This is a genomic window from Janthinobacterium psychrotolerans (assembly GCF_001677885.1).
Taxonomy (GTDB): Bacteria; Pseudomonadota; Gammaproteobacteria; order Burkholderiales; family Burkholderiaceae_D; genus Janthinobacterium; species Janthinobacterium psychrotolerans.
The window spans coordinates 1-55,739 of record NZ_LOCQ01000044.1; the positions used below are offsets into that span (position 1 = coordinate 1).

Below are 55,739 nucleotides of genomic sequence, written 5' to 3' on the forward strand. Positions count from 1 at the left end.
GCATCGAGCGCTTGAGCTGCCTGGCGAAGCGGCGGTAGTTTTCGCAGAACTGCGTGTAGCCGTAGGTCTGGCGATCGGCATAGTCGGCGCGGTGCTCCTCCCACAGCAGCATCAACGTCATGCCCTTACGGCGCAGTTCCTGGTGCAGGCGGCCATAATCGGGCTGCACATAGTCACTCGCCTTTTGGGCGCCGACCAGCAGGCGCCGCTCCAGTGCCGCCTCGTCCATGCTTTGTACAGTGAGCCAGTCCAGGCCAGCTGCCGCAGCCAGGCCGGCGTACTTCGTGACCACACCTTTAGACAGGCCAAGTGCATTGGCAATCTGCTGGTGCGACAATTTGGCGTCAAGTTTGAGTCGTAGTACGTCCTTAATTTTACGCATATTGATCCTCGGTGCGGGCACGCCATCTCCAGTCAAAAGCTGGGAGCCTACCCGTTCGGTTGCAAAATGCGTAACGTCATCACTGCGCTGTACAACACCATTCCGGCATCGTGACCAGCGATTCCGGTATCGTGACCGCTGATTCCGGACAATGCCCGAAATCGGTCACGTTCGCCCGGAATGGGCGGTCACGTTCAAACGGAATGGCTGGTCACGATGCCGGAATCACTGGTCACGTTCGTCCGGAATACCCATACAACAGCGGCGCCGGTTCGGCCGGCATCGTGACAGCGTTGCGCCAGGCCGGCAAGGCCGGACACATCCTGCTTGCCGGCCACGAGTTGTCGGCCGAGCACCGCTTGTATCTGGAGCAGGGCGAGATGGAACTGGTGATCGACCAGGATCCGGACTGGCAAACGGCATCGAGCCTGCAGCATCTGCTGTACGCCTGCGGCCGGCTCGATGAACCACCATCGAGCGCGCCGAATGAATTTCGCCTGTTCTGCCGCGAGAATATCGGCGCAGGCGACTATCTGCCGCCTTGAGCGCGGCGCAAGAGATCAGATATTTTCTGGCGTAAACAACAGCGGATCGACTATGCAGCGGCGCGCCCCTGTGCCACCGTCGAGCGCATCGCACATGGCAGCGACAAGGCCGCCGGCGATCGCCTCGCGCGGATGCGAAATGACCATTGCCACATGGCCGTCGGCCAGGGCGGTGCGGGTCAATGGCGTCAGGTCATGGCAGACGGTGACGAAATCGTATTCCGGCCCCAGCGCACGCAAGCCGTCGAGCACGCCTTCGATGCCGCCGCCGGCCAGGTAAAAGCCCGTCAGGTCTGGGTGGCGGTGCAGCAATTCATGAATGGTTTCCTCGGCCAGGTGGCGGTCTTCCAGGCTGATCAGGGTGTCGAGCAAATCGACGTCGAGTTCGAGTTCGTGCTGCTGGAAATAAGTGCGGAAACTGGTTTCGCATTCCTCCTGACAGGCATAGCGGTGCGAGCCGACCATCACGGCCACCTTGGCCGGACGCCGCCCCAGATGCGAGATCGCCCACGCCGCGCTGCGGCCCACCTTGACATTGTCTACCCCGGCATGGCCGGCCAGGCCGGTGGCACTCAGGTCGGACACCAGCGAAAACACGGGATAACCTTCCGCCGCCAGCGCCTCGACGGCGGCGCAGATGACCGGATGCTCGGTCGCGACCAATGCCAGCGCATCGACGCTGCCGGCCATCGCGCGCAACTGCGCCACCACCCGCCGTGGCGTCAGGTCATCCATGTACTCGACCTGCACACTGTACACGCCGCCAGCCTCCCTGCCAGCCTGCTGCAGCGCCTGCGCCATCAGCTGGAAAAATTCACTGCCGCTTTTTTGCAGCAAAAAACCCAGCCGGTGCTTGCCACCGCCCTCATCCAGGCGCTTGCGTATCAGCCCGGCGCCGCGATAGCCGAGCGCCTCGGCCGCCTGCAGCACGCGCAGCGCGGTGGCAGGACGCACTTGCGCGCGCCGGTTGATGACGCGGTCGACCGTGGCGACGCCGACGCCGGCGGCGCGGGCGACATCGGCAATCGTGGACGGTGCTGTTTTCATGGAGATGCCTGCTGAAGCTGATTGATAGATTCTATCATTGGCCGAGGCGCCAGCATGATGGTTTTGAGACCAGGTCGAGGCTGGCGCCCCGCAGCCACCCGCCAATCACTACCATGATCCTGGTTCATCACACACAGGAGAGCGACATGGCACATGCGGGAAAATGGAAAGACTATCGGCTGAACGCGGCCAACAGCGAGCAGGCGGAAAAGCGGGGACTGGTATCGGCGCAATGGTTCCGCTGCGAGGTACCACGTGCGCAGATGAAACAGCTGATGCAGCGCAGCGACGCCCAAGGCTTGCGTCACATGGCGATCTGGCTGGCCTTGTTGACGGCCAGCGGCGTGGCGGCCTGGCACAGCCAGGGCAGCTGGTGGTGTCTGCCGGCCTTCTTTCTGTACGGCACATTATATTCGGTCAGCGACCATTGCGCCCATGAACTGTCGCATGGCACGCCGTTCAAGACGCCCTGGCTGAACAATGTTTTTTACCAGCTGGCGTCCTTCATGACCCTGCATGAATCGGTGTACTGGCGCTGGAGCCATGCGCGCCACCATACCGATACCATTATCGTCGGGCGCGACCGCGAAATCGCGTTTCCGCGCCCGGCCAGGCCGCTGGCGATCCTCTTCGACGCTTTTTTCCTGCCTGGCGGTCTGCAGGAAATCGCGCGCACCGTGCGCCATGCCATGGGCAGCCTGAGCGAGGAAACGCGCAGCTTTATTCCTGATTCGGAAATACGCAAGCTGGTCTGGAGCAGCCGCATCTATACCTTGCTGTTTGCTGGCCTGATCGCCTGGTGCGTATTGGCACAGAGCATCTTGCCGGCGCTGTTCATCGTGTTGCCGCGCTTTTACGGCGCCCTGCTGCCGCTGCTGTTCAACATGACGCAGCACACGGGCCTGGCCGAAGATGTGCTTGACCATCGCCTGAACACCCGCACCATGTATCTGAATCCCGTGTTCGAATTCCTGTACATGAAGATGAATTACCACCTGGAACACCACATCTTTCCGATGGTGCCCTTCCATGCGCTGCCGCAGCTGCACGCCGCCATCCGCGAGCAGTCGCCGCCCGCCTACGGTTCGCTGTGGGCGGCATACGCCGACATCGTGCCAGCCGTGCTGCGCCAGCGTGAAGAGCCCGGCCATGTGATTGCACGGGAAGCACGCACGGCTTGAAATCGACCCAAGCGCTCAGTCTGTCAGCCGGGCATGAACGGCTTTTCATTGTGCCTGCGTGAATGGCGTGATCGACAGGCGGCTACCCTTCTTGAGCAGCAGCATGTCCTCCAGTACGGCTACGGACAGCGGCAGCAACGGCGTCTTTTCAGGCCATCGCGATATTGCCTTGGTGCATCGTACGCAGGCCAGCCTGAGCGCTCCAGCGCGTATGCTGATAGAGCTGATAATAAAACATCTCTGAGTAACTAGTCGATAGGATGCGCCCGGTTATATGGGGGGCAAGCTCATCGGCATCATAGTCAAAACGGTGGCGAGCTTAAATCTACCTCAATTACAACGCCCCCATCCCACTCCATCGTAACAGTGCCGCAACACAATTCACATTCGGAAACTTCGTCTTCATGACAGTCACCTGCCAAATTCACCGTGCATCAATGACCACAATCGGCGCACTTGTAAACATAGCGTACCGGCATTTCTTGTATGGATTCAACGATGTAGGTCAACAGGCTTTTCATGCTTTTCCCTACGCTCAGGTAAGAAGATGATGATGAGATGACAATAATCAAATAGCTTGGCTACGGCGGTTTTGGGAATTCTCCGCAACAGGCGCATATATAACCTTTTGCACAAAATAGGCACAAGGCCCTTGCCCGCCATCAAAAACAGCAAGCAAAAACCATGCTTTTTCGCCGTTCGGCTCATATGGCTGCCAAGCTTCGAGCTGTGCAGCAACGCATGCCTGTTCGAATGTGTCGAACGTCGCCCATAGCGTCTTTGGCAAGAGCTTGTTTTTGATACGAATTTGAAATGCGCCGGACGGCGTCTGCTTGATCGATGCCATGCCCCCATAATAGTAGCGGACACCGGAATGTCAACAACCAGTTGGCCGTATCTTGGGAGGTGCACCGCCCATATCGGGCGGTGCAGGATGATGATGAACTAGCGATTTGTTCGCCAAGTCCTTGCATATATGGAGGCGAGGACGGGAATCGAACCCGTCTAAACGGCTTTGCAGGCCGCTGCATAACCTCTTTGCTACCTCGCCTGAGGAACTGCTGCAATGTGCTGTGAAACACATCTGAAACTGGAGCGGGAGAAGAGTCTCGAACTCTCGACCTCAACCTTGGCAAGGTTGCGCTCTACCAACTGAGCTACTCCCGCATGGAGCCTTGCTATTCACGCTGCGCCATCGAAGGCGGCGGATAAAAAAAGGAAGCCAGCTGCGCTTCCCTTCAGAATTTTTGGAGCGGGAGAAGAGTCTCGAACTCTCGACCTCAACCTTGGCAAGGTTGCGCTCTACCAACTGAGCTACTCCCGCTTGGAGCTTCTATTTTCTGCTTGCTACGCCGTACCGCTTATTGACTGCACCCAGTTTTCACTGGAGCGGGAGAAGAGTCTCGAACTCTCGACCTCAACCTTGGCAAGGTTGCGCTCTACCAACTGAGCTACTCCCGCTTGGAGCCAACATTCTACTTCTTTTCACTGCCGTTTACAACTGCTGCCAGTTTTCACTGGAGCGGGAGAAGAGTCTCGAACTCTCGACCTCAACCTTGGCAAGGTTGCGCTCTACCAACTGAGCTACTCCCGCAGTGGACAACATTGTATCAGAAGCTCTACTACATCGCCAGTACTACTTTTTGCTGCACTTGCTGTTTTCACCTATGACACGATCCAGAAAACTGGAGCGGGAGAAGAGTCTCGAACTCTCGACCTCAACCTTGGCAAGGTTGCGCTCTACCAACTGAGCTACTCCCGCGTCATCAACAACAGGCCAGCATTATAGATGGATTACAGAGGCTGTCAACGGGATTTTTGAGCCCGCTACCGATCAATGCAGATTGCCCGCCTTTTCTTTAATGAGCGGCCACGCCAGGCGCAGATAATAAAACATCGACCACACCGTCAGCACGCAGGCGATCCACATCAGCTTTTCGCCCCACACATGGGTGTCGATGGCGCCGAAGATCACCTCGTGGTACAGCAGCAGCGGAATCGCCGTCATCTGCGCGGCCGTCTTGATCTTGCCGATCGAGCTGACGGCCACCGATTTCGAGGCGCCAATCTGCGCCATCCATTCGCGCAGGGCCGAGATGGTGATTTCGCGGCCGATGATGATGAAGGCCAGCACGGCATTGACACGGTCCAGCTGCACCAGCACCAGCAAGGCGCCGGCCACCATCAGCTTGTCGGCCACCGGATCGAGGAAGGCGCCGAAGGCCGAGGTCTGGTTCCAGCGGCGGGCCAGGAAGCCGTCGAACCAGTCGGTTACGGCGGCAACAATAAAGACCAGGGTGGCCACCAGGTTCTGGTCGCCATGCAGCAGCATCGACGGCGGCAGGTAGAACACCCCGACGACGAGCGGAATCAGGGCCACGCGCAGCCAGGTCAGGAGGATGGGTATATTAAAAGGCATAGAAAGCAATCGGCCGACGGGTAAAGTGAACAAAGCGTGAACAAAGCGCCACTAGTCTACATGGCACGCGGGTATTAGCCTAGTCCGGTTGCGGCGGTGCGGGACCAGGCTGAAGGTATTAGTGCAGCTGCTTGTAAATCTCTTCCGCAAGCTGCGTCGAAATCCCCTCCACCGACATCAGGTCTTCCACGCTGGCGTCGACCACGCCGCGCAGGCCGCCAAAGCGCGACAGCAGTTTTTGCCTGCGCTTGGCGCCGATGCCTTCTATCTCTTCCAGCCTCGACGTCTGGCGCGTCTTGGCGCGCTTGGCGCGCATGCCGGTAATCGCAAAACGGTGGGCCTCGTCGCGGATCTGCGCGATCAGCATCAGCGCGGCCGATTCCTTGCCCAGCTCCTGCGCCTCGCGGCCGTCGACAAACAGCAGGGTTTCCAGGCCGACTCGCCTGCCCTCGCCCTTGGCCACGCCGACGATCAGGCTGATGTCCAGGCCCAGCTCGGCAAACACCTGGCGCGCCATTTCGATCTGCCCCTTGCCGCCGTCGATCAGGACCACGTCGGGCATCACGCCGTCGCCATTGGCGACCTTTTCGTAGCGCCGCATCAGCACTTGCCGCATGGCCGCGTAATCATCGCCGGGCGTGATGTCGTTGATGTTGTAGCGGCGGTATTCGCCGTTCTGCATCGCATGATGATGAAACACCACGCACGAGGCCTGCGTCGCTTCGCCCTGGGTGTGGCTGATGTCGAAGCATTCGACGCGGATGGTGTCGAGGTCTTCCGTTTCCAGGCGCAGGGCGTCGGCCAGCGCGCGCGTGCGCGACTGCTGCGAACCCTGCTCGGACAGCAGCCGCGCCAGCGAAATCTCGGCGCCCTTCTGTGCCAGCTCCAGCCACTGGCGGCGCTGCCCCTGCGGCTGGAAAATCAGGTTGATGCGGTGGCCACACTGCTCCATCAGCGCCACCATCAGCGCCGGCTGGTCGAATTCGATATTCAAAATCAAGGTGCCGGGAATGAATTTTTCCGTGTAGTGCTGGGCCAAAAAGGCCGCCAGCACCTCGACTTCGATCGGCTCCTCGGCGATCGCCGCCGCATCGCTGAGCTGGCTGGGGAAATAGGCGCGGTCGCCGAGATGGCGCCCGCCGCGCACCATCGCCAGGTTGACGCAGGCGCGCCCGCCCTGCACCAGCACGGCGATGATGTCGACATCGGCGTCACCCGTCGTCTCCATGCTCTGCTGGTGCAGCACGCGCGACAGCGAGGCGATCTGGTTGCGCACCACCACCGCCTGTTCGAACTTCAGGTCGGCCGCATAGGCGTACATTTTCTTTTCCAGGTCGGCCATCACTTCGCTTTGCCGGCCGCGCAGGAAACGCGCCGCGTTTTCCACGTCGTTCTTGTAGTCTTCCTTGCTGATCAGGTCGACGCACGGCGCACTGCAGCGGCCGATCTGGTGCAGCAAACACGGCCGCGTGCGATTCGCATACACGCTGTCTTCGCAGGTGCGTATCAGAAAGACCTTCTGCAGGATCTGCATCGATTCCTTGACCGCCCAGGAACTGGGAAACGGCCCGAAATACTGGTTCTTCTTGTCCACCGAGCCGCGGTAATACACCATGCGCGGCGCGTCGCCACTGGTGATCTTCAGGTAGGGATAGGACTTGTCGTCGCGAAACAGGATGTTGTAGCGCGGCTGCAGCGCCTTGATCAGATTGTTTTCCAGGATCAGCGCTTCGGCCTCGCTGTGCGTGACGGTGGTTTCCAGGCGCGCGATGCGCTCGACCATCATGGCGATGCGCGGGCTGGCCAGGTTTTTCTGGAAATAGCTCGACACGCGCTTTTTCAGGTCGCGCGCCTTGCCCACGTACAGCACCTTGTCGCCGGCGTCGAAGTAGCGGTACACGCCCGGCAGATTCGGCAGTTTGGCCACGGTGGCCAGCACTTGCGCGCGCGGGTCGGGCACGGGAACGACGGTATTCAGATCGGGTATTGCTTCGGTCATTGCTGGCTCGGTTATTCGCTAGCGGGAGATTGTTCCACAATTACGAAGGCGACGGCGTACTCCTCCTCGTCGCTGATGGTCACTTGCGCACTCAGGCGATGCTGCGCCATGAAGTCCGCCAGCACGCCGCTGCAGACGATCATCGGCTTGCCGCTCGGATGGTTCAGCATCTGCGCGGCGGGCCAGGTCATCGGCATGCGCAGGCCCAGGCCGATCGCCTTGGAAAACGCTTCCTTGGCGGCAAAGCGGGTGGCCAGGAAACGCACGCCGCGCACGGCATTTTTGGCGCTGCGGGCGCGGAATTTTTCCAGTTCCTGCGGCCCCAGTATCTTTTTGGCAAAGCGCTCGCCATGGCGCTCGAGCGCCGCTGCGATGCGCGGGATCTTGCAGATATCGGTGCCTATGCCGTAGATCATTACTTGCCCGCCCGGTTGCCAACACGCGTGGCGACCATGATGGCCTTCATTTCGCGCACGGCGTTTTCCCAGCCGACAAACACGGCGTGGGCGACGATGGCGTGGCCGATATTGAGTTCGGCAATATCGGCAATCGCGGCGATCGCCTGCACATTGGTGTAATGCAAACCGTGGCCCGCATTGACCTTCAGGCCACGCGTGGCGCCAAACAGCACGCCGGCCTTGATGCGTTCCAGTTCGGCCAGTTGCGCCTCGCCTTCGGCGTCGGCATAGCGGCCCGTGTGCAGCTCGATCACGGGCGCGCCCATCTCGGCGGCGGCGGCGATCTGCGCCTCATCGGCATCGATGAACAGGCTGACGCGAATGCCCTCGCCTTGCAGTTGCTTGACGGCCGCCGACACTTCCTTGTAGTAGCGCACCACGTCCAGGCCGCCTTCGGTGGTCACTTCGGTGCGCTTTTCCGGCACCAGGCAAACGTCCGCCGGCCTGATGCGGCATGCGAAATCGATCATCTCGGCGGTCACGGCCGCCTCCAGGTTCATGCGCGTGAGCAACTGCGGCGCGATGGCGATCACGTCGGCGTCCTTGATATGGCGGCGGTCTTCGCGCAGGTGCAGGGTGATGCAATCGGCGCCGGCCTGTTCGGCCAGCAGGGCCGCGCGCAACGGATCGGGATAGGCGGTGCCGCGCGCATTGCGCAGGGTGGCCACGTGGTCGATATTGACGCCCAGGTCGATGACGGGGCCGGCAGGCTGCAAAAAGCTCATGGTAATGTCCGTGGTAACTATAGTGGTCAAATATTACAACTGCATCAAATCGATCAGCATCTGGCGCGTGTTCAGGGTCGCGCCACCGAGCTGGTGGGCCAGCAAAAAGCGCATCAGCGTCTTGCTTTGCGCCTGCGTGGCGGCGTCCGTGTAATCTTCGCATTCCATGTCGAGCAGGGTCTTGCCGGTGATGCGCGGCCAGGCGTCGCCAGCCTGGGCCGGGCGGGGCCCGCGCTCGGGGTCGACCACATAGATCTGTCCAGCCTGCACCGGCTGGCGCGTGCCGGTGCAGCGCACCAGGTCCGCCGCCACCCCGGTTTCCTTCAACAGCGCGCGCTCGAACTTGCGCAGCACGATGGGCGCCGGCTCATTGTGCGCCAGTTGGTTCAAGGTCGCAACGTAGTGGTCGAACAGGACCGGATGCGGATCGTCGCGCGCCAGCAGCTTGACCAGCAATTCGTTCAGGTAGAAGCCGCACAGCAAGGCGGTCTTTTCCAGCGGCAGCATGCCGCCGACCCATTCGGCGCCCGTCAAAATACGCAGCTCGGACTTGCCGGTCCAGCCCGCCTGCAGCGGCTGGAAGGTCTGCAACACGCCACGCAATTGCGAATGGGGCCGCTTGGCGCCCTTGGCAACGAGCGCGATACGGCCAAAGTCGCGCGTCAGCACGTCGATGATCAGGCTGGTTTCCTTGTGGGGATAGCTGTGCAGCACAAAGGCTGGCTGGCCCGTGACGCGGCCATCGCGCCCGGGCGGGCGGCTGGCGATGCGCCGCGGCGCTGGCGGGGATGGCACGGCGGCGCCCTGCACCGTGGCAGGCGCGCTGGCTGGCAGCGCTGGCGTGGTAATGCTCATGCGTGTGGCGTCATCCCCTGGCGTGGACTTACTCGTAGCCGTAGGCGCGCAGCCCCGCCTCGTTGTCGGCCCAACCCGATTTGACCTTGACCCAGATTTCCAGATAGACCGGGCCGCCGAACAGCTTTTCCATGTCCAGGCGGGCCTGGGTCGACACGTCCTTCAGGCGCGCGCCCTTGTTACCGATAATCATCGATTTATGCGTATCGCGCTCGACCAGGATGGCGGCAAACACGCGGCGCAAGTCGCCCTCCTGCTCGAATTTCTCGATCAATACCGTGCTGGTGTACGGCAGTTCGTCGCCGACAAAGCGGAACAGTTTTTCGCGCACGATTTCGGAGGCAAGGAATTTTTCGCTGCGGTCGGTGATATCGTCCGGTCCGAAGATGGGCTGGTTTTCCGGCAGGAAGCGCTTGATCTCGTTCTGCAAGCCTTCCAGCTGGAAATGCAGCTTGGCCGAGACCGGCACAATGGCGGCAAAGTCGCGCATCGCGGCGACTTTTTGCGCGAACGGCAGCAGCACGGCCTTGTCTTTCACGCGGTCCGACTTGTTGATCACCAGGATGCATGGCACTTCCTTCGGCAGCAAGTCCATCACCTGCTGGTCGGCCGGGCCAAAGGTTCCCGCCTCGATCACGTACAGGATCACATCCGAGGAAATCAGGGTGTTGGTGACGGTTTTGTTGAGCGTCTTGTTCAGTGCGTTCGAGTGGCGCGTCTGGAAGCCGGGCGTGTCGACGTAGATGAACTGCGCGTCGGGCACGGTCTGGATGCCGGTGATGCGGTGGCGCGTGGTTTGCGCCTTGCGCGAAGTGATGCTGACCTTCGCGCCGATCAGCACGTTCATCAGGGTCGATTTGCCCACGTTGGGGCGGCCCACGATGGCGATATAGCCGCAGCGGAAGTTGTCGGGCATTTTGGTGGCTGTCATGCTGGTGTCGATTTCTGTTGAGTATGAGCGGCGACGGCGGCGTCGTCGCTCTGGATGGTGGCAATGCCGGCCAGCTTGAGCTGGGCGGCGCGCGGTTTGGGCTTGCGGCTGGCGGCGGGCGACTTCAGCAGTGCCTGCTCGGCCACCTCCAGCGCCAGTTTGGCGGCGGCTTGCTCACCGGCGCGGCGGCTTCCGCCACGGCCGTAGACCTGGATATTCAATTTGGGCACCAGGCATTCGATCTCGAATTCCTGGCTGTGGGCGGCGCCGTGGGTGGCCACCACATTGTATTGTGGCAGCGAGATTTTTTTGCTCTGCAAGAATTCCTGCAGCAGGGTCTTGGCATCCTTGCCCAAGGTTTGCGGATCGACCGAGTCGAGGATGGGAATATAAAAAGCGCGGATCACGGCGCTGGCGGCGTCGAAACCGGTATCGAGGAAGATGGCCCCGAGCAACGCTTCGAGGGTATCGGCCAGGATCGACGGGCGGCGGAAGCCGCCCGACTTCAGTTCGCCTTCGCCCAGGCGCAGGAACTGCGACAGTTCCAGCTTTTGCGCGATTTCATACAGCGACTGCTGCTTGACCAGGTTGGCGCGCAGGCGCGACAGGTCGCCCTCGTCGATGGCCTTGAAGCGCTCGTACAGAATGGACGCGACCACGCAGTTGAGGATGGAGTCGCCGAGGAATTCCAGCCGCTCATTATGCAAACTGCTGTGGCTACGATGCGTCAAGGCTTGCTGCAACAGGCCAGCATCCTGGAACGTATAACCTAGACGGGTTTGCAATAGCTGAAGATTCATTGTTGGTTCTGTGTCATCTGATTGAGTCGGCATGCCGGCGCAGGTATCGGGCGCACGGCATGCGGGGTTGCCCCGGGGGGCCAGGACGGCTTAGTGGATGCCGCCCACGCGTTTCGGATTGCTGAAGTTCATCCATACCAGGAAGGCCTTGCCGACGATATTCTCGTTCGGCACGAAGCCCCAGTAACGGCTGTCCGCGCTATTGTCGCGGTTGTCGCCCATCATGAAATAATTCCCTGCTGGTACCGTGCACGTAAAACCATCTTCGTTGTAGTCGCACGCTTCCTTGTGCGGGAAGTCGGTGACCTGGCCCAGGTTCAGGGTCGGCGCCGGATCGTCATTGAGGATGCGGTGGCTCACGCCCGTCAGGTTTTCTTCCAGCTGCTTGTGGTACACGGTGCTTTCGTCGTCGAGGTAGTCGTCGAGCGGCGTGTAGGTGACCGGCTTGCCGTTGACGCTCAAGCGCTTGTTGTCATAGGTGATTTTATCACCAGGCACGCCGATCACGCGCTTGATGTAGTCCTGCGACATATCTTTCGGATACTTGAACACCATCACGTCGCCGCGTTGCGGATCATTGACTTCGATGATGCGCTTGTTGACGATCGGCAAACGAATGCCGTAGGTGAACTTGTTTACCAAGATCAGGTCGCCCACCAGCAAGGTCGGCACCATCGAGCTCGACGGGATCTTGAACGGCTCGTACAAAAACGAACGCAGGCAGAACACCATGGCGATCACGGGAAAGAAGCTGCCCGAATACTCGACCCAGGTTGGCTGGCGCAGCAGCCCCGCTTCGATCGCGGCGCGGCCGCCGCCATGTTCCGACTTGATGCCTTCGGCGGCCAGCCTGGACTGGCGCGCGTCAAAGTCAGCCAGCGCGCGGTCGGCCGCCAGGCGGCGCTGTTTTGACAAATAAAATACGTCCAGGCACCAGATCAAGCCGGTGATCACCATCAGGACGAACAAAATCAGCGCGAAATTTCCTAAAATCACTTGCAGGTTCATGTGTTAACCATCCACTTGTAAGATTGCCAGGAAGGCTTCTTGTGGAATCTCCACGGAACCCACTTGCTTCATGCGCTTCTTGCCGGCCTTTTGCTTTTCCAGCAGTTTTTTCTTGCGGCTGATATCACCGCCGTAGCACTTGGCCAGCACGTTCTTGCGCAGCGCTTTGACGTTTTCACGCGAAATGATGTTGGCGCCGATGGTGGCCTGGATGGCCACATCGAACATCTGGCGCGGGATCAGTTCGCGCATCTTGGCGGCCACCTGGCGGCCACGGTACTGGCTGTTCGAACGGTGCACGATAATGGCCAGCGCATCGACTTTTTCGCTGTTGATCAGCATGTCGACCTTGACCACGTCGGCGGCGCGGTATTCCTTGAACTCGTAGTCCATCGAAGCATAGCCGCGCGAGGTCGATTTCAGGCGGTCGAAGAAGTCCAGCACGATCTCGGCCATCGGCATTTCATAGATCAGCTTGACCTGGCGGCCGTGGTAGCTCATGTCCATCTGGATGCCGCGCTTGGCGATACACAGGGTGATCACCGAGCCCACATATTCCTGCGGCATGTACAGGTTGACCGTGACGATAGGCTCGCGCACTTCCTCGATGCGCGACGGGTCGGGCATCTTCGACGGATTGTCGACATTGATCAGACTGCCGTCGCGCTGCACCACCTCGTACACCACGGTCGGCGCGGTGGTGATCAGGTCCATGTCGAATTCGCGCTCGAGGCGCTCCTGCACGATTTCCATGTGCAGCAGGCCCAGGAAGCCGCAGCGGAAGCCGAAGCCCAGCGCCTGCGACACTTCCGGCTCGTACATCAGGGCCGCGTCGTTCAGTTTCAGTTTTTCCAGCGAGTCGCGCAGTGCGTCGTACTGGTTCGCCTCGACCGGGAACAGGCCGGCAAACACTTGCGGCTGCACTTCCTTAAAGCCTGGCAATGGCGCGCTGGCAGGACGGCTGGCCAGGGTGACGGTGTCGCCGACCTTGGCGGCCTTCAATTCCTTGATGCCGGCAATAATGAACCCCACCTGCCCCGCCGACAATTGCGGCAAGGACTGCGAGCGCGGCGAAAACACGCCGATGTCTTCCACCAGCTGCACCGAATCGGTGGCCATCAGGCGAATCTTGTCTTTCGGCTTCAAGGTGCCGTTAACCACGCGCACCAGCATCACCACGCCGACATAGGCGTCGTACCAGGAGTCGACGATCAGTGCCTGCAGCGGCGCATCCGGGTCACCTTTTGGTGGCGGCACCTTGACGATCAGTTGCTCCAGCACATCGAGCACGCCCAAGCCGGTCTTGGCCGAGCAATGCACGGCGTCGCCTGCATCGATGCCGATCACGTCTTCGATTTCGGCGATCGCGTTCGGCGGATCGGCGTTCGGCAAGTCGATCTTATTCAAGACCGGCACCACTTCCACGCCCAGGTCCAGCGCCGTGTAGCAGTTGGCGACGGTTTGCGCTTCCACGCCCTGCGAGGCGTCGACCACCAGCAGCGCACCTTCGCAGGCGGACAGCGAGCGCGACACTTCGTAGCTGAAGTCGACGTGGCCGGGCGTATCGATCAGGTTCAGGTTGTAGATCTGGCCATCGCGCGCCTTGTAGTGCAGGGCCGCCGTTTGCGCCTTGATGGTAATGCCGCGTTCGCGCTCCAGATCCATCGAATCGAGCACCTGCGCCTCCATCTCGCGGTCGGACAAGCCGCCACATAATTGAATGATGCGGTCAGCCAGGGTCGATTTACCGTGGTCAATATGGGCGATGATGGAGAAATTGCGTATGTTATTCATTAACTAATATGTGTGCGAGTGACAACACTGCTTTAACAGGAATCAAGGGGATCATGCCCGGGCCAAACCCGGCACCCCGCTCATGATGAAAAAAGCGCTCCGGGCAGGACATTTGCATGTCCAGGCGAGCGCTTTTGAAGCGACATAAGCTGCTGCTGCGGACAGGAGCTTTTTCGACCTCCCCATTTTACCGGATTTCAGAGTAGAAAGCCCGTCTTTCAGCGGCAGGCTCCCGGGCGGCGATGCAAATCAGTCATTTGCCTTGCGCCAGATAATGGCGCACAGCCGCTTCGTCGAGGAAGTAATGGCATAGCTCGGGCTGCGCCAGGGCGCCGTACAGCACCGGCACCAGCTCGTCGAAGCGCGCCAGCAGGGTCGCATCGGCCGAGTCATCGATATCGATGACCTCGACCGTGAACGGTTTCTCGGGCGTTTGCAATAGTTGCAGGGCGTCGAGCATGTCCTGGCAAAGGTGGCAGTAGCTGCGGGAGTAGAGGGTGAAGTGCATACGTCGGTGGTTGGCAGCGGAAGTCGGGGGTCGGACGGGGACGCCGGATCCCGGCGGGCGAATTCAAGCCTATGGCTTGAATTCGTATCCCGAAGGGACTGACCGTCAAGTTACTTGGCCGACGGGCGCAGGGACACGAATTGCGTCGTCTCGCCGCGGCGCACCAGCAGTGCCGAGGTTTTCTTCGGATCGAGCTTGCTGACCAGCGCGTTGAACTGCCTGGCGTCGCGCACGGCGACGTTGTTCAGTTGCAGGATCACGTCGCCAGGCTGCAGGCCCGCCAGGGCCGCCACGCCGTCGGCGTCATCGACCAGCACGCCGGCATCGATTTTCAACTCCTGCTTTTTGGCAGCCGGCACGTCGCTGACCTTCAGGCCCAGCGCGTTGCTGGTCTGCGCTTCCGGCTGCTTGTTGGTCGCCTTGCTGGCGGTTTTATCGCCTTCCAGTTCGGCCACCGTGACCGGCAGCTCGTGCTGGGCGCCCTTGCGCCAGACGGTGATGGTGGCCTTGCCGTTGACGGCGGCGCCGCCCACCAGCCGCGGCAGGTCGGACGAACGTTCGATCCGGGTGCCGTTGAATTTGAGGATAATGTCGCCGGGCTTGACACCGGCCTTGTCGGCCGGGCCGCCGGGCTCGACCATCGACACTTGCGCACCCTTGGCGTTTGGCAAGCCCAGCGATTCGGCCACTTCCTTGCTCACCTCGCCGATCTGCACGCCGATGCGTCCGCGCACCACTTTGCCGGTCTTTTTCAGCTGCTCGCCGACACGCATGGCTTCATCGATGGGCACGGCAAACGAAATGCCGTTGTAGGCGCCGGACAAGGTGGCGATCTGCGAATTGATGCCGATCACTTCGCCGCGCAGGTTGATCAGCGGGCCGCCCGAGTTGCCCGGATTGACGGCGACGTCGCTCTGGATCAGCGGCAAGTAGTCGCCCGTATCGCGCGACTTGGCAGAAATAATGCCGGCCGTCACCGTATTTTCCAGGTTGAACGGCGAACCGATGGCGATCACCCACTCGCCGACGCGGATCTTTTCCGAGTCGCCGATGGTCACGCGCGGCAGGCTGGCGCCCTCGATTTTCAGCAGCGCCACGTCGGTGCGCGCGTCGGCGCCGATCACCTTGGCCTTGAATTCGCGTTTATCCGTCAGCGTCACATACACTTCGTCGGCGCCGTCGACCACGTGCGCATTGCTGAGCACGTAGCCATCGGCGGAAATGATAAAGCCGGAGCCGACGCCGCGCTGCACCTCCTGTTCCTGCGGCGCGCGGCGGCTGCGCGGGTCCTGCTGGCGCGGCGTCGGCATGGCGCCGCCGAAGAAGCGGCGCAGGAATTCCTGCATTTCCTGTTCGTCGCTGCCGCCGGCGGCGGCGCCGCCCATTTTCAGCCGTTCAGTGGTGCGGATATTGACGACGGCCGGGCCGACGGCGTCGACCAGATCGGCAAAGTCCGGCAATTGCACCGAGCGCACGGCGGGCGCGGCCGCCTGGGCCGGCGCGGCGAGGCCCAGCATGGCGGGCGCAAAGAAGACGCCAGCGGTCCCCAGACACAAGGCGGAAAGCGTCTTCGCTGAAAACGTTTTGCTGTGGTCACAAATATTTTTTTTCATGGAGTTATCTTTTCGAACGTTAGTCGGAGCTGGCTGCCTGCCCCACGCGACGGCCACCGGCGCGCGCCAGGGGCAACATGGCAAACCGTACAACAATATATCGCATAAGCAAGATATCGCTTGCAGACAGTGTCAATCGTGCAGAAGGCAGGTGTCAAGAGGGAGCGGCCGGCATTAAGCCAGGCGTAAGCGGACTAGCGCTGGGGAACGATGCCGATATCGAGCTGTTCGACCGCCGGCGCGACAGTGGCCAGGACAGCGGCCGGTGCGGGCGCGGCTTCGCCCGCCAGGCGCCTGGCCAGCCGGGCCTCGAAGCCGGCGCTCAGGGCAACCCCATCCTGCCCGGTGCGCAGCGCCTCGCCGATCAGGCGATACGCCTGCCAGGCCTGCCGCCCTGCATCGGTATCGAGCGCGGCAAAGGCCAGTTCGAGTTCGTGGGCCGCCAGTTCGCCATCGGCCAGGGCCGAAATATGCTCTTGCAATCCTGGATGTGTGTCCATCATGGGGTCCTGCCAAAGTAATGAGGTGCTGCGTGAAGTGCTGACTGAATTGGTGCAGATTGCTCATGGTCAATGCATTACCAGCGCTTGTCAATCGGCATGTCCAGCAAGGGTTTGAGTTTCTCCGCAATCACCTCGCGTGCGCGAAAAATGCGGCTGCGCACGGTGCCGATCGGACAGGCCATGATCTCCGAGATTTCTTCATAGCTCAGCCCCTCGATTTCGCGCAGCACGATGGCGGTGCGCAATTCAATCGGCAGCACATCCATGGCCGCATTGACGGTGGCGGCAATTTGCTTGCTCGCCAGTACGGATTCCGGCGTGTTGTTATCACGCAGCTTGTCGCCGTCATCGAAGGATTCGGCCTGTTCGGCATCGGTGTCGCTGGACGTGGGCGTGCGCCGCCCCTGGGTAACCAGATGGTTTTTTGCCGTATTGATGCCGATGCGATAGAGCCAGGTATAAAAGGCCGCGTCACCGCGAAAATGCCGCAATGCCCGGTATGCCTTGATAAAAGTTTCTTGCACCACATCTTCGGCCTCCGCCGGATCATGCACCAGCCGCGATACCAGCCGCATCAATCGCCGCTGGTATTTTGATACCAGCACGTCAAATGCCCGCCTGTCGCCAGCCTGGACCCGCTCGACCAATAATTGATCACCTTCGCGTTCTGTCCTCACACCCTGTATCCCTGGTAGCATGCAGCGTGGGCGCCTGTATGGTTATAGAGTTGGCCCGCTGCAAGAAGTTCAGTATTTGCCGCATTTTTTATGACACCCTCCCCCGCGCCGCGATGGCGCGGCAAGCCACGGCCAGTTCGCGGAAGGCCAGCATGCCCGGCAGAGCACGCTGCACCACCACGGTGACGCTGCGCCCGTCGTCATCGGCCAGGCGCAGCACCAGCAGCGCAGGCCACAAGGTGGACCCGGGCAGCAGACGCAGCGGGGGCGTGGACGGCGCGAACCGGTCCTCGCGTGCTTCATGTTGCGTCAGCCGAAACTGGCCAACCGGTGAAATATCAAGCGTGTGCGGCTTTCTGCAAGAACGCCACACAGCCCCGGGCACGGCGAGCAACAGCACGCCGCCAGCCGCACTGAGCAGTGCAGCAGGCCAGCCCAGCGCATACGCGCCGGCCGCCAGCGGCCAGGCCGCCAGCACGGCGCCCAAGCCCAGGCAAGCTTGCAGCAAACCCAAACCGACAGGCGTGTGCAGGACAGCCGATATGGCAATCGACATAGACTCTCAATGGGGAAAACATCAGGCGCGCCGGCACCATGCCGGGCAAATTCAGGCGCCAACGAACGTTGGCGCCGAATCAGCGCTCACTACGGTTAGACCGCAGCGAGCGTCAGAAAGTTCAAGCTATTGCAGCTTATTTCGCTTTGCCGAAAATCAGCGTGCCATTCGTTCCGCCGAAGCCGAAAGAATTTTTCACTGCATAATCGATCTTCATGTCGCGCGCCGTATTGGCACAGAAGTCGAGATCGCAAGCCGGATCCTGGTTGAAGATGTTGATGGTCGGCGGCGACACCTGATGGTGGATCGCCAGCACCGTAAACACCGCTTCCAGGCCGCCAGCGCCGCCCAGCAAATGGCCGGTCATCGATTTTGTCGAGTTCACTACCAGGTTTTTCGCATGCTCGCCAAAGGTGCGCTTGATGCCCATCACTTCAGCCACGTCGCCTTGCGGGGTCGACGTGCCATGCGCGTTCAGGTATTGAATCTGGTCCGGGTTCAAGCCTGCGTTGTCGAGCGCCGCGATCACCGATTTGCTGCCGCCGCTACCATCTTCCAGCGGCGAGGTCATGTGATAAGCATCTGCGCTCATCCCGAAACCGTGCACTTCGGCATAGATCTTGGCACCGCGGGCCACCGCGTGCTCGTACTCTTCCAGCACCATCACGCCGGCGCCTTCGCCCAGCACGAAACCGTCGCGGTCGGTATCCCACGGGCGCGACGCCGTTGCCGGGTCATCGTTGCGGGTCGACAAGGCGCGTGCCGAGGCGAAACCACCCAGGCCCAGCGGCGAGACGGTCGATTCGGCACCGCCGGCGATCATGACGTCGGCATCGCCGTACTCGATCATGCGCGCGGCTGCGCCGATGCTGTGCAAACCGGTGGTGCATGCCGTGACGATGGCCAGGTTCGGGCCTTTCAGACCATATTTGATCGAAAGGTTGCCAGAGATCATGTTAATGATCGAGGCAGGCACGAAAAAGGGCGAGATGCGGCGCGGGCCACGTTTTTCGTACTCGGACTTGGTTTCTTCGATCAGCGGCAAGCCACCGATGCCGGAGCCGATGATCACGCCGATACGCTCGGCGTTTTCTTCGGTCACTTCCAGGCCACAGTCCTGCATCGCCTGGATGCCGGCAGCCATGCCGTAATGGATGAAGGTATCCATATGGCGGGCTTCCTTACCGGAGATATACTCTTCGATATTGAAACCTTTGACTTCACCGGCAAAATGCGTGGTGAATGGCTGCGCGTCGAATTTGGTAATCGTGGCAATACCCGATTTTCCTTCGACGATTGCGCTCCACGCCTCGGCAATAGTATTGCCGACAGGTGAAACGCAGCCCAGGCCGGTGACAACAACACGACGGTTTTTAGAACGGCTCAAGCGATTCTCCTGAAGTCGGTCAGTCAGGCTCAGGCCTTGACGTGTGCGGTAGCGTAGTCGATCGCTTGCTGCACGGTGGTGATTTTTTCAGCTTGTTCGTCAGGAATTTCCATTTCGAATTCGTCTTCCAGGGCCATCACCAGTTCCACGGTGTCCAGGGAATCGGCGCCCAGGTCGTCGACGAAGGAGGATTCGATTTTGATGTCTGCTTCTGCAACGCCCAGTTGCTCAGCGACGATTTTCTTAACGCGTTGTTCGATATCCGACATGTTATGGCTCCAAAGTGTGTGTTACGGAAAGTGCGCGCATTTTATCAGGTTTGCGCGCGCTAATACTAATTTCGGTGTCTGCTGATAATTCGACCGAAACTGCTGCTAAAAGATGCGATTATAGTCAAAAAACCAGTTGCATATCATGCCACAACCGGTATCTCCACTGTCTTTCACATCAATTCATGTACATGCCGCCGTTCACGTGCAAGGTGGTGCCCGTGATATACGCCGCTTGCGGCGAGGCCAGGAAAGCCACGGCCGCCGCCACGTCTTCCGGCTTGCCCAGGCGCGACAGCGGAATTTGCGTCAGCAAGGCTGCGTGCTGCTCTTCACTCAAGGCCTTGGTCATGTCGGTATCGATAAAGCCGGGGGCGATGCAATTGACAGTAATGTTGCGGCTGCCGATTTCACGCGCCAGTGCGCGGCTCATGCCTTCCACGCCGGCCTTGGCCGCCGCGTAATTCATCTGGCCGGGATTGCCCGACGAGGCCACCACCGAGGTGATGTTGATGATACGCCCGGCCTTGGCCTTCATCATGCCGCGCAATACCGCGCGCGACAGGCGGCCAACGGCCGACAGATTGGTCATGATGACATTGTCCCACTCTTCGTCCTTCATGCGCATGGCCAGCTGGTCTTGCGTGATGCCCGCATTGTTGACCAGGATCGACAGGCTGCCGTAGGTTTTCTGCACCTCATCGACCACTTGCGCGCAGCGCGCCGCGTCGGTCACGTTCAGGACCACGCCCTTGCCGGCCACGCCTTCGGCGGCCAGGTAATCGGTGATCGCCTGCGCGCCACTTTCCGAGGTCGCGGTGCCGACCACGGTGGCGCCCTGCTTGCCCAGCTCGGTGGCGATGGCGCGGCCGATGCCGCGCGAAGCGCCCGTGACCAGCACGACTTGATTTGTTAGCTTCATGAGTATCCTTAAAAATGGCTGGCGGCAGCGGGGCGAGCCCGCGGCCATGCGCTGTTTATTTGAGCTGCGTCAAAATTCGGTCAAGCGAGGCCTGGTCGACGATGGCGTCGCCCACCAGCACCGGATCGATGCGCTTGGCCAGGCCCATCAGGACCTTGCCGGGACCGCATTCGATCACCTGGGTGATGCCATCCGCCGCCACCTTCCGCATGGTTTCCACCCAGCGCACCGGGCTGGCCGCCTGGCGCACCAGTGCATCCCTGATGCCGGCCGGATCGGTCACAATGGCGACATCGACGTTGTTGATCAGGGCGATCTGCGGCGCATTGAAGGACAGCTCGGCCATGTAGTCGCGCAGGCGGTCCGATGCGGGTTTCAGCAGCGAGGAATGAAATGGCGCCGACACCGGCAGCTTCATGGCGCGCTTGGCGCCCTTGGCCTTGGCCAGTTCGCAGGCGCGCTCGACAGCGGCTGTATGGCCGGCGATCACTACTTGCGCCGGCGCATTGAAGTTGACAGGCTCGACCACCAGGGCCGGGTTTTCAGCGGCCGCTTCCGCACACGCGGCGCGCACATCGTCGTCCGACAGGCCCAGCACCACGGCCATGGTGCCCTGCCCGACCGGCACGGCTTCCTGCATCGCCTGCGCGCGGAAGCGCACCAGCGGCACCGCGTCCTTGAACGCGATCACGCCGGCGGCCACCAGCGCCGAGTATTCACCGAGGCTGTGACCGGCCACCACGGTGGGCAGCGGGCCACCGGCCGCCAGCCAGGCGCGGTAGAAAGCCACGGCCGCCGTCAGCATCACGGGCTGGGTATTGGTGGTCAGGTCCAGCGCTTCCTTCGGACCTTCGGCGATCAGCTTGCCCAGGTCGAATTGCAGCGCTTCGGACGCTTCCGCCACGGTCTGCGCCACCACCGGATTGCCGGCAAAACCGTCGAGCATCGCGATCGCTTGCGAACCTTGGCCTGGGAAAACAAATGCAAATTGTGTCATCGTGACTCCGTTTTTTTAATAGTTTGCAACTTACATGCGAGCCAGTACGGCGCCCCAGGTAAAGCCGCCGCCCACGCCTTCCATCATCACATTGTCGCCTTTTTTGACGCGGCCATCGCGCACGGCAAGGTCGAGCGCCAGCGGGATCGAGGCGGCCGAGGTATTGCCGTGCTGGTCGACGGTGACGACCATCTTCTCCAGCGGCAATCCAAGTTTCTTGGCGGTGCTGTTCATGATGCGGATATTGGCCTGGTGCGGGATCAGCCAGTCGATCTGGTCCTGCGTCATGTTGGCGTGCGCCAGGGCTTCGTGGGCGACTTTTTCCAGCACCGACACGGCCAGCTTGAATACGGCCGGGCCATCCATGTACAGGAAGGCGCTGCCGGCCAGGGCGCCGCCGGCCACATTGCCCGGTACGCTCAGGATGTCCGAGTGGCGGCCATCGGCGTGCAGCTTGGTGGCCAGGATGCCAGGCTCTTCCGATGCCGTCAGCACGATGGCGCCGGCGCCGTCGCCGAACAGCACACAAGTGCCGCGGTCGTCGAAATTCAGGATGCGCGAAAACACTTCGGCGCCGATCACCAGCACGTTTTTATGCATCCCCGACTGAATAAAACTGTCGGCGGTGGCGACCGCGTAGACAAAGCCGCTGCAGACGGCCTGCACATCGACCGCCGCGCAGTTGTTGGTGATGCCCAGCTTGTTCTGCACGATGCAGGCGGTGCTGGGGAAGCTGCCGAAAAAGTCGGGAGTCGAGCTGGCGACGATGATCAGGTCCAGGTCATTGCCGTCGAGACCGGCCATCTCGAGCGCCTTTTTGGCCGCTTCGACGCCGAGGTCCGAGGAGTTTTGCATTGGTGCCGCGTAATGGCGCGCCGAGATGCCGCTGCGCGAGACGATCCATTCATCCGAGGTCTCGATGCCCTTGGCGGCGAGCTGTTCCGTCAGATCCTGGTTGGTGACGCGTTTTTCCGGCAGGTAGCTGCCGGTGCCGATGATTTTGCTGTAGGTTTTACGTACGATAGTCATGCTTGCCATCCACTAAATGCTGGAGCTTGTTGATGTAGGTACTTCCGCCACTGGCGTGCGCGGCATCAGCTCGGCGATCATGCTGGCCAGGTGGGCCTGCACATCATTCTTTGCCGCCTCATAGGCGCGGCGCAAGGCCCATTCGAAGGAATAGGCATCGGCGCCGCCATGGCTCTTGATGACCAGGCCACGCAGGCCCAGCAGGCTGGCGCCGTTATAACGCGAAGGATTCAGGCGGTTGGTGATGGCTTTCAGCGCGCCGCGCGCGATCAGGGCGCCCAATATGGTAATCGGATTGCGCTTGAATTCCGAGGTCAGCACGTCCTTCATGAAACGCGCCAGGCCTTCGATGGCCTTCAGGGTGACGTTGCCGACAAAGCCGTCGCAGACGACGATATCGGTAGTGCCCTTGAAAATATCATTGCCTTCCACGTTGCCGTAGAAGTTCAGCGCGCCACGCTCGTGGTCCGCCTGCAAGAGCTTGGCGGTCAGTTTCACCACTTCATTGCCCTTGATATCTTCCGTGCCGACGTTCAACAGGCCGATGGTCGGGCGCTCGATGTTTTCCATGGCGGACACCAGCACCGAGCCCATGATGGCGAACTGGTGCAAGTGATGCGGTTCGCAATCAACGTTGGCGCCCAGGTCCAGCATATAGGTAGGACCGTTTTTCTGGTTCGGCAGGATGCTGCAGATGGCCGGGCGGTCGACGCCCGACATGGTTTTCAATACATAGCGCGACACGGCCATCAGGGCGCCGGTGTTGCCTGCGGAAACGCAGGCTTGCGCCGCGCCACTCTTGACCTGTTCGATGGCCACGCGCATCGACGAATCCTTCTTGCGGCGCAGCGCCACTTCCAAGGGATCGTCCATGGTAACTTGTTCGGAGGCATGCAATACCGACAGGCGCGGATGCGTCTCTGCCTTGTGCTTTTTCAGCTCGGCACGGATCACGTCTTCCAATCCAACCAGGATCAGTTCGGCGTCAGGCTCGTGTTCAATAAAGGAAATTGCTGCGGGGATAGTGACTGAGGGACCATGATCTCCGCCCATGCAGTCGATAGAAATTTTGATTGTCATTTGGTGTGATTCAGTACCGCTGCGGGCTTGCGGCAAGATGTGAATCGGACTGTCGCTGCAGGGATGCGCAGACCTGGTCAGCAGGATTCAAAATGACGGTGCGCAAGATGAATTGCAGCCGATAAAAAAGAAGAAGCGGCGCCACGCCGAAAAACCAACGCAACACCGCTTTCATCTTACCCAACAAAACGTCGATTACTCGTCGTTTTTGGTCTTCAACACTTTACGGCCACGATAGAAGCCGTTAGGGCTGATATGGTGACGCATGTGTGTTTCGCCGGTAACTGGCTCGACGCTCAATTGCGGCGCGACCAGGAAGTCGTGCGAACGGTGCATGCCGCGCTTGGAAGGGGTTTTCTTGTTCTGTTGAACTGCCATGATGACTCCTAATACATAAGTTCTAAAATTTTAGCACAATCGATCAGCAAATTCATGCGAATCGAGTATCCCAGCGGCAAAGACTATCCGAAAACAGGCCGTACCGACATCGTTTATTTCATGCTACGTTTCACTACACATTGCCATACTCGATTACTACACGCGTTTGACACGTCTGTTACCTACTACTTGTTCTATTCTGGCTTCAAGTCTTTCAGTGCCGCAAACGGCGACTTCTTTTCAGTCTTGAGAGCATCGAGCTGCGCCGTATCGGGGCAGACGTCATGTTTGGGTACCTGCGGCAGAGCCAGCAAGGCTTCATCTTCGATCAGCGCCGCGGCATCCATGCTGCGGCTGCCGACGATCACGTCAATCGACTCATCGTCGATGATTTCTTCGATCTCGTCCGCATGCTCGTCATCCTTGCCGAGCATCAGCACTGTCGAAGAATCGATATCGTAAGCAAACGGGGCCAGGCAGCGCTGGCATACCAGCTGAACCGTGCCGTTGACCGACAAGGTCAGTTGCGGGTAGCCCAGCTTGCTGGTGCTGCCGACGATTTTCCAGGCGATCTCGCCGGAGCTATCTGCGCAATCCTTGGTCAACCGGGTCATTTCAGCGACAGGAGTGACACCCTCGCGGCTCCCGCTGATACGACAAAAATCAAAGGCGTCGATCACAAAAGCATTCATTGGTAGAAAATTTCCCCGGAAAACCAGCGATGATAGCAGGGTTTTCAAGCCGGAGTCAAAGCCCGCGTGCTTTTTTTTGATATCAAGCAGGCCACATCAAGACCCGCAACCGCAAGCAAATTGCCCAGCAACGCCGCGAGCGACTACACTGGCGGCCTTGCCAGCGGCTTTATTGACAACGAATGATACCAACTTCCACCCCATTGCGCTTGATTCTCGCGTCGAGTTCCGCCTATCGCAAGGAACTGCTGTCGCGTTTGCGCCTGCCGTTCGAGGTGGCGGTGCCCGACCTCGACGAGCGCCCCCTGCCCTTTGAAACCCCCAGCGCCACCGCGCTGCGCCTGGCGCAAGCCAAGGCGCAGGCCGTGCTTGACCGCTTTCCCGGCAGCCTGGTGATCGGTTCCGACCAGGTCGCCACCCTCGATGGCGCGCAGATCGGCAAGCCGGGCAACCACGCCAACGCGCTGTGCCAGCTGCAGACCATGCGCGGACGCGAAGTGATCTTTCACACGGCGCTGTGCCTGCTCGATGGCCGCCAGGCCGTCGCCACGGCGCAGGTCGAGGATGTGCGCACCCTGGTCACCGTGCGCGACCTGCCCGACGCCGAGCTCGATGCCTATTTGCGCATCGAACAGCCTTACGACTGCGCCGGCAGCGCCAAGAACGAGGGGCTGGGCATCGCCATCCTGGAAAGCATCGACACCACCGACCCGACCGCCCTCACCGGCCTGCCGCTGATCGCCTTGAGCAGCATGCTGCGCCGCGCGGGCGTGGCGTTTTTCACCATTTAACAAGCACACACCATGACCGGCACCCTTTATCTGATCCCCAACCACCTCGGCCTGTCCGACAACCCGGACGACGCGCTCGGCCATATCATTCCTGAACAGGTACGGCACATCACCTCGCAGCTCGATTATTTCGTTGCCGAAAACGCCAAGACGGCGCGCGCCTTTCTGAAACTGGTCGGCATCAAGCATCCGCTGGCGAAACCTTTACAGGAAATCACGATTTCCGAACTGAACGTGAATACCCCGGCGCAGGCGCTGGCCAGCCTGCTGGCGCCGCTGCTGGCGGGGCGCGACGCGGGGCTGGTATCGGAGGCTGGCGTGCCGGCCGTGGCCGATCCGGGCGCCGACCTGGTGCGCCTGGCGCACCAGCATGGCGTCAAGGTGCGCCCACTGGTAGGGCCGTCGTCGATCCTGCTGGCGGTCATGGCCAGCGGCCTGAACGGCCAGAGCTTTGCCTTCAATGGTTACTTGCCGACCGATGCGGCGCTGCGCGCCAGGCGCATCAAGGAACTGGAAGGCCGCTCGCGCAGCGAAAAGCAGACCCAGCTTTTCATTGAAACGCCGTACCGCAACGCCGCCATGCTTGACGCGCTGGTGGCACAGTGCGCACCATCGACCCTGATCTGCGTGGCAACCGACCTGAGCCTGGAGACGGAAGCCATCCAGACCCTGAATGGCGGCCAATGGAAAAAACAACTGGCGGCCGGCAAGGCGCCCGACTTCCACAAGAAGCCGACCGTGTTCCTGCTGCTGGGCCAATAAGCTTTAATGCACGGCGCGGGAAATGCCATGCACATAGTCGTTGACCCAGGCATAGGCGGCCACCTGGATGGCCGTCAGCTCGTTTTCCGACAATTGCAAATGTTCCAGCATGGCGGCCGTGGCCGGGCCGCCATCGGCTTGCTCGACCTGCTCGACCAGCGCCAGCATATTGCCCAGCTCGCCATGGCGGAACAGCAGCGCATCGCTGACCTTGCTGTTCACGCGCACGCTGCTGACCACTTCGCTCATCTGCATGGAAAAGAGCGTGTCCATCAGTGACATGATGCCGACCGTAAAGCCGATATCCGCATATTGATGCTGGCCCGGGCGCAGTTTTTGCGTCATCAGCTCGAGCAGTTTGCCGCGCGTGGTGGCCAGCTGCAGCAAGGGCGAAGTAAACTGCGCCGACGTACCGGGCCGCACATACAACAAAATCTGCAGCCAGCGCTGCAGCTGGCGCCGCCCCAGCAGCAGCAAGGCCTGGCCCAGGGTATCGACGCGCACGCCGGCGCTGACGGCCGGCGTATTGACCAGGCGCAGCAGATTGAGACCGATCATCGCGTCGTGCTTGATGCAGCGTTCCAGCTCGCGGTTGTCGGCATTGCTCCGTATCAGTTCAAGCAGGTGCAAAATCGCGAGATCCGAGGCCGACATGCGCTTGCCGCTCAGAATCACAGGCCGCGCAAAATAATAACCCTGGAAAAAATCAAAGCCCAGCGCCAGGCATTGCTCGAACTGCGCCAAGGTTTCCACTTTTTCGGCCAGCAGCTTTTTGCGCGACACGGCCAGCACTTGCGCCAGGCGCGGCAATTCGTCGGGCGTCAGCTGGGCGATATCGACCTTGATCACGTCGACCAGCGGCAGCAATTGCTGCACGTCGGGCGTATCGAGCACCACGTCGTCGAGCGCAAAACGGAAACCGGCCTGGCGCAGCTCGCTGATGCGGGCCAGCAGGGCCGGCGTCGGCCGCACGGTTTCGAGGATTTCCAGCACCACCTTGTGATGCGGTAAAAAGCCGATAAAGTCGCTCATCAGCGCCACCGCGTCGACATTGATAAAGGCCAGTTGCAAGCCCACCACCTGTTCCATGCCCAGCTCCGAGGCATGGGCGATCACGGTGGCGGTGGCCGCCACGGCGTCGCCGGTCATCCTGGCCTGGTTCTCGGCAGTGCTGCGAAACAGCAACTCGTAAGCGACCAGGCGCTGGTCGCGGTTCAGGATGGGTTGGCGGGCGAGAAAGAAATCCTGCAGCGCAGTTTTTTGAGTATGCAAGGAGATAGTCATGGAACAGCCCGCGAATGAGGGCCGCGTTCAGGCGGCGGCAGGGCCTGGGCCGGCGCTGGCCGGCCCGCAGCCAGTATAGCCCCGGCCTGCCCGATGACGATGCACTGCAGCGCACGCCGTGCGCGCAAACCACATTCAGACCCGGCGCGTGCCCGTGTTCCTGACGCCGCCCTTGCCTGTTTCCAGCACGAATTTGGCGCCGTTGTCGCGGCCCAGCACCTTGACCAGGTAGGGCATCACTTCGCGCAGCATCGGCTCCAGGGTGTACGGCGGGTTCAGGATGAACATGCCGCTGCTGTGCAGGCCGAAGCCGTCCGGCGATGGCGTATTGACCGTCAGCGTCACATGCAGCCATTCCGTCGAAGGCAGCTGCTTGAGCTTGTCGGCGAACTGGCGCGATTCCATGCGCTGCAGCACCGGGTACCAGACGGCATAGATGCCGGACGGAAAGCGCACGAGAGCGTCGGCCAGGGTGTCCTTGACCTTGCGGTAATCCATCTTGTCTTCGTACGGCGGGTCGATCAGCACCAGCGCGCGGCGTGAGGGCGGCGGCAGCAGGGCTTTCAGGCTCTGGAAACCGTCGGCCTTGGTGATGATGACGCGCTTGCCGCGCACGGTCGGACGCTCGCCCTGGGCCTGCGCATGGGCTTCGACCTTGCGGAAGTTGTCGGCCAGGATCTTCGCATCGGCCGGGTGCAGCTCGAACAATCGCAAACGGTCCTGCTCGCGGCTGACCTGGTCGGCGCAGTACGGCGAACCCGGGTAGTAGCGCATCTTGCCGCTCGGATTCATTTCCTTGATCAGCTTCAGATACTCGGCCAGCGACACCGGCAGGTCGGTACGGTCCCACAGCGGGGCGATGCCGGTTTCATATTCGGCGTTCTTCGACGCATAGCCGCCGTCGAGCGCATACACGCCGGCGCCCGAATGGGTATCGATATAACTGTAGGCGGTATCTTTTTGATTCAGGTACTGCAACAACTGAATCTGCACATAATGCTTCAACACATCGGCGTGATTACCCGCATGAAAGGCGTGGCGGTAACTCAACATAAGCTGGCAATTCCATAAAATAAAGTAAAGGTGGGGCTGCGCTTACACCGGGCAGAGCATGGGAACAGACTGGGAGGGTCAGGCTGCCGGACCAGAAACAGCATGGACCAGCGTAATGAGCGCGCAATTTCCAGCATTATCCACCAGAAAGCGTCTCGGCATCAAAAAACCGCTTTAACGGACCGGGCAGTAGCCGAACCCGCTTCTGGCTGGCGCGGTAAAATACGCCCATCGGCGCGAGCGCCCTCTGCACTGAATGCCACAACGACATGCATAGCCTGACCTTAACTACCGACAACCGCGCCCAGATCGCGGCCCAGCTGGCCGGTCCGCGCTGGATCGTCGCCTGCCTGTGCGCGCAATGGTGCGGCACCTGCGCCACCTACCGCGCCACGTTCGAGGAACTGGCCGCGCGCCATCCGGACAAGCTGTTCGTCTGGGTCGATATCGAAGACCAGGCCGATGTGATCGGCGAACTCGATATCGAGAACTTCCCTACCCTCCTGATCCAGCAGGACGACAACGTGGCGTTTTTCGGCACCGTACTGCCCGACGGCGGCCTGGCGCACCGCATGGTGCAGGCGCAGCAGGCATTGAGCGCCGAAGAACTGGCCGCGCTGTCGACCAGCACGCCAGAGCGCCGCAGCTGGCAGCGCGACAGCAATCTGCGCACCATGCTGGCCAGCTGACCTTTTTACCCCAGCCGCAAGGGCAGGCTGCGCAGCCGCTTGCCGGTCAGTTTGAACACGGCATTGGCCACCGCCGGCGCGATCGGCGGCGTGCCCGGTTCGCCCACGCCTTGCGGATGCGCCGCGCTGGCGATAATGATGGTCTCCACCTCGGGCGCCTGCCCCATGCGCAGCACCGGATAGTCGTGGAAGTTGCCCTGCTCCACCTTGCCGTCCTTGAAGGTGATCTCGCCGCCGAGCGCCGCCGACAGGCCGAACAGCACGCTTGATTCCATCTGCTGGGCAATGATATTCGGGTTGACGGCCAGGCCGCAATCGATGGCGCACACCACCCTGTGCACGCGGATCTCGCCGTTTTCCAGCGATACCTGCGCCACTTGCGCGACGATGCTGCCAAACGACTGGTGCAGCGCCACCCCGTGCGCGTGGCTGGCCGGCGCGCTGCCAGCCCTGGCCACGGCGGCGTCGAGCACTGCCAGGTGGCGCCGATGGTGTTGCAGCATGGCGCGCCGGTAGGCCACCTCATCCTGCCCGGCAGCATGCGCCAGTTCGTCGACAAAGCTTTCCTTGAAAAACGCATTGTGCGAGTGGCCCACCGAGCGCCAGTAGCCGACCGGCACGCTGCTGTCGGCAATCACATGAGCGATGCGCTGGTTGGCGATCTCGTAGGGCAGGTCGAATTCGCCTTCCGCCGTGGTCTTGTCCGGTCCCATGCCGGGCAGGCCGAAATTGCGCTGCAAATACTGGTGCGTGATCGAGGCGCTGACCGATTGATTGTCCCAGGAAGCGATGCGGCCCTGCGCATCGAGCCGTGCGACAAAGCGCGCCAGCGCGGCGGGACGGTACATATCGTGTTTCGTATCCTGCTCGCGCGTCCAGATCAGCTGCACCGGCGCGCCCTCGCACTGCAGCGCGATGGCCACCGCCTGCGCCACCATGTCCACTTCCAGGCGCCGGCCAAAGCCGCCACCGAGCAGCAGCACCTCGATCGTGACGTCGCCGCTGGCCACGCCGGCCACTTTCGCCGCCACGTCGACGGCGATGCCGGGCGCCTGGGTCGAGGCCCACAGGTGCACCTTGCCGTCCTTGACTTGCGCGGTGCAGTTGACCGGCTCCATCGCCGCATGCGCCAGAAAAGGCGCACGGTATTCGGCCGTCACTTGCCTGAGCGCCTGCACGTGCTTGCCATCGACCTCGCCGCTGGCATGGTAGACATGGCCCGCTTCGGCGTCGAGCAGGCGCGCAAAATCGGCAAATACCTCGGCGCTCGACAGATGCGACTGCGCTCCCGCCCGCCACTGGGTCGGCAAGGTGGCCGCCGCCTGTTTCGCGCGCCACCAGGTATCGGCCACCACGGCCGCGCACGAGATGCGGTGCTGGCCCAGGGCCGGCGTCAGGTCCAGCACTTTTTTCACGCCAGGCATGGCCAGCGCCACCGGCGCATCGAACGACGACAGAGTGTCGCCCAGGCGGCGCGGCAGATGCAGAGCCGCGTACAGCATGCCGGGCGGACGCGCGTCGATGCCGAACACGGCGCGTCCATTGACTTTTGACGGCGTATCGCGGCGCGCAACCGCCTTGCCGATCAGCCTGAATTGCGCCGGCGATTTCAATACCGGCTGGCCCGGGTCCAGCACGGCAGCGCGCGACGCCAGGCTGGCGTAGCTGGCGCGCCGGCCATCGGCGTGGAACACTTCACCATCCTGCGTGCGGCATTGGGCCACCGTGGCGCTCCACTGCGCGCAAGCGGCCGCCACCAGCATGGCGCGCGCGCAGGCGCCCGCCTCGCGCATCGGCTGCCAGCCATCCTTGACGCTCGACGAGCCGCCGGTCACGATCACGCCCAGCTCGCGCGCGGCCTTGGCCACCGTCCACTGCGCCAGTTGCTTGAGCCTGCCGTTGTCGTCGGGATGGAACGGCAGGCCGTCGACCAGCATGGCGACATTGCCGAAGATCTTGTCCATCGGCGCCTGCACCAGGGTAATGGACGCCAAAGGCACGTCGAGCTCCTCGGCCACCAGCATGGCCAGCGCCGTATACACGCCTTGCCCCATTTCGCTGCGCGGCATGGCCAGCAGGACCGTGCCGTCGGCTTGCAGCGCCAGCCAGCCGTTCAGCGCCACGGCGCCGCCCTTGACGGGCAAGGGGCTGCTGCCGTGCAGGCGCTGGCGCGGCGGCAGCACGCCCCAGCCCAGCACCAGGGCACCAACGCCGGCCACGCCCAGCCCCAGGCCTTTCAGCAAAAAACGTCGGCGGGCAGTGGAAGTGTTTGCAGTCATGGGATTGTTCCAGTGAGTATCAGTGATCGCGCCAGCGCTCGACTATATCCTGCGCCAGCACCGGCCGGCTATAAAAATAGCCTTGCGCCAGGCGGCAGCCATGGCGCAGCAGGAAGGCGGCCTGCTCCTCGGTTTCCACGCCTTCGGCGATCACCGACAGCTGCATGCTCTTGCCCAGTTCAATGATCGCAATCGCGATCGCTTCGTCGTTGGCGTCGCGCGCGATATCCTTGATGAAGGAGCGGTCGATTTTCAGGGTCTGCACCGGCAATTGCTTGAGGTAGGCCAGCGAGGAATAGCCGGTGCCGAAATCATCGATGGCCAGGCCCACGCCGATGGCGTGCAGGTCGTTGATAAAGCCGAGCGCGTCGCCGGTGTTCATGATCACCGACTCCGTCACTTCCAGCTGCAGCCGCTGTGGTTCGAGCCCGGTTTCGCGCAGGATGTCGGCCACCATGCCGGCCATGCTGCCGCGCTCGAACTGCTTGACCGACAGGTTGACGGCCATCTTCGGCACCTGCAGGCCCTGCGCCTGCCAGCGCATCATCTGGCGGCACGCCTCGTCGAGCACCCACTTGCCCAGCTGGTTGATATAGCCGCTGTCTTCGGCCAGCGGTATAAAGCGGGCCGGCGCGACCAGTCCCAGTTCGGGGTGGTTCCAGCGCACCAGCGCTTCCACGCCGATCAGGCGGCCGGTATCGATTTCCACCTGCGGCTGGTAGTTCAAAAAGATCTCGTTCTTTTCGATCGAACGGCGCAAAAAGGTTTCCAGGCGCAGCTTTTCGATGCCCTCGCCCGTCATCGACGGCGCATAGAAGCGGTAGCCGTTGCGCCCGCGCGCCTTGGCCTGGTACATGGCCACGTCGGCATTGCGGATCAACATGTTCAGGTCCTGCGCATCGTCGGGGTACAGGCTGACACCCACGCTGCAGGTGACGAACAATTCGTGGCTGGCCACCAGGAAGGGCTGCTCGAACATGCCGACCAGTTTTTCCGCCACCTGGGAAGCGCCGTACTGGCCGTCGACATTTTCCAGCAGCACGATGAATTCGTCGCCGCCCAGCCGCGCCAGGGTATCGCCTTCGCGCAGCCGCGCCGACAGCTGCGCCGCCACCTGCTGCAGCAATTCGTCGCCGATATGGTGGCCGAGGGTGTCGTTGACATTCTTGAAGCGGTCGAGGTCGATGAACAGGATCGCCAGCTGTTCGGTGCTGCGCGCGGCGCGCAGCAAGGCGTGCTGCAGGCGGTCGTGGAACAGCAGGCGGTTCGGCAGCGCGGTGAGCGGATCGTGATGGGCCAGGTGGTCGAGCTTTTCCTGCGCCTGCTTCACTTCGGTGATGTCGCGCGACACACCCACGTAATGGGTGGTCAGCGCCTTGGTGTCGCGCACCGCGCTCAAGGTCAGCCATTCGAGATAGATCTCGCCATTCTTGCGCCGGCGCCACAGCTCGCCGCGCCAGAAACCGGTGCCGATCAGCTCATCCCACATGGCCTGGTAAAACGCCGGATCATGGCGTTCGGAGCGCGTCAGCGACGAGTGCCTGCCGACCGCATCGGCCTCGGCATAGCCGGTAATTTGCGTAAAGGCCGGATTGACGGCGACGATCACGCCCTCGATATCGACCACCATCACGGCGTCGGCGATATGTTCGAGCACGGTGGCCGACAGGCGCAGCTCTTCTTCGGCTTCCTTGCGCGCGGTGATGTCGGCATACACCCAGATGCTGCCTTCGGCGGGACGCAGCGGATCGAGCGCGCAGCCGCTGACCAGCGCCCAGAACAGGCTGCCGTCCTGGCGCCGGTAGTGGCGCTCTTCGCTGAAGTCGCCGCCCGCCGCCATCGCCGGATACTGGCGTTCGCCCGCTTCCTCGAAATCGTAGCGGGTGGGGAACACGATGGCGGTCGAACTGCCCGTCATGCCGCCATAGCCGTAGCCGAACAGCTCTTCGCAGCGGCGGTTGACCGAGACGATGCGGCGGTGGCGCACGAACATCACGCCGAACATCACGTTGTCGAGGATCGCGCTCTGTTCGGTCAGCAGCGCTTCGATGCGCATTTCATGGTGCTTGCGCTGGCTGATGTCGGCGATGATGCCGTCGACCCAGACCATGCCGCCGACGCCGGCCTGCGGCTGGCCGTTTTCGGCCACCCAGCGTTCGGTGCCGGAAGCGTCGACGATACGGTATTCCAGTGCATATGGCCGCATCTCGCCGACCGCCTGCTTGACAGCGCGCCGGTGCGTGCGGCGCTCTTCGGGACAGATCAGGTCGACCCAGGCGTGGGTGCCGCCGCGCATCAGCTGCGCGGCCGTGTAGCCGGCGATGTCTTCGATGGCGTCACTGACGAAATCGATGGCGCCGTCGGGCCGGTAGCGGAACACGGCGCCCGGCACCTGCGTGACGATGGTGCGGAAGCGCTCCTCGCGCTGGCCGACATCTTCGAACAGCTGGCCGATGGCGGCGCGCATCCGTTCGAGCTGCGCGGCCAGCCGGCCCAGTTCGTCGTTGCCGCCCGCTTCCAGGCGCGTGTCGAAGTCGCCATGCGACAGGCGGTCGGAAAAGCGCATCAGGCGGCGCAAGGGTTTGAGCAGGCGGCGGTTCATGAACAGCACGATCAGCGCGGTCGAGATGGCCAACTGGGCGCCCAGCACGAACACATAGGCGATCTGCTTTTCGCGCAGGTCCTGCTGGCTGCGCGCATCGTCCATTTCCACCACCACATGGCCGATGCGCTCGCCGCGCACGGCGATATCGCGTTCGGCCCGGTAGACATTGCCGACCGGGCGCTGCCGCGCCTGCAGGCGCATGAATTCGCTCTCGCCCTGGCCCACCACCTGCACCAGCAGCACGGCGCGGTCGCGCATCACCGATTCGACCAGCGACTGGGCCGATTCGGCATTCATGTTCCAGAGCGACTCCTGCATGCCCAGCGCCAGGATGTCGGCATTGCGCTGCAGCGCTTCATTGAGGCTGGTACGCGCCGACTGGCGCTCGTGCACGCCGACCAGCAGATAGCTGCCGATCAGGGCGGGAACCACCAGGCCGCCCAGCACCACCAGCATCAGGGCGCCGTAGATCGAGGCACCATACAGGGTGCGCAGGCTGGCCAGCCAGCGGCGAAAGGGGGAATTAACCATGCAGGCACGGGCCTGGGTGAGTCATGCAAGCGGTCATCGGATGGCGGCGGAAGGTTACGGGAAGCGAACGACGGGAGGAATTTTCTAACGGCAATTATGCATGGAAAAAGCGCGCAAAGTCACATCTGGCGCCGCGGCTTGCAGGAATATGCACCAGAAACCACACGCCCCAGCATAAAAGCCCACAGCTTGCTATCATCGCGCCACTTTACCTAGAGGAACCACCATGACCTTCTCCATCCACTCCGCATCGATTCCCGTCTTCAAGCAAATCCTCGGCAGCCTGGCCGCCATCCTGGACAAGGCGCAAACGCATGTGCAGGACAAGAAAATCGATCCGAACGCGCTGCTGCAGTACCGTTTGTTCCCGGACATGCTGCCTTTCGTGCGCCAGATCCAGATCGCCACCGATTTTGCCAAGGGCTGCGGCGCGCGCCTGGCCGGCGTGGCCGTGCCGCCGTATGAAGATAGCGAACAGAGCTTTGCCGAACTGAAGGCGCGCATCGTGAAAACCATCGCCTTCCTGGACAGCCTGCCGCAAGCGGACATCGAAGGCAGCGAAACGCGGGCGATTACCACCGGCAGCGGCGAAAAGACCAAGCACTTCACGGGCCAGACCTATCTGTTCCACTACGCGCTGCCGCATTTCTTCTTCCATGCGACCACCGCCTACGACATCCTGCGCCACAACGGTGTTGAAGTCGGTAAAAAAGACTTTATCGGCAGCTATTAATAGCAGAGGCGTCAGCTATTCCGGCGCGGATACCCCTGCGCCAGTATCCGCACCCACACGGCTTCTTTCTGCTCCGGCGTCATCGACACCCAGTGCGCGACCTCCACCACGCTGCGGCCACAGCCGCGGCAGATTTCATCGAACGTGGTGGAGCAAACGGCCACGCACGGCGTGTCCGGGCGTTCGGGCAGGTCGGCAATCTCATTTGCCATCTGACGCCACCTTCGCGATGCCGAGCTTTTCCCAGCCTTCCAGACCCAGCTTTTCCAGGGTGGCGATATTCTTGTCGAAGATCTCGGACGCTTCCGGGAACGCCTCCACCGCGCGCTCGATGCTGTCTTCGCGCAGCAGGTGCAAGGTTGGATAGGGCGAGCGGTTGGTGAAGTTGCTGATGTCGTCCTCGAACGTTTCGGCGAACTGGTAGTCCGGGTGGAAACTGGCCACCTGCAATTCGCCGTCCAGGTGCATGTCTTCCACGGCGGCGTCGGCCACGTCGAGGAACTCGTTATAGTCGAGGAAATCGTTCAGGGTGTACGGGTGGATCAGCAGGGTCGTGTCGATCTTGTCGGCACTGGTATCGGCCAGCGTTTGCAGCTCGTCCATCAGCATCGCCAGCAAATCTTCCGGATTGCTCGAATCGCACACCACGTAGCGTATCTGTTTCTTGACGTGCACGGCCTTGGCAAACGGGCACAGGTTCAGGCCGATCACGGCCTTTTCCAGCCAGTCGACGGTATTGGCGATAATGACGGCGTGGTCGTCGTCGTGGCGTGGCGGGGTATTCATAAGCGGGGACTCTCTATCAATGGGTGACCGGCGAACACAGGCCGGCCAAAGCCAAATTGTACGCACTCTTTGCGCAGTCTCATACTTGCGGCCCGCCACGCTTGCGCCAGACCATGGCGCAACTATGCTATAACAGCGGCCGAACACGTTATTGGGCAAATTTTATTGGCAATAATTGCATTATTTACGAATGGAAACTTCCCTTTGCGCTGTCATCAGGCTGACATAATTCTTGACTCCGGCATGTGGATATACGTACACTCGCTGCTTGCTCATGGGTCAGTCCGATGTTTCTTCGACGACAACAATGGAACACTATGCACGAAAACTCCTTTAAATCGACCGCACTGGCGGCATTGGTCCTGGCCCTGGCGCCAGCGCTGAGCCAGGCGTACGAAGCCGGTGTTGAGAGCGATAACGCGCCAGTCGCCGCCACCACACCGGCCCTGATCCCGATGACCGCCCAGGTCACGGCAAAACTCCCCACGCTCGACAACCGCCTGCAAAAGACCGATCGCCTGATGAAAAATCTCAGCGACAGTTCCGATCCGCTGCGCGAAGCCGATGTCTGGGGCCGCATCCGCAGCGGCTATGCGATTCCCGACCTGAACAATCAACTGGTTGCCAATCACGTCAACTGGTACGCCACCCGCCCCGACCACCTGGCGCGCACCACGGCGCGCGCTTCGCGCTACATTTTCTATGTGGTGCAGGAACTGGAAAAGCGCGGCATGCCAACCGAACTGGCCTTGCTGCCGTTTATCGAATCCGCCTTCAACCCGCAGGCCTTCTCCAGCGCCAGCGCGGCCGGCCTGTGGCAGTTCGTGCCGGCCACCGGGCGCGATTTCAACCTCAAGCAGAACATGTTCAAGGACGAGCGCCGCGGCGTGCTGGCCTCGACCGATGCGGCGCTGACCTATCTGCAGCGCCTGTATGACATGTTCGGCGACTGGCAACTGGCCCTGGCCGCCTACAACTGGGGCGAAGGCTCGGTGCAGCGCGCCATCAAGAAAAACCAGTCGCTGGGCAAGCCGACCGACTTCGAAAGCCTGGCCGAGCTGATGCCGGCCGAAACGCGCAACTACGTGCCCAAGCTGCAGGCGGTCAAGAACATCATCGCCAATCCGGCCCAGTATGGCCTGAGCCTGCCGGTGGTCGACAACCAGCCCTATTTCACGGCGATCGACAAGACCAGCGACATCGACATCACGGTCGCCGCCCAGCTGGCCGAACTGTCGACCGACGAATTCAAGGCGCTGAACCCGCAATTCAACCGCCCGGTGATCATCGGCGGCGAAAAAACCAAGATCTTGCTGCCCCAGGAAAATGCGGCCAAGTTCACCACCAACCTGGCGCAATGGGGCCATGCCCTGTCGAGCTGGACCACGCACAAGATCACCAATGCGCGTGAACGCATCGAGACGCTGGCGTCGAAATTCGGCACCACGGCCGACGTGCTGCGCCAGGCCAACAATATTCCGCAGCGCATGCGCCTGCGCGCCGGTTCGACCATCCTGGTGCCCAAGACTTCGGCCACGATGAACATGAACATCACCCAGGAAATCGCCGACAACGCCACCATGCTGTTCGAAGCGGATCGTCCGGAACGCGTCTTGAAAAATGTGCGCCGCGCCGTCAAGGGCGGCAAGGTACAAGCCGCGCCGATCTCGCTGGTCAAGCCACGCATCCAGCGCGGCGGCAGCAACAGCCGCGCCAAGGCGCGTCATTGAGACGGCCTCAACGCAGCCTGTTTCAACGCTGAATCCCGCCGGCCGCCACAGCCTAGCTGTCGCGGCCGGTTTTTCGTTGCCCACCCAGCGAAAGGAGCCGACATGGCTTTCTTGCAAGGCAAGCACATCCTCATCACCGGCCTGCTGTCGAACCGGTCCATCGCCTACGGCATCGCCAGGGCCTGCCACCGCGAAGGCGCCACCCTGGCCTTTACCTATGTGGGCGAACGTTTTCGCGAGCGCATCACCGAGTTTGCACAAGAATTTGGCAGCGAACTGGTGTTCGACTGCGACGTCGGCAGCGACGCGCAGATCGCGGCCGTGTTTGCCGACCTGGCGCGGCACTGGCGGCAGCTCGACGGCCTGGTGCATGCGATCGGTTTTGCGCCGCGCGAGGCGATTGCCGGCGACTTTCTCGACGGCCTGTCGCGCGAGAATTTCCGCATCGCCCATGATATTTCCGCCTACAGCTTTCCCGCCATGGCCAAGGCCGCCCTGCCGCTGCTGCAGCCTGGCGCCTCGCTGCTGACCCTCACTTACCTGGGCGCCATGCGCGCCGTGCCCTACTACAACACCATGGGCCTGGCCAAGGCCTCGCTGGAAGCGTCCGTGCGCTACCTGGCCGAATCGCTGGGCCCGCGCGGCATCCGCGCCAATGGCATTTCGGCCGGCCCGATCAAGACCCTGGCCGCCTCCGGCATCAAGGACTTCGGCAAATTGCTGGGTTTTGTCGCCGAGCATGCGCCGCTGCGCCGCAATGTCACCATCGAGGAAGTGGGCAATACAGCCGCGTTTTTGCTGTCCGACCTGGCCTCGGGCATCACCGGCGAGATCACCTATGTCGATGGCGGCTTTTCGCAAGTGATGGCGGTCCATCCGGAAGCAGACCGGGACTGAGGCAGTGGCCGCGCCGCACGCACTGGCAGCCATGCTGCGCCGAGCACATTATTTTGCCGCCGAAAGCGACACAATCGGGCGCGCGCCGCAAGCAAAATCAATTAGAACGTGCAGAACCGTGGAAAATACGGTATAGTGTCGTTGTGCGCTGCAATATGTTTCCTGCCGCAGTCAGATGCACGATAAATTTAGCAGCTTCGCAAGCCTTAGCGCATCTTCAGGATGCCGCTTATTAAAGCCCTCCCGCCTTGTGTGTCGCACCTGACACCGTCCCGGCGCAAAGCTTTTGTGCCGAAATTTCTTTTTAGTTGAGTCATTTCGTTTTGGTTGGCGTTGCTATTTTGCGTTCTGCTTTTTGCAAGAACGCTGATTTTCACGAAAGAAAAAAGAATGACATTTGAATCCTTAGGCCTGCATCCGTCCATCATCGCCGCTCTGACCGAATCAGGCTACACCGCGCCAACCGCGGTACAGTCGCAAGCGATTCCTGCCGCGATCGAAGGCCGTGATCTGCTGGTCTCGTCGCAGACCGGTTCGGGCAAGACCGCGGCATTCATGCTGCCGTCGCTGCACAAACTGGCCAGCGCCGAACAAAGCGCCGCCGGCAAGACGCCGAACCAGGAAATGCAAGCTTCGCGTGCCCGTGGCGAGCGTCCACGCTTCAAGGCTGCCCAGCCAAAAATGCTGGTGCTGACCCCGACCCGCGAACTGGCCCTGCAAGTAACCACCAATACCGACAAGTACAGCACCGGCATCCGCCGCATCAAGGCTGTGTCGATCCTGGGTGGCATGCCGTACCCGAAACAGATGCAACTGCTGGCCAAGAACCCGGAAATCCTGGTGGCCACCCCTGGCCGTCTGATCGACCACATGGATTCGGGCAAGATCGACTTCTCGCAACTGGAAATCCTGGTGCTGGACGAAGCTGACCGCATGCTGGACATGGGCTTTATCGACGACATCGAAAAAATCGTCGAAGCCACGCCGGAAGGCCGCCAGACCATGCTGTTCTCGGCCACGCTGGACGGCGTCGTCGGCAACATGGCGCGCCGCATCACGAAAAACCCGCTGGTCATCCAGATCGCCGGTTCGTCGAACAAGCATGAAAACATCACCCAGCGCGTGCACTTCGTCGACGATCTGTCGCACAAGAATCGCCTGCTGGACCACCTGCTGCGCGACGAAACGCTGGACCAGGCTGTGGTGTTTACCGCCACCAAGCGTGACGCCGACACCATCGCCGACCGCCTGAACATCGCCGGTTTCTCGGCTGCCGCCTTGCACGGCGACATGCACCAGGGCGCGCGCAACCGCACCCTGGACGGCATGCGCCGCGGCCAGGTCAAGGTACTGGTTGCCACCGACGTTGCCGCCCGCGGCATCGACGTGCCAACGATTACCCACGTGTTCAACTACGACCTGCCGAAGTTCCCGGAAGACTATGTCCACCGCATCGGCCGTACCGGCCGCGCCGGCCGCAATGGCCTGGCGATCTCGCTGGTGAACCACGCTGAAGGCATGAACGTCAAGCGTATCGAACGCTTCACCAAGCAATTGATCCCGGTCAATGTGATCGAAGGCTTCGAGCCGAAGAAAACGGCCTCGGCACCACGTTCGAGCGCCCGTCCGGGCGGCTGGAAACCAGGCGACAATCGCACTGCCGCCAAGCCAGGCCAGCGCACCTTCAGCAAGCCGGGCGCACCACGCAAGGACGGCGCACCGAGCACCGGCGGCGGCTACAAGGGTTCCAACCCGCGCAGCACCGACGGCGCACGCCGCAGCTACGGCGACCGTTAATCACGGATCGCATCGGCTGGTTTAGCGAGCAATAAAAATGGCCACCAGATCGCTCTGGTGGCCATTTTTTATTGTGCGACAAGCTTATTTCTTGGACACCTTCTGGCGCGACAGCTTGCGCAGCTTGGCCTGCTCGAAGCGCACCTTCTGCTCGTCCGTTTCCAGCGCCAAAGGCGGCACGGCCACCGGCTTGCGGTGGGCGTCGACGGCCACCATCGTGAAATAGCAGCTATTGGCGTGGCGCACCAGGCGCTGCTGGATGTTTTCCGTCACCACGCGGATGCCCACTTCCATCGAGGTAGTGCCGGTGTAATTGATCGAGGCCAGGAACGTCACCAGTTCGCCCACGTGGATCGGCTGCAAAAACATCACCTGGTCGACCGACAGGGTCACCACATAGCTGCCCGAATAGCGGCTGGCGCAGGCGTAGGCGACGCTGTCGAGATATTTCAAAATGGTGCCGCCGTGCACGTTGCCTGAAAAATTGGCCATATCGGGCGTCATCAGGACCGTCATCGTCAGTTCGTGGGCCGACCAGTTCATCGCGCTGTCCAAAGTGTTCTCCAAGGGGGAAGATAAAAAGTGATGGGGGAAATGAAAACCGGCCTCAGGGGCCGGTGGCAGGCTTTACAAGCCCAGCGTATCGATGTCGGCCAGCGAGTCGCGGCCCTTGTCGGAAATATCGTGGCCCTCGCCTTCGGCGCGCGCCACGATGTGGGCTTTCTTGCCCAGGAAATAGGCGACGTCGGTATCGAGCCTGGTCAGTGGATCGGCGGCGACGGCGCGTAAGCCCATGATGCAGCGGCGCAGAAACAGCAGTTGTTGCGCCTTGTCGGTGATGGACAGACGGCCATCCCTGGCATAGCTGAGCAGCTTCAGGCCGGACAGGCGCTTGGCATTGCGGGCAACGCAAGCGCTGGGGCGCTCGGTCTTGATGCCGCGTGCAACCTGCTCCAGCGCGTCATATTCGTCGGTGGTTAATTTCTCGTTCTTCATTGCGTTTCCATAAAAGGCCAGGTGTTCGGCCCTCATGGTACGCGCCCCGCTGCGCATCGGCAACAGGCAAGGTGATTCAGTGGCCGCGCGCGCCGCGCCCGGCCAGTGGAAATGGCGCGATGACGCTGCTTATTTGAAGCTGCGTAACAGCAGCCAGGCCAGGCCGCAACCGGCCACGGCGCCCGTCAAGGCCAGGGCCAGCAAGCTTTTGCTGTCCAGCACAGGGCGGCGGCCCAGGTAAATTTTGTTATGCAGCGAATTACCCATGATGGTCTCCTGTAGCAGAATTGTTTTGATGTCTCATTATAAGAACAGAATCGTGACGCCTGCGTGACACACGGCGCTTCGCCGCCGCTTTGTGTGCGCCAGCGCTCACTTTGCGCGATCTCTGTTGTTTTATTGGCGTGGCGCCGCCGGCGCCACGCCTGGCCGCTATCAGCGCATCTTGACGGGCGGCTGCGGCGGGGTCGGCTCTTCGACCGGCACCGGATCGACATCGGGCATTTTTTCCGGCGGCGGGATCACCGGATCGCCTTCCGGTGGCGGAATATTATCGGGCTCAGGGGTGCTGTGGGCGTGCAAATCAGGCTGCGGGTTCAAGGTATGCATGGTTTTCCTCCTTGCCGCCACTGTAGCGCAGGCAGGGAAATCATGGCGCGCACAGTGTGCGGGAACTAATTCGTATTGTGGCGGTCTAACCGTGCATGCAACCGACCCGAGCACCAATGCATCGCAAAAAAATCCTCTTTGTCGCCGAGGCCGTCACGCTGGCCCATGTGGGCCGTCCGCTGACCCTGGCACAAGGTCTGGACGAAGCGCGCCACGAGGTGCACTTCGCCTGTACCGATGGCTACGACTTCTGCTTCCAGGGGATGCGCTTCCAGCGCTGGCGCATCAACAGCATTCCATCGCAGCAATTCCTGCAGGCCCTGGCGCAAGGCAAGCCCGTGTATGACGAAGCGACCTTGCAAGCCTACGTCGAAGACGACCTGCGCCTGTTCGATGCGGTACGGCCCGACCTCGTTATCGGCGACTTCCGCTTGTCGCTGTCGGTCAGCGCGCGCCTGCGCGGCATTCCCTACATCACCGTCAGCAATGCCTACTGGAGCCCGCATGTGCGCCAGCACTATACGGTGCCCAGCCTGCCGCTCACGCGCATGCTGCCGATCTGGCTGGCCGATCCCCTGTTTCGCCTGATCCGTCCGCTGGCCTTTGCCAGCCATGCCATACCCCTGAACCGCGTACGCCGCCACCACGGCCTGTCCTCGCTGGGCAGCGACCTGCGCCGCATCTATACGGACGCCGACCAGACCCTGTATGCCGACATCCCGCAACTGTTTCCGCCACAGGCCATGCCGGCCCATCACGGCTACTTGGGCGCCGTGGTCTGGGCGCCGCCGATGGCCTTGCCGCAGTGGTGGCAGCAGCTAGTGGAGGGCAAGGAAAGTGATCGTCCCCTGCTCTACGTCACCCTTGGCAGCTCGGGCCAGTCGCAGCTGCTGCCGCGCGTGCTGCAGGCGCTGTCGAGCTTGCCGGTGACCGTAATGGCCGCCACCGCCGGCACGATAGCACTGGCCAGCGTGCCGCCGAACGCCCATGTCGCGCCCTTCCTGCCCGGCGACGCGGCCGCGCGCCACGCCAGCCTGGTGATCTGCAATGGCGGCAGCCCCACCAGCCAGCAGGCCTTGACCGCCGGCGTGCCGGTGATCGGCATCGCCGGCAACCTCGACCAATACCTGAACATGCATGGCATCGTGGCGGCCGGCGCCGGCCTGTTGCTGCGCGCCGACCGCTACCGGGACGACGCCTTGCGCCAGGCCGTCACCCGCTTGCTCGATGACCGCCAGGCGCAGCAGGCAGCACGGCAACTGGCGGCCGCCTTCCACGCTTGCCCGGCGGCCCCGCGCCTGCTGGAGCGCATCCAGATGCTGACTGGATGAGACTGCTGGCAGCAGCGTCGGCATTTTTTACAGCCGCCTGCGCAAGCCCTGCCAGGCATCAACAACAATCGCACAAGTACCTGATTTACAAGCCAAAATATCTCTTGGCACGGAAGTCGCTACGGAATGGCCATGAGCACCTGGCTGCAGGACTCAAACCAGACTTTCCTTAACCACTCCATGCTGTGAGGTAACCCAAATGAAACTATCGCAACTGAAACTGCTTCCGGCCGCTGCGGCGCTGGCCATGCTGTGCGCGGCCGGTGGCGCGCAGGCAGGCGCTTATGGCTATTCCTACGACAACATCTTCGGCCTGACCATCAGCAATCCGACCGGCGTCGTCACGGTCGCCAGCACCACCAATATCTCGCGCAGCACGTCCACGCTGAACGGCGTGAGCGTCATCAACGGCGGCTCCGGCATCCTCGATTCGCCGCAGTCGGCCGTCGGCGCCGTCACCAAGGGCCAGAACGACTTCACGCAGCAGGGTCCGACCGGCACCTACGCGCGTGGCGACGCGCAGATCGTCAGCACCCAGTTCCCGCCCTTCCCCGCCGGCGCCACCAGCACCCAGGCCGTCAACGTGGCCGAAGCCCACCTCGACACGGCCGGCACCGCCGACGCTTCCGGCCGCAACGGTTCGACCACCGGCTTTTCCGTCACCTTTACAGTCGGCTCGCCCACCGCCACCCTGGCCTTCAACTTCCTGGCCAATCCCTTCATGCAAGTGTTCCTGAACAACGACGTGGCGCTGGGCTCGTCGTCGACGGCCAACCTGGTGGTGACCTTCAGCATTACCGACGCCACCGGCGCCACCGTGTTCAACTGGGCGCCGGACGGCACGATCGGTTCCGGCATCTCGGGCGGCACGGAGTCGGCCGATGCGGCCAACCTGAACACCAACCTGTCGACCAACTTCCTCACGCGCGGCAGCCTGTTCACCTACGACCCCACCGGCTGCGGCGCACCGACCGGCACCGGCATCGGCACGGCTTGCGGCGGCACCTTCTCGGCGCTGACCAATGCCCTGGCGGCAGGCAGCTACACGCTGACCCTGAACGCGGTGGAAAGCGTGGACCTGGTGAAAGTGGCGGCGGTGCCGGAACCAGGCACCCTGGCCTTGCTGGGCCTGGGCCTGGCCGGCCTGTGCTACGCCAGCCGCCGCAAAATCACGGCTTGAACTTGCGGCAGACAGCAAGGGCGGGGACCTCCTCGCCCTTTTCAATTGCCGGCCAGGACGTTCGGCCTTGTCGGCATTTTTTACAGACGCGGTCGGGCTCTGGCCCAGGCAACAGGATGAGGATTTTCCATGACACTGTTTTCCCGTACTCACCGACCCGGCGCCCTGTGCATCGCGTGCCTGCTGATGGCCAGCGCCAGCGGTGGCGCACGCGCCTCGGCCTACGCTTATTCCTACAACAATATCTTCGGCCTGACCGTCTCGAACCCGACCGGCAGCATTGCGGTGGCCGGCAATACCGATATTTCACGCGCCACCGCCACCCTCAACGGCGGCAGCATCATCCGTGGTGGCAATAACGTTGTCGACGCGCCGCAAGCGGCACTGGGCGCCGTGAGCAAGGGGCAAAACCATTTTTCGCAGCAAGGCCAGGGCAACGCTTCGTATTCGCGCGGCGACGCGCAAATCATCACCTCGCAGATTCCCCCTTTTCCACCGGGCGCCACCAGCACCCATTCCGTCAATGCGGCCGAAGCCTTTCTGTTCGATACCGGCAGCGCCGATGCGTCCGGGCGCAACGGCTCGAACACGGGCTTGTCGGTCAACCTGGTGGTCGGCGCAGCGGGCGCCACCATCCTGTTCAACTTCCAGGCCGCGCCCTTCATGCAGGCCTACCTCGATGCGCTGGCCGGACCGGGCTCTGCTGCCAGCAGCAATATGTCGGTCAGCTTTACCATCACCAATGCAACAGGGCAAAACGTCTTCAACTGGTCGCCGGACGGCATGGTCGGCTCCGGCATTGCAGGCGGCACCGAACTGGCCGACGCCGCCGGCCTCAATATCAGCTATTCGGCCAATACTGTCACTTCCGGCAATATGCTGACCTACGACCCGCTCGGCTGCGGCGCGCCGGCCGGCACCGGCAGCGGCACCAGTTGCGGCGGAGCCTATACGGCGCTGAGCAACAACCTGGTGGCTGGCAACTACACCCTGACCCTGAACACGGTCAACAGCGCCGACCTGACCATCGTGCCACGCGTGGTGCAAGTGAGTGAGCCGAGCACACTGGCCTTGCTGGGACTGGGCCTGCTGGGCCTGTGCCTGCGCCGCAGCGGAGCGTGACGACGGCGGCTTGCCAGCGTCACGGCTGCTTCTTGAGCAGGCGCGCGGGAATGCCGCCCCAGACTTCGCCGGCGCCGACCACGCTGTCCTTGATCAGCACGGCGCCCACCGAAATAATCGCGCCGTCGCCAATACGCGCGCCGGCCATGATGACCGCGTGTGCGCCGATGGTCACGCGATTGCCGATTACCACCGGCCGCAATTCCAGCCTGTCCCCCTCGATCACATGGGCAAACACCACCGCGTCGTGGCCGACGATGCTGTCGCTGCCGATCGTGGTCAATGGCGGATCGAGCAGCGCGCCGGCGCTGTAGGTATTGCTGCCGAGCCGGGCGCCCAGCGCCAGATAGACCAGGCGCAGCAGGGGCAAGGGCAGGAAGTGCGTGCGAATCAGGGAATTGAACAGCAGCAGATAAAACAGGATGTTCAGGTTGGCCGCAAATTCGGCGCGTGAACCGGGCGCGGCGGCGCCCTCGTGCAGCGGCAGCACGCGCAGGCACAGCCGGTAAACCGCAAAGGCGAACAGATACACCAGCAGCACGGCGGCGGCCACCACGGCGACCCCGCGAAACTCGCCCGGCGGCAGCAAGCCCAGCAGCCATACCGCGCTGGTGATGCCCAGCGCCAGGATCAATGCCAGCAGGCACAGGAACACCACGATTTCCTTGCCACCGATCTTGCGCATGCCCTACTCCTTCGCGCCAGGCGCCACGATCAGCTCCTGCAGTGGCCGGCGCAGCGAACGCGCCCGCGCCGGCGCGCCGGCGCCGATGCGGCCCAGGAACACGGCCCGCTCGGTGTGCTCCTCGCCGAGCAGGGTGCGGGTTTGCACGGCCAGCTCCTGCGCCACCTCGTGCAAGCCCTCGGTGCGCGAAAACAGGCGCCGCTCGCGCACGTAGCGGGCAAAGATCAGCGGCGTCAGTTCCGGCTGCAGCTGCAGGCCCAGTTCGGTGGCCGTCAGCCAGAAACGCTGCATGGCGCGCCCGGCGGCCACGTAATCGTCGACCGTGCGCGGCGGCGACTGGGCCAGCAGCGCGAAATGCGCGGCGCAGTACCAGCCGGGCAGCAGGTCCATCTGCAGGCGCGGCGCCACGGTGCCGGCCAGCCAGGTATTGAAGAAATCCACGCGGCGCCAGCTGCGCATGATCCAGCGCATCAGCCTGGCAGTCATGGGATCGACCCCCAGCGCCTGGTCCGGCATGCGGTCGGCGCTGTAGCGCGCATTCCATTCGATCACGTCGCAATGCACGCGGTGCGCCTCGGGCATGATCAGGCGCAGGCGGGCATTGTTGAACATCAGGCGCGCCGCCGCAAAGCGCGTGCGGCTGCCCTCCAGCCACAAGACGCCGAAGTCATCGGGCAGGCTGGCCGCCAGCGCCGCCTTTTCGCTCACGCGCAGGCTGCGTGTGCTGAGCTTGCGGCGCTGCACCGTGCGCTGCGGCAGGAACGCCGCCAGCGGATCGGGCGCCAGGCCGGGCGCGTCGACAAACACGGCGTCAAAGGTCGGCAAATGCTCGGGCATGCCCGGGCGCCGCTGCGCTTCCAGCTTCAGGCCGTGGCGGCTGGCCGCCAGCGCCAGGCTTTCCAGCAGCGCGCCGAGCGACAACTGGCTGGGGTGGCCGTCGAGGTCGTACACGCAGTGGCTGCGCGTATCGAAACCATGCACCACCACATGGCGCGCGGCGCGCACTTCGAAGCGCCAGGGCTGGGTATTGTCGCCGCTGGGCGCCCAGCGCGCCTGGTCGAGGATATCTTCCAGTACGGCGTCAATCGCCAGGGTATTTTTCATCAGGAACCCCTGGCGGCGCGGCGCCGCTTGATGATGGCCATGGCCAGGCGCTGCAGCGGGTGGCGGTTGCCGCCCGGGCGCCAGGTATGGACCATCTTGTTGCGGTAGGCGTCGAAATGCATGCCGCGCGGCGCCGCCAGCACCTTGCCGCGCCGCAGCAGGATCTTCAGCGCCTCGGTGGCGGCCGCGCCCGCGCACAGCTGGCAGCCCATGATGGTCGACGGCCCGCGCCGCTCCTTGAGATTGATGGCCGACGGGTCGACCAGATACGGCCCGTGCAGGCCGGCCGGTGCCAGTCCGACCAGGAAGCGCAGCGCTTTTTCTTCTTCGGGCAGGTCGCCCCAGCCGAAATATTGCTCGAACGTCATCTGGCCCGGCAGGAAACTGAGCACCGCCGTGCCCATGCCCAGCGGCGCGGCCGTGATGGCCGGAATCGCCAGCCTGGCGCACATGGCAAAGGTCGACTGGCGCGCGGGAAAGGCAAAGAAGTCCAGGCCGTCGACGTACAGGTCGACACCGTCAAAAAAATCGGCCAGGTTGGCGTCGTTGATACCGTCCGGAAACACCTTGATATCGAGTTCGGGATTGATGTCGCGCGCCATGCGCGCCAGCACCCCGGCCTTGGGCTGGCCCAGGGTCGACACCATGGCGCCGGCCTGGCGGTTGAAATTGGCGATATCGAAGGTATCGAAATCGGCGATATGAAACGCGCCGATGCCGAGCCGCGCCAGGGTCAGCAAATGCACGCCGCCGACGCCGCCCATGCCGGCAATGGCCACCCGCTTGCCGCGCAAGCTGTCCTGTTCCGCCCGGGTGACCCAGCCCAGGTTGCGGGCAAATGCCGCGTGATACGAAAAACCGTCTGTCATGCTTACCTTTCCGGATGCCTTGCGTCATTACGCAAGGACCAAGAAAGTATTGACAGGCATTTCGCCAGAAAGTTCCCGTCTTCGGAGAAGATTATTTCAGGGCCAGCGACACCGGGCGCGCCGTACCAGCGACCTTGAACACGCTGACCAGCTGCGCCAGCCCGGCCGCCTGCTCGTTCATGGCGTGCGCCGCCGCCGAGGCCTGCTCTACCAGCGCCGAATTTTGCTGGGTCATATTATCCATCTCGACGATGGCCTGGTTGATCTGGTCGATGCCGGTGCTCTGCTCGCTGCTGGCCGACGAAATCTCGGCCACGATATCGGTCACCTGCTGCACGCTGGCGACCACCCTGGCCATGGTTTCCCCGGCCAGCGCCACCAGCTTTTCGCCCGCGCCCACCTGCTCGGCGGAGCCGTCGATCAGCTGCTTGATCTCCCTGGCGGCCTGGCTGGAGCGCTGGGCCAGGTTGCGCACTTCGGTGGCCACCACGGCAAAACCCCGGCCCTGCTCGCCTGCGCGCGCCGCTTCCACGGCCGCGTTCAGGGCCAGGATATTGGTCTGGAAGGCAATGCCGTCGATCACGCTGATGATGTCGCCGATCTTTTTCGACGACGCGTTGATGGCGCCCATGGTTTCGACCACCTGGCCGACCACGCCGCCGGCCTGGCTGGCCACTTGCGACGCCGAAATGGCCAGCTGATTGGCCTGGCGTGCATTGTCCGCATTCTGGCGCACGGTCGCGGTCATTTCTTCCATCGTCGATGCGGTCTCTTCCAGCGAACCGGCCTGCTGTTCCGTGCGCGCCGACAGGTCATGGTTGCCGGCGGCGATTTCACCAGAGGCCACCGAGATCGACTCGGCATCGTTGCGCACCTGGCTGACCAGATGGGCCAGCTTGTCGCGCATGGCCATGATCGCCACCAGCAAGCTGTCCGTATCGCCAACGCGCGTGTGCACCGGCGTGGTCAGGTCGCCACCGGCGATCTGCGCGACGATGCCGGCAGCATAATCGGGCTCGCCACCGAGCTGGCCCAGTATGCGGCGCAGCATCAGCGCGCCCAAGGCCCCCACCACCAGCATCAGCGCCACGCCGATGGCCAGCAGCACGCGCGCCTGGGCCCAAAAGGCGGCATTGATGTCGTCGATATAAGTACCGGTACCGATCAGCCAGTCCCAGGGCGCGAACTTGATCACCGCGTACATCTTGGCCACTGGCTCGGCCACGCCGGGGCGGCTGCCATCGGCCTGCACCACGCCGATACGCTGCTGCGCCATCGCCGCGCGATAGCGGTCGCCCGAGGCCTTCATGCCTTTTTGCGGCACACCGATGCGCTCGGCCTTCGGATGCACGTACAGCAGATCGCTGCTGTAATCGCGCACGAAATAATACATGTCGTCCTTGACGAAGCTGCCCACGGCCAGCTTGGCTTGCTGCTGGGCCTGCTCACGCGTGAGCTTGCCCGATTGTTCCAGAGCGTAGGCCTTTTCCACCGCAGCATTGGCGAGCTCGACCAGAACCGACAATTGCCCGACGCGCTCGGCCATCATGGTCTGGCGCAAGGAGTACAGGGAGAAGGAGGCGATCAGTATCATGCCCAGCAGAGTGCTGAAACATAACAGGAGGATGCGTGAACGTAGCGTCATGGCGTAAGGCCCGAAAAAAGAAGGTAAGGTGCGGGAAAACATTTTCAAAAAAGCAAAACGGGCGGCGCTACCAGGCTGGCGCCCGGCAGGCACCGCCCGCGATTGTTTCGATTGCAGCAAAATGCCGCGTCAAGGCCTATGCTTCAGGCCAATGCTTCCTTGGCTGCTTCTTCCGGCGTCAGGCCATCGTAGAACTGGTCGGTAAACCACTCGACCTGCTCTTCGATATGGTCCTGCGCCTGTTCCACCGTGGCGCCGCCGGCGACTAAAAAGCCTTCGACTTCGATACACCAGTTAATCAATTCCAGGGTTTCCGGATCGAGTTCTTCTTTCTTGGCCATCTTGCGCTTTCTGAGAGTTCGTTTGCCATCACATCGGCAGGCGCCAGTTTACCATTTCCCGCCGCGCCCGCCTCTGCATCACTTCATCTGGTGGCCTGACTGTTGTTTGCCGCCGCCTTGGCCTGCTCCGGATACAACACCACCTGCACATAATTGTCCATGTTCAGGTAGCGCTGGGCGGCCTGCTTCACCGCTTGCGGCGTGATGGCGCGCACGCGCTGCTCGTAGCGCAGGATCTGCGCCGGATCGCGGCCCTGGGTGACCGACCCCATCAGCTGGCTCATCCAGTAGTTGTTTTCACGCATGGCCTTTTGCTGGCGCGTAACCCAGTTCAGCTTGACCTTTTCCAGGTCCGCCGCGCTTGGGCCATCCTTCCTGATCCTGTCGATTTCGGCAAAGGCGGCGGCGATCACCTTGTCGACGTTTTCCGGCCCTGTCGGCAAGGACAGCGCCACCGAATAATGGCCATACGGATGCTGGCCCATCGACGTTTCAAAGCCGCCGCCGTAAATCATGCTCATCTTTTCGCGCAGCACCTCGATTACCTTCAGGTTCAGCACTTCGCCGAGCGCCTGCAAGGTCAGCTTCTGCTCGTCCGAATAGGCCACGTCGCCGGTGAACGTGATGGAAATCGTGCTTTTCGGTTCGCTGCCCATGTAGACGGCTTTTTTCACCACGCCCCGCACCGGACGCATGCCCACGTCGCGGTAGGCGTGCGGCACTTCGCTTACCGGCAAGGCGCCCAGGTAGCTGGCGATCAGGGGCTTGATCTTGTCGAGCTCGAAGCTGCCCGTGAAGATGAAGGTCATGTCGCGCGCGCTGGAAAAGCGCTGGCGGAAAATGTCCAGCGAACGATCGAGGCTGACCTTGCTGAAGTCGTCCGGACGCGGTACGCCGTCGACACGCGGATTGTTGCCGAACATGGTGTGCTGCACGGCGTCATAAAACACCGCGTCGGGCTGGGCCAGGATGTTCCTGGCCAGGTCCTGCTGCTTGCCGATATACGACTGGAACAGGTCGGCATCCTTGCGCACGTCATGCATGTACAGGTACACCAGCTGCAGCATCGATTCGATATCGGCGCTGCTCGACGAGCCGCCAAAGCCTTCGCTCAATTCGCCCAGCGAGGCGCCCACGTTGACAGTCTTGCCGGCGACGATTTTCTGCAGGTCCAGCGGCGTCATGCCCTTCAGGCCCATGCTGCCGACCACGGCGCTGGCATAGCGGGCATTGTAGATATCGGCGTCGCCATACAGCGACTGGCCGCCGAAGCGGGTCGCGCCCATCAACACCTGGTCGTTCTTGAAGTCGGTCGGTTTCAACAGCACGCGCACGCCATTGCCCAAAATCAGCTCGGTCACGCCGATGGCGCTGTTGAGCTTTTCACTGGCAATCGTGCCGCCAGGCGGCGGGCCGTCCATCAGGCTGCCTGCCACCGATTTTTCAGCATGCGGCTCGACTTTCTGCTGTTCGGCGCTGGCCACCGCATCGAGCAGCTGCTGTTGGGTCGGCACCGTGGCGCCGGGCTTGGCCTCGCCACCCATGAAGACCACCAGTTTCTTTTGCTGCTCGGGAATGACTTTCGCCACCGTCTCGTTAATTTCCTGCAAAGTTACCTGCGGCAGCAATTCGCGTGCATACATCAACTCGTTGGCAATGCCGGGTATCGCTTCCTGCTCCAGGAAGTTGCGCGAATATTCGGCCACGAAGCCGGCCGAGTCGGACTTGTCGCGCTCGTTATAAGCGCGCTCGTAATTGCGCAACATGTTCTTGCGCGCACGGTCGAGCTCGTCCTGGCTGAAGCCGAAGCGGCGCGCCCGTTCGTCTTCGCGCACCAGCGCATCGACGGCCGGCTGCACGCCGCCCTTGCCCAGCAAGGCATAGGCGCTGAACGACTCATAGCCACGCACCAGCTTGCCCATGCTGCTGCCGCCCTGGATAAACGGCGGGTTGGCCTGCTGCGTCAGTTCCTGCATGCGCGCGCTGAGCATCTGGCCATACAGGTTCTCGATCATCTGGCGGCGGTAGTCGGCGATCGTCACCGGTTCCTGCGCCGGGCGGATAGGGTAACGGATGAACACGCTGTCGTCGGCCGCTTCCTTGTCGGTAATCACCAGCGCTTCCGTCTGCGAGCGCTGCGGCACCTCGGCATACAGGCGCGGGCGCGGCTTGGCCGGGTTTTTCAGCTTGCCGAAATGCTGACGGATCAGTTTTTCAGCCTGCTTCGGTTCGATATCGCCGACCACCATCACGGCCATCAGGTCGGGCCGGTACCAGTCCTTGTAAAAACGCTTGATCACCTCGGGCTTGAAGGTTTTCAGCACCTCTTCCTTGCCGATCGGCATGCGCTCGGCATAGCGCGAACCGTTCAGCAGTTTCGGGTACAGCACCTTGTTCATGCGGTCGCTGGCGCCCTTGCCCAGGCGCGCCTCTTCGAGCACGATGCCGCGTTCGCTGTCGATATCGGCCGGATTGAACTTCAGGCCATGGGCCCAGTCCTCGAGCACCAGGAAGCCTTTTTCCAGGTTGCCTTTTTGGGTGGTCGGAATCGGCAGCACATAGACGGTTTCATCGAAGCTGGTGTAGGCGTTCAGGTCGGCGCCGAATTTCACGCCGATCGATTGCAGATACGAAATGAGTTCATTGCGCTTGAAATGCGTCGAGCCATTGAAGGCCATGTGTTCGGTAAAGTGCGCCAGGCCCTGCTGATCGTCATCTTCCAAAATGGAGCCGGCTTTCACCACCAGGCGCAATTCCACTTTCTGCGCCGGACGGGCATTTTTCTTGATGTAATAGGTCAGGCCGTTGGGCAATTTGCCCATGGTCACTTCCGGCGCCACCGGCAGCGGATCGCTCAAACGCAGTTCAGCTTGCGCCAGGGAGGCGCAGACCAGCAGCACGGCGCCCGAAATCAGGCGTAATTTACTCAGCTTCATGTGTTCTCATAGGGTGGATGCAACAAGCATACCTTACACCGAATCGCGCAGAGGCCGATTAAAAATAGCTTAGAGGACATAATGCGATACAAATGGCAAGCTCCTGCCGGGGCGCCTGTTCTATGCTAAAGTATTGCCGCCGGTCATGTGGACCGGCACAACCATACGTCTTCGGGGCGGGGTGCGATTCCCCACCGGCGGTAAGACCGGCAACGGTCAAGCCCGCGAGCGCCCGTCAAACGTCGTTTGACGGGGTCAGCAGATCCGGTGTGACTCCGGGGCCGACGGTATAGTCCGGATGAAAGAAGATGTGCGTCAGACCACCTGTCCGCTCGCCTTGCGCGCCGCGGCCTGCTGCGCCTGTGCGCTTGCCCTGCAGCGTTTTTCGCCTGTGCGAGGAGCGTTCCACCATGTTAGTGAACAGCTACACCGTCGTTTCCCATGACCTTGAAGGTCGCATGCAATCGGCCCTGGCCGCCATGCGCGCCGGCGTGCCGGTCATTCTGCTCGACGATTTCGACCGCGAAAACGAAGCCGACCTGATCATCTCCGCCGAAAAACTCAGCACCGAAACCATGGCACTCTTGATCCGCGAATGCAGCGGCATCGTCTGCCTGTGCCTGCCCGCCGAGACCGTGAGCAAGCTGGAATTGCCGCCGATGTCGCCCGACAACGGCAGCCGCTACGGCACGCCGTTTACCGTCTCGATCGAAGCGCGCGAGGGCGTGACCACCGGCGTGTCGGCCGCCGACCGCGTGACCACCATCCGCGCCGCCATCGCGCCAGACGCCAAGCCGTCCGACCTGGTGCGTCCCGGCCATGTGTTTCCGCTGCGCGCCGCGCCCGGCGGCGTGCTCGAGCGCCGTGGCCACACGGAAGGCTCGGTCGACCTGTCGCGCATGGCGGGCCTGAACCCGGCCGCCGTGCTGTGCGAACTGATGAACCCGGACGGCACCATGATGCGCGGCGACGATATCGAACGCTTTGCCGAGCTGCATGGCATGCCGATATTGACCATCGAAGAGATGGTGGCCTGGCGCAAGCTGCACGCCTGAGTCAGGCGGCCTGCGCCCTGGCCAGGCGTACGTGCCGGTACACCAGGCAGGCCGCCAGCCCGTACGCCAGCGCCATGATGGCGTAGGCCAGCGGCATGCGCCCCGCCCAGCTCGGGGTCAGGTGCAGGATGCTGCCAACCAGCGCCACGCCGACCAGCGCGCCGATCTGGCGGTTGGCGTTCAGGGCCGCGGCCGCGCTGTTCGCATGCTGCTTGCCGGCCACCCGCATCACGGTGGCCGTCATGGCGGGAATCGCGATACCGATGGCCAGGTTCATGACGCCGGTCACCAGCGCCAGCCAGGCGTAAGGCGTGGCCGGCCGCAAGCCCATCAACAGCAGCGCCATCACCGAGGCCGTCAGCAAGCCCAGCAACATGGGTTTGCGCGTGCCATGGCGCGCGGCAATCGCGCCCGCCAGAAAGTTACCTACTGTATAGGCCGCCATCATCGGCAGCAACAGCAGGCCCGCGCGCAAGGCGTCCGCCCCGTCCGCCTGCTGCAGGAACAGACTGAGCAGAAACAGCTGGCCGAAGACGCAAAAATTGATCAAAAAACCCACGCCGTTGGCCGCGCCAAAGCTGCTGCTCTGGAACAGCGCACGCGGCAACAAGGGATGGCTGCCCCGGCGTTCGCGGCGCAGCAGCAGGCTGGCGCTCGCCACGGCCAGCGCACCGGCCGCCACTACGGGCACTGACAGCCAGCCCAGCACCGGTGCTTCGATCAGCACGAAACTCACACCCGCCAGCGCCGCCACCCCCAGCGCATGACTGAGCAGCGACAGCTCGCGCGGCTGGCGCGCCGGCGCACGCAAGGCCAGCTGCGCCAGCACGACGGCCAGCACGCCGAGCGGCACGTTGACCCAGAACACGCTGCGCCAGCCGAACTGGTGCACCAGCAGGCCGCCGATCAGCGGCCCCGACGCGCCAGCCACGCCCACCAGCGCCGACCACACGCCCAGCATGCGCGTGCGCTCGTGTGCATCGTCAAAGCTGTGCGTCAGCAGGCTCAGGGAACTGGGCATGAACAGCGCCGCGCCGGCGCCCTGCAGCAGGCGCGCCGCCGTCAGGAAGGCGCCATCGGGGGCGGCGCCGCACAGCACCGAGCCGACCATAAACACCAGCAGGCCGCCCTGGTAGACGGCTTTCGGGCCGTAACGGTCGGCCAGCGCGCCGCC

56 protein-coding genes, 6 tRNA genes and 1 riboswitch (1 of these 63 running past the window's edge) are annotated in these 55,739 nt (G+C 62.3%); of the genes, 13 read left to right on the forward strand and 49 right to left on the reverse strand.

All coding sequences use genetic code 11. From position 1 onward, the window contains the following. A partial coding sequence (locus ASR47_RS04715; protein ID WP_483790118.1) for an IS21 family transposase occupies positions 1 to 382 on the reverse strand: 382 nt, incomplete at its 3' end. A gap of 203 nt (positions 383 to 585) precedes the next feature. Here ASR47_RS04715 and ASR47_RS04720 point away from each other — a divergent pair. Continuing rightward, positions 586 to 927: a type 1 periplasmic-binding domain-containing protein gene (locus ASR47_RS04720; protein ID WP_150127692.1), complete on the forward strand. Its 342-nt coding sequence runs from the start codon at positions 586 to 588 to the stop codon at positions 925 to 927. Positions 928 to 942: 15 nt separating this feature from the next. On the opposite strand, the gene ASR47_RS04725 is transcribed toward ASR47_RS04720, so the two are convergent. Then, positions 943 to 1,974, reverse strand: coding sequence for a LacI family DNA-binding transcriptional regulator (locus ASR47_RS04725; RefSeq protein ID WP_065306609.1), 1,032 nt, complete (start codon positions 1,972 to 1,974; stop codon positions 943 to 945). Positions 1,975 to 2,120: 146 nt separating this feature from the next. On the opposite strand from ASR47_RS04725, the gene ASR47_RS04730 reads away from it, so the two are divergent. Continuing rightward, positions 2,121 to 3,155, forward strand: coding sequence for a fatty acid desaturase (locus ASR47_RS04730; protein ID WP_065306610.1), 1,035 nt, complete (start codon positions 2,121 to 2,123; stop codon positions 3,153 to 3,155). 45 nt (positions 3,156 to 3,200) lie between these two features. Here the strand turns inward: ASR47_RS04730 and ASR47_RS26890 are convergent, their stop codons facing one another. The 30 genes from ASR47_RS26890 to ASR47_RS04875 form a co-directional block, all read right to left on the reverse strand. Beyond that, positions 3,201 to 3,293: an EVE domain-containing protein gene (locus ASR47_RS26890; protein WP_245714258.1), complete on the reverse strand. Its 93-nt coding sequence runs from the start codon at positions 3,291 to 3,293 to the stop codon at positions 3,201 to 3,203. A gap of 430 nt (positions 3,294 to 3,723) precedes the next feature. After that, a complete protein-coding gene (locus ASR47_RS26895) occupies positions 3,724 to 4,002 on the reverse strand; it encodes a hypothetical protein (RefSeq protein WP_150127693.1) in 279 nt (92 codons plus the stop codon). 130 nt (positions 4,003 to 4,132) lie between these two features. Then, positions 4,133 to 4,206, reverse strand: a tRNA-Cys gene (locus ASR47_RS04740). A 40-nt stretch (positions 4,207 to 4,246) separates the two neighbouring features. After that, a tRNA-Gly gene (locus tag ASR47_RS04745) sits at positions 4,247 to 4,322 on the reverse strand. A gap of 81 nt (positions 4,323 to 4,403) precedes the next feature. Then, positions 4,404 to 4,479, reverse strand: a tRNA-Gly gene (locus ASR47_RS04750). A gap of 61 nt (positions 4,480 to 4,540) precedes the next feature. Further along, positions 4,541 to 4,616: transfer RNA gene (locus ASR47_RS04755), tRNA-Gly, on the reverse strand. A gap of 57 nt (positions 4,617 to 4,673) precedes the next feature. Next, positions 4,674 to 4,749 (reverse strand) — tRNA-Gly (locus ASR47_RS04760). Between the two features lie 92 nt (positions 4,750 to 4,841). Next, positions 4,842 to 4,917: transfer RNA gene (locus tag ASR47_RS04765), tRNA-Gly, on the reverse strand. A gap of 72 nt (positions 4,918 to 4,989) precedes the next feature. Continuing rightward, positions 4,990 to 5,574, reverse strand: a complete 585-nt coding sequence (pgsA, locus tag ASR47_RS04770; RefSeq protein ID WP_065306612.1) for a CDP-diacylglycerol--glycerol-3-phosphate 3-phosphatidyltransferase — start codon at positions 5,572 to 5,574, stop codon at positions 4,990 to 4,992. 118 nt (positions 5,575 to 5,692) lie between these two features. Next, complete coding sequence (gene uvrC, locus ASR47_RS04775) at positions 5,693 to 7,573, reverse strand: excinuclease ABC subunit UvrC (protein WP_150127694.1); 1,881 nt, start codon at positions 7,571 to 7,573, stop codon at positions 5,693 to 5,695. Positions 7,574 to 7,584: 11 nt separating this feature from the next. After that, a complete protein-coding gene (gene acpS, locus ASR47_RS04780; protein WP_065306613.1) occupies positions 7,585 to 7,989 on the reverse strand; it encodes a holo-ACP synthase in 405 nt (134 codons plus the stop codon). Continuing rightward, positions 7,989 to 8,756: a pyridoxine 5'-phosphate synthase gene (gene pdxJ / locus ASR47_RS04785; RefSeq protein WP_065306614.1), complete on the reverse strand. Its 768-nt coding sequence runs from the start codon at positions 8,754 to 8,756 to the stop codon at positions 7,989 to 7,991. Before pdxJ ends, acpS begins: the two co-directional genes overlap by 1 nt. A gap of 33 nt (positions 8,757 to 8,789) precedes the next feature. After that, positions 8,790 to 9,611: a DNA repair protein RecO gene (recO, locus tag ASR47_RS04790; protein ID WP_065306615.1), complete on the reverse strand. Its 822-nt coding sequence runs from the start codon at positions 9,609 to 9,611 to the stop codon at positions 8,790 to 8,792. Between the two features lie 28 nt (positions 9,612 to 9,639). Beyond that, the gene (era, locus tag ASR47_RS04795) at positions 9,640 to 10,542 is read right to left on the reverse strand and encodes a GTPase Era (RefSeq protein ID WP_065306616.1); all 903 of its coding nucleotides are present in this window, start codon (positions 10,540 to 10,542) and stop codon (positions 9,640 to 9,642) included. After that, entirely contained in the window at positions 10,539 to 11,342 is an 804-nt protein-coding gene (gene rnc, locus ASR47_RS04800; protein WP_065306617.1) for a ribonuclease III, read from the reverse strand. The genes era and rnc overlap by 4 nt, the downstream gene beginning before the upstream one ends. A 90-nt stretch (positions 11,343 to 11,432) precedes the next feature. Beyond that, positions 11,433 to 12,350, reverse strand: coding sequence for a signal peptidase I (lepB, locus tag ASR47_RS04805; protein ID WP_065306618.1), 918 nt, complete (start codon positions 12,348 to 12,350; stop codon positions 11,433 to 11,435). A gap of 3 nt (positions 12,351 to 12,353) precedes the next feature. Continuing rightward, positions 12,354 to 14,144, reverse strand: a complete 1,791-nt coding sequence (lepA, locus tag ASR47_RS04810; RefSeq protein WP_065306619.1) for a translation elongation factor 4 — start codon at positions 14,142 to 14,144, stop codon at positions 12,354 to 12,356. Positions 14,145 to 14,397: 253 nt separating this feature from the next. After that, positions 14,398 to 14,652, reverse strand: coding sequence for a glutaredoxin family protein (locus tag ASR47_RS04815; protein ID WP_065306620.1), 255 nt, complete (start codon positions 14,650 to 14,652; stop codon positions 14,398 to 14,400). 110 nt (positions 14,653 to 14,762) lie between these two features. Continuing rightward, positions 14,763 to 16,265, reverse strand: coding sequence for a DegQ family serine endoprotease (locus ASR47_RS04820; protein WP_065306621.1), 1,503 nt, complete (start codon positions 16,263 to 16,265; stop codon positions 14,763 to 14,765). A 194-nt stretch (positions 16,266 to 16,459) separates the two neighbouring features. Continuing rightward, positions 16,460 to 16,768 (reverse strand): sigma-E factor negative regulatory protein, encoded by a 309-nt coding sequence (locus ASR47_RS04825; protein WP_245714259.1) that lies wholly within the window; start codon positions 16,766 to 16,768, stop codon positions 16,460 to 16,462. Between the two features lie 74 nt (positions 16,769 to 16,842). Then, positions 16,843 to 17,445 (reverse strand): RNA polymerase sigma factor RpoE, encoded by a 603-nt coding sequence (gene rpoE / locus ASR47_RS04830; RefSeq protein ID WP_082988746.1) that lies wholly within the window; start codon positions 17,443 to 17,445, stop codon positions 16,843 to 16,845. Between the two features lie 88 nt (positions 17,446 to 17,533). Continuing rightward, positions 17,534 to 18,001 carry a hypothetical protein gene (locus ASR47_RS04835; protein ID WP_065306624.1) on the reverse strand — a complete coding sequence of 156 codons (468 nt, stop codon included), beginning with the start codon at positions 17,999 to 18,001 and terminating at the stop codon, positions 17,534 to 17,536. Positions 18,002 to 18,137: 136 nt separating this feature from the next. Beyond that, complete coding sequence (gene fabF, locus ASR47_RS04840; RefSeq protein ID WP_065306625.1) at positions 18,138 to 19,388, reverse strand: beta-ketoacyl-ACP synthase II; 1,251 nt, start codon at positions 19,386 to 19,388, stop codon at positions 18,138 to 18,140. Between the two features lie 29 nt (positions 19,389 to 19,417). Then, entirely contained in the window at positions 19,418 to 19,657 is a 240-nt protein-coding gene (gene acpP, locus ASR47_RS04845) for an acyl carrier protein (protein WP_008449912.1), read from the reverse strand. A gap of 178 nt (positions 19,658 to 19,835) precedes the next feature. Continuing rightward, the gene (gene fabG, locus ASR47_RS04850) at positions 19,836 to 20,579 is read right to left on the reverse strand and encodes a 3-oxoacyl-ACP reductase FabG (protein ID WP_065306626.1); all 744 of its coding nucleotides are present in this window, start codon (positions 20,577 to 20,579) and stop codon (positions 19,836 to 19,838) included. Between the two features lie 55 nt (positions 20,580 to 20,634). Next, positions 20,635 to 21,576 carry an ACP S-malonyltransferase gene (gene fabD / locus ASR47_RS04855; protein ID WP_065306627.1) on the reverse strand — a complete coding sequence of 314 codons (942 nt, stop codon included), beginning with the start codon at positions 21,574 to 21,576 and terminating at the stop codon, positions 20,635 to 20,637. A 30-nt stretch (positions 21,577 to 21,606) separates the two neighbouring features. Beyond that, positions 21,607 to 22,605, reverse strand: coding sequence for a beta-ketoacyl-ACP synthase III (locus ASR47_RS04860; RefSeq protein WP_065306628.1), 999 nt, complete (start codon positions 22,603 to 22,605; stop codon positions 21,607 to 21,609). Positions 22,606 to 22,617: 12 nt separating this feature from the next. Then, the gene (gene plsX / locus ASR47_RS04865; protein WP_065306629.1) at positions 22,618 to 23,685 is read right to left on the reverse strand and encodes a phosphate acyltransferase PlsX; all 1,068 of its coding nucleotides are present in this window, start codon (positions 23,683 to 23,685) and stop codon (positions 22,618 to 22,620) included. A gap of 195 nt (positions 23,686 to 23,880) precedes the next feature. Further along, positions 23,881 to 24,063, reverse strand: coding sequence for a 50S ribosomal protein L32 (rpmF, locus tag ASR47_RS04870; protein ID WP_034749653.1), 183 nt, complete (start codon positions 24,061 to 24,063; stop codon positions 23,881 to 23,883). Between the two features lie 194 nt (positions 24,064 to 24,257). Continuing rightward, positions 24,258 to 24,755: a YceD family protein gene (locus ASR47_RS04875; protein ID WP_065306630.1), complete on the reverse strand. Its 498-nt coding sequence runs from the start codon at positions 24,753 to 24,755 to the stop codon at positions 24,258 to 24,260. 182 nt (positions 24,756 to 24,937) lie between these two features. Here ASR47_RS04875 and ASR47_RS04880 point away from each other — a divergent pair, with 182 nt between their 5' ends. Together ASR47_RS04880 and ASR47_RS04885 are read left to right on the forward strand one after the other, a co-directional pair. Next, the gene (locus ASR47_RS04880; RefSeq protein ID WP_065306631.1) at positions 24,938 to 25,546 is read left to right on the forward strand and encodes a Maf-like protein; all 609 of its coding nucleotides are present in this window, start codon (positions 24,938 to 24,940) and stop codon (positions 25,544 to 25,546) included. A gap of 12 nt (positions 25,547 to 25,558) precedes the next feature. Continuing rightward, positions 25,559 to 26,308 (forward strand): SAM-dependent methyltransferase, encoded by a 750-nt coding sequence (locus tag ASR47_RS04885; protein ID WP_065306632.1) that lies wholly within the window; start codon positions 25,559 to 25,561, stop codon positions 26,306 to 26,308. Positions 26,309 to 26,311: 3 nt separating this feature from the next. Here ASR47_RS04885 and ASR47_RS04890 read toward each other — a convergent pair whose 3' ends face one another. Further along, positions 26,312 to 27,592: an EAL and HDOD domain-containing protein gene (locus ASR47_RS04890; RefSeq protein WP_065306633.1), complete on the reverse strand. Its 1,281-nt coding sequence runs from the start codon at positions 27,590 to 27,592 to the stop codon at positions 26,312 to 26,314. 135 nt (positions 27,593 to 27,727) lie between these two features. Next, entirely contained in the window at positions 27,728 to 28,645 is a 918-nt protein-coding gene (locus ASR47_RS04895) for a 23S rRNA (adenine(2030)-N(6))-methyltransferase RlmJ (protein WP_065306634.1), read from the reverse strand. A 269-nt stretch (positions 28,646 to 28,914) separates the two neighbouring features. Between ASR47_RS04895 and ASR47_RS04900 the strand changes: the two genes are divergently transcribed. Next, a complete protein-coding gene (locus ASR47_RS04900) occupies positions 28,915 to 29,334 on the forward strand; it encodes a thioredoxin family protein (protein ID WP_065306635.1) in 420 nt (139 codons plus the stop codon). A 5-nt stretch (positions 29,335 to 29,339) separates the two neighbouring features. Here ASR47_RS04900 and ASR47_RS04905 read toward each other — a convergent pair whose 3' ends face one another. Together ASR47_RS04905 and ASR47_RS04910 are read right to left on the reverse strand one after the other, a co-directional pair. Further along, on the reverse strand, positions 29,340 to 31,613 hold the full coding sequence (locus ASR47_RS04905) for a xanthine dehydrogenase family protein molybdopterin-binding subunit (protein ID WP_065306636.1): 2,274 nt from the start codon (positions 31,611 to 31,613) through the stop codon (positions 29,340 to 29,342). A gap of 19 nt (positions 31,614 to 31,632) precedes the next feature. Beyond that, positions 31,633 to 34,749 (reverse strand): EAL domain-containing protein, encoded by a 3,117-nt coding sequence (locus ASR47_RS04910; RefSeq protein WP_065306637.1) that lies wholly within the window; start codon positions 34,747 to 34,749, stop codon positions 31,633 to 31,635. 226 nt (positions 34,750 to 34,975) lie between these two features. On the opposite strand from ASR47_RS04910, the gene ASR47_RS04915 reads away from it, so the two are divergent. Next, positions 34,976 to 35,482, forward strand: coding sequence for a DUF1993 domain-containing protein (locus ASR47_RS04915; RefSeq protein ID WP_065306638.1), 507 nt, complete (start codon positions 34,976 to 34,978; stop codon positions 35,480 to 35,482). A gap of 11 nt (positions 35,483 to 35,493) precedes the next feature. Here the strand turns inward: ASR47_RS04915 and ASR47_RS04920 are convergent, their stop codons facing one another. Both ASR47_RS04920 and ASR47_RS04925 read right to left on the reverse strand, forming a co-directional pair. Next, positions 35,494 to 35,694, reverse strand: a complete 201-nt coding sequence (locus ASR47_RS04920; protein ID WP_065306639.1) for a DUF1289 domain-containing protein — start codon at positions 35,692 to 35,694, stop codon at positions 35,494 to 35,496. Next, entirely contained in the window at positions 35,684 to 36,268 is a 585-nt protein-coding gene (locus ASR47_RS04925) for a DUF1415 domain-containing protein (RefSeq protein ID WP_065306640.1), read from the reverse strand. The genes ASR47_RS04920 and ASR47_RS04925 overlap by 11 nt, the downstream gene beginning before the upstream one ends. Before the next feature lie 317 nt (positions 36,269 to 36,585). Between ASR47_RS04925 and ASR47_RS04930 the strand changes: the two genes are divergently transcribed. From ASR47_RS04930 to ASR47_RS04940, 3 genes are all read left to right on the forward strand, one after another. Further along, the gene (locus ASR47_RS04930) at positions 36,586 to 37,998 is read left to right on the forward strand and encodes a transglycosylase SLT domain-containing protein (protein WP_065306641.1); all 1,413 of its coding nucleotides are present in this window, start codon (positions 36,586 to 36,588) and stop codon (positions 37,996 to 37,998) included. 102 nt (positions 37,999 to 38,100) lie between these two features. Further along, positions 38,101 to 38,895 carry an enoyl-ACP reductase FabI gene (fabI, locus tag ASR47_RS04935; protein WP_065306642.1) on the forward strand — a complete coding sequence of 265 codons (795 nt, stop codon included), beginning with the start codon at positions 38,101 to 38,103 and terminating at the stop codon, positions 38,893 to 38,895. A gap of 390 nt (positions 38,896 to 39,285) precedes the next feature. Beyond that, positions 39,286 to 40,692, forward strand: coding sequence for a DEAD/DEAH box helicase (locus ASR47_RS04940; protein ID WP_065306643.1), 1,407 nt, complete (start codon positions 39,286 to 39,288; stop codon positions 40,690 to 40,692). Positions 40,693 to 40,776: 84 nt separating this feature from the next. On the opposite strand, the gene ASR47_RS04945 is transcribed toward ASR47_RS04940, so the two are convergent. The 4 genes from ASR47_RS04945 to ASR47_RS27370 form a co-directional block, all read right to left on the reverse strand. Further along, positions 40,777 to 41,235 carry an acyl-CoA thioesterase gene (locus ASR47_RS04945; RefSeq protein ID WP_065306697.1) on the reverse strand — a complete coding sequence of 153 codons (459 nt, stop codon included), beginning with the start codon at positions 41,233 to 41,235 and terminating at the stop codon, positions 40,777 to 40,779. Positions 41,236 to 41,319: 84 nt separating this feature from the next. Next, on the reverse strand, positions 41,320 to 41,688 hold the full coding sequence (locus ASR47_RS04950) for a hypothetical protein (RefSeq protein ID WP_065306644.1): 369 nt from the start codon (positions 41,686 to 41,688) through the stop codon (positions 41,320 to 41,322). A gap of 129 nt (positions 41,689 to 41,817) precedes the next feature. Further along, positions 41,818 to 41,955: a hypothetical protein gene (locus ASR47_RS27365; RefSeq protein WP_171898893.1), complete on the reverse strand. Its 138-nt coding sequence runs from the start codon at positions 41,953 to 41,955 to the stop codon at positions 41,818 to 41,820. Positions 41,956 to 42,123: 168 nt separating this feature from the next. Beyond that, a complete protein-coding gene (locus ASR47_RS27370; RefSeq protein WP_171898894.1) occupies positions 42,124 to 42,297 on the reverse strand; it encodes a hypothetical protein in 174 nt (57 codons plus the stop codon). A 116-nt stretch (positions 42,298 to 42,413) separates the two neighbouring features. On the opposite strand from ASR47_RS27370, the gene ASR47_RS04955 reads away from it, so the two are divergent. The 3 genes from ASR47_RS04955 to ASR47_RS04965 all read left to right on the forward strand — a co-directional run bounded on the left by ASR47_RS04955 (position 42,414) and on the right by ASR47_RS04965 (position 45,930). Beyond that, positions 42,414 to 43,628 (forward strand): glycosyltransferase, encoded by a 1,215-nt coding sequence (locus tag ASR47_RS04955; protein WP_065306645.1) that lies wholly within the window; start codon positions 42,414 to 42,416, stop codon positions 43,626 to 43,628. A gap of 199 nt (positions 43,629 to 43,827) precedes the next feature. Then, entirely contained in the window at positions 43,828 to 44,808 is a 981-nt protein-coding gene (locus tag ASR47_RS04960; RefSeq protein ID WP_065306646.1) for an EDSAP-1 family PEP-CTERM protein, read from the forward strand. 129 nt (positions 44,809 to 44,937) lie between these two features. After that, entirely contained in the window at positions 44,938 to 45,930 is a 993-nt protein-coding gene (locus ASR47_RS04965) for an EDSAP-1 family PEP-CTERM protein (protein WP_082988747.1), read from the forward strand. A gap of 19 nt (positions 45,931 to 45,949) precedes the next feature. Here the strand turns inward: ASR47_RS04965 and ASR47_RS04970 are convergent, their stop codons facing one another. The 6 genes from ASR47_RS04970 to ASR47_RS04995 form a co-directional block, all read right to left on the reverse strand. Next, positions 45,950 to 46,615, reverse strand: a complete 666-nt coding sequence (locus tag ASR47_RS04970) for an acyltransferase (protein WP_065306648.1) — start codon at positions 46,613 to 46,615, stop codon at positions 45,950 to 45,952. A gap of 3 nt (positions 46,616 to 46,618) precedes the next feature. After that, positions 46,619 to 47,719 (reverse strand): nitroreductase family protein, encoded by a 1,101-nt coding sequence (locus ASR47_RS04975; protein WP_065306649.1) that lies wholly within the window; start codon positions 47,717 to 47,719, stop codon positions 46,619 to 46,621. Continuing rightward, positions 47,719 to 48,588: a ThiF family adenylyltransferase gene (locus ASR47_RS04980; RefSeq protein ID WP_065306650.1), complete on the reverse strand. Its 870-nt coding sequence runs from the start codon at positions 48,586 to 48,588 to the stop codon at positions 47,719 to 47,721. Before ASR47_RS04980 ends, ASR47_RS04975 begins: the two co-directional genes overlap by 1 nt. 91 nt (positions 48,589 to 48,679) lie before the next feature. Continuing rightward, entirely contained in the window at positions 48,680 to 50,233 is a 1,554-nt protein-coding gene (locus ASR47_RS04985) for a methyl-accepting chemotaxis protein (RefSeq protein WP_065306698.1), read from the reverse strand. A gap of 143 nt (positions 50,234 to 50,376) precedes the next feature. After that, positions 50,377 to 50,574: a hypothetical protein gene (locus ASR47_RS04990; protein ID WP_065306651.1), complete on the reverse strand. Its 198-nt coding sequence runs from the start codon at positions 50,572 to 50,574 to the stop codon at positions 50,377 to 50,379. A gap of 83 nt (positions 50,575 to 50,657) precedes the next feature. Then, positions 50,658 to 53,510: a M16 family metallopeptidase gene (locus ASR47_RS04995; protein WP_065306652.1), complete on the reverse strand. Its 2,853-nt coding sequence runs from the start codon at positions 53,508 to 53,510 to the stop codon at positions 50,658 to 50,660. Between the two features lie 163 nt (positions 53,511 to 53,673). Beyond that, positions 53,674 to 53,824, forward strand: a riboswitch (FMN riboswitch). Positions 53,825 to 53,920: 96 nt separating this feature from the next. On the opposite strand from ASR47_RS04995, the gene ribB reads away from it, so the two are divergent. Next, entirely contained in the window at positions 53,921 to 54,565 is a 645-nt protein-coding gene (gene ribB, locus ASR47_RS05000) for a 3,4-dihydroxy-2-butanone-4-phosphate synthase (RefSeq protein WP_065306653.1), read from the forward strand. Between the two features lies 1 nt (position 54,566). Here the strand turns inward: ribB and ASR47_RS05005 are convergent, their stop codons facing one another. Continuing rightward, positions 54,567 to 55,739 carry the 3' portion of an MFS transporter gene (locus ASR47_RS05005; protein WP_065306654.1) on the reverse strand. The gene runs 198 nt beyond the window's last position, so the window shows 1,173 of its 1,371 coding nt (coding positions 199-1,371); the start codon falls outside the window, past its right edge; the stop codon is at positions 54,567 to 54,569.

Bases quoted from the DNA above. Each gene is read 5' to 3' on its own strand.
- ASR47_RS04720 (WP_150127692.1), top strand. From the start codon at position 586: ATGGCTGGTCACGATGCCGGAATCACTGGTCACGTTCGTCCGGAATAC.
- ASR47_RS04725 (WP_065306609.1), bottom strand. From the start codon at position 1,974: ATGAAAACAGCACCGTCCACGATTGCCGATGTCGCCCGCGCCGCCGGC.
- ASR47_RS04730 (WP_065306610.1), top strand. From the start codon at position 2,121: ATGGCACATGCGGGAAAATGGAAAGACTATCGGCTGAACGCGGCCAAC.
- ASR47_RS26895 (WP_150127693.1), bottom strand. From the start codon at position 4,002: ATGGCATCGATCAAGCAGACGCCGTCCGGCGCATTTCAAATTCGTATC.
- pgsA (WP_065306612.1), bottom strand. From the start codon at position 5,574: ATGCCTTTTAATATACCCATCCTCCTGACCTGGCTGCGCGTGGCCCTG.
- uvrC (WP_150127694.1), bottom strand. From the start codon at position 7,573: ATGACCGAAGCAATACCCGATCTGAATACCGTCGTTCCCGTGCCCGAC.
- acpS (WP_065306613.1), bottom strand. From the start codon at position 7,989: ATGATCTACGGCATAGGCACCGATATCTGCAAGATCCCGCGCATCGCA.
- pdxJ (WP_065306614.1), bottom strand. From the start codon at position 8,756: ATGAGCTTTTTGCAGCCTGCCGGCCCCGTCATCGACCTGGGCGTCAAT.
- recO (WP_065306615.1), bottom strand. From the start codon at position 9,611: ATGAGCATTACCACGCCAGCGCTGCCAGCCAGCGCGCCTGCCACGGTG.
- era (WP_065306616.1), bottom strand. From the start codon at position 10,542: ATGACAGCCACCAAAATGCCCGACAACTTCCGCTGCGGCTATATCGCC.
- rnc (WP_065306617.1), bottom strand. From the start codon at position 11,342: ATGAATCTTCAGCTATTGCAAACCCGTCTAGGTTATACGTTCCAGGAT.
- lepB (WP_065306618.1), bottom strand. From the start codon at position 12,350: ATGAACCTGCAAGTGATTTTAGGAAATTTCGCGCTGATTTTGTTCGTC.
- lepA (WP_065306619.1), bottom strand. From the start codon at position 14,144: ATGAATAACATACGCAATTTCTCCATCATCGCCCATATTGACCACGGT.
- ASR47_RS04815 (WP_065306620.1), bottom strand. From the start codon at position 14,652: ATGCACTTCACCCTCTACTCCCGCAGCTACTGCCACCTTTGCCAGGAC.
- ASR47_RS04820 (WP_065306621.1), bottom strand. From the start codon at position 16,265: ATGAAAAAAAATATTTGTGACCACAGCAAAACGTTTTCAGCGAAGACG.
- ASR47_RS04825 (WP_245714259.1), bottom strand. From the start codon at position 16,768: ATGATGGACACACATCCAGGATTGCAAGAGCATATTTCGGCCCTGGCC.
- ASR47_RS04835 (WP_065306624.1), bottom strand. From the start codon at position 18,001: ATGTCGATTGCCATATCGGCTGTCCTGCACACGCCTGTCGGTTTGGGT.
- acpP (WP_008449912.1), bottom strand. From the start codon at position 19,657: ATGTCGGATATCGAACAACGCGTTAAGAAAATCGTCGCTGAGCAACTG.
- fabG (WP_065306626.1), bottom strand. From the start codon at position 20,579: ATGAAGCTAACAAATCAAGTCGTGCTGGTCACGGGCGCTTCGCGCGGC.
- fabD (WP_065306627.1), bottom strand. From the start codon at position 21,576: ATGACACAATTTGCATTTGTTTTCCCAGGCCAAGGTTCGCAAGCGATC.
- ASR47_RS04860 (WP_065306628.1), bottom strand. From the start codon at position 22,605: ATGACTATCGTACGTAAAACCTACAGCAAAATCATCGGCACCGGCAGC.
- plsX (WP_065306629.1), bottom strand. From the start codon at position 23,685: ATGACAATCAAAATTTCTATCGACTGCATGGGCGGAGATCATGGTCCC.
- rpmF (WP_034749653.1), bottom strand. From the start codon at position 24,063: ATGGCAGTTCAACAGAACAAGAAAACCCCTTCCAAGCGCGGCATGCAC.
- ASR47_RS04875 (WP_065306630.1), bottom strand. From the start codon at position 24,755: ATGAATGCTTTTGTGATCGACGCCTTTGATTTTTGTCGTATCAGCGGG.
- ASR47_RS04880 (WP_065306631.1), top strand. From the start codon at position 24,938: ATGATACCAACTTCCACCCCATTGCGCTTGATTCTCGCGTCGAGTTCC.
- ASR47_RS04885 (WP_065306632.1), top strand. From the start codon at position 25,559: ATGACCGGCACCCTTTATCTGATCCCCAACCACCTCGGCCTGTCCGAC.
- ASR47_RS04890 (WP_065306633.1), bottom strand. From the start codon at position 27,592: ATGACTATCTCCTTGCATACTCAAAAAACTGCGCTGCAGGATTTCTTT.
- ASR47_RS04895 (WP_065306634.1), bottom strand. From the start codon at position 28,645: ATGTTGAGTTACCGCCACGCCTTTCATGCGGGTAATCACGCCGATGTG.
- ASR47_RS04900 (WP_065306635.1), top strand. From the start codon at position 28,915: ATGCATAGCCTGACCTTAACTACCGACAACCGCGCCCAGATCGCGGCC.
- ASR47_RS04905 (WP_065306636.1), bottom strand. From the start codon at position 31,613: ATGACTGCAAACACTTCCACTGCCCGCCGACGTTTTTTGCTGAAAGGC.
- ASR47_RS04910 (WP_065306637.1), bottom strand. From the start codon at position 34,749: ATGGTTAATTCCCCCTTTCGCCGCTGGCTGGCCAGCCTGCGCACCCTG.
- ASR47_RS04915 (WP_065306638.1), top strand. From the start codon at position 34,976: ATGACCTTCTCCATCCACTCCGCATCGATTCCCGTCTTCAAGCAAATC.
- ASR47_RS04920 (WP_065306639.1), bottom strand. From the start codon at position 35,694: ATGGCAAATGAGATTGCCGACCTGCCCGAACGCCCGGACACGCCGTGC.
- ASR47_RS04925 (WP_065306640.1), bottom strand. From the start codon at position 36,268: ATGAATACCCCGCCACGCCACGACGACGACCACGCCGTCATTATCGCC.
- ASR47_RS04930 (WP_065306641.1), top strand. From the start codon at position 36,586: ATGCACGAAAACTCCTTTAAATCGACCGCACTGGCGGCATTGGTCCTG.
- fabI (WP_065306642.1), top strand. From the start codon at position 38,101: ATGGCTTTCTTGCAAGGCAAGCACATCCTCATCACCGGCCTGCTGTCG.
- ASR47_RS04940 (WP_065306643.1), top strand. From the start codon at position 39,286: ATGACATTTGAATCCTTAGGCCTGCATCCGTCCATCATCGCCGCTCTG.
- ASR47_RS04945 (WP_065306697.1), bottom strand. From the start codon at position 41,235: ATGAACTGGTCGGCCCACGAACTGACGATGACGGTCCTGATGACGCCC.
- ASR47_RS04950 (WP_065306644.1), bottom strand. From the start codon at position 41,688: ATGAAGAACGAGAAATTAACCACCGACGAATATGACGCGCTGGAGCAG.
- ASR47_RS27365 (WP_171898893.1), bottom strand. From the start codon at position 41,955: ATGGGTAATTCGCTGCATAACAAAATTTACCTGGGCCGCCGCCCTGTG.
- ASR47_RS27370 (WP_171898894.1), bottom strand. From the start codon at position 42,297: ATGCATACCTTGAACCCGCAGCCTGATTTGCACGCCCACAGCACCCCT.
- ASR47_RS04955 (WP_065306645.1), top strand. From the start codon at position 42,414: ATGCATCGCAAAAAAATCCTCTTTGTCGCCGAGGCCGTCACGCTGGCC.
- ASR47_RS04960 (WP_065306646.1), top strand. From the start codon at position 43,828: ATGAAACTATCGCAACTGAAACTGCTTCCGGCCGCTGCGGCGCTGGCC.
- ASR47_RS04965 (WP_082988747.1), top strand. From the start codon at position 44,938: ATGACACTGTTTTCCCGTACTCACCGACCCGGCGCCCTGTGCATCGCG.
- ASR47_RS04970 (WP_065306648.1), bottom strand. From the start codon at position 46,615: ATGCGCAAGATCGGTGGCAAGGAAATCGTGGTGTTCCTGTGCCTGCTG.
- ASR47_RS04975 (WP_065306649.1), bottom strand. From the start codon at position 47,719: ATGAAAAATACCCTGGCGATTGACGCCGTACTGGAAGATATCCTCGAC.
- ASR47_RS04980 (WP_065306650.1), bottom strand. From the start codon at position 48,588: ATGACAGACGGTTTTTCGTATCACGCGGCATTTGCCCGCAACCTGGGC.
- ASR47_RS04985 (WP_065306698.1), bottom strand. From the start codon at position 50,233: ATGACGCTACGTTCACGCATCCTCCTGTTATGTTTCAGCACTCTGCTG.
- ASR47_RS04990 (WP_065306651.1), bottom strand. From the start codon at position 50,574: ATGGCCAAGAAAGAAGAACTCGATCCGGAAACCCTGGAATTGATTAAC.
- ASR47_RS04995 (WP_065306652.1), bottom strand. From the start codon at position 53,510: ATGAAGCTGAGTAAATTACGCCTGATTTCGGGCGCCGTGCTGCTGGTC.
- ribB (WP_065306653.1), top strand. From the start codon at position 53,921: ATGTTAGTGAACAGCTACACCGTCGTTTCCCATGACCTTGAAGGTCGC.